General features: G+C 70.9%; 54 protein-coding genes and 1 pseudogene (2 of these 55 running past the window's edge). 30 read left to right on the forward strand and 25 right to left on the reverse strand.

The window, feature by feature from the left end; all coding sequences use genetic code 11:
* The 3 genes and pseudogenes from AB0J87_RS23040 to AB0J87_RS23050 form a co-directional block, all read left to right on the forward strand.
* Positions 1-3,182: the 3' portion of a DNRLRE domain-containing protein gene (locus tag AB0J87_RS23040; protein ID WP_363968087.1), read on the forward strand. The gene continues 253 nt to the left of window position 1, outside the view; only the last 3,182 of its 3,435 coding nucleotides appear in the window; the start codon falls outside the window, past its left edge; its stop codon occupies positions 3,180-3,182.
* A gap of 57 nt (positions 3,183-3,239) precedes the next feature.
* Positions 3,240-3,968 (forward strand): annotated as a pseudogene (locus AB0J87_RS23045) (family 1 glycosylhydrolase); the annotation flags it as partial.
* Positions 3,969-4,097: 129 nt separating this feature from the next.
* The gene (locus AB0J87_RS23050) at positions 4,098-4,445 is read left to right on the forward strand and encodes a DUF2809 domain-containing protein (RefSeq protein ID WP_363968089.1); all 348 of its coding nucleotides are present in this window, start codon (positions 4,098-4,100) and stop codon (positions 4,443-4,445) included.
* 6 nt (positions 4,446-4,451) lie between these two features.
* On the opposite strand, the gene AB0J87_RS23055 is transcribed toward AB0J87_RS23050, so the two are convergent.
* Positions 4,452-5,234 carry an alpha/beta hydrolase gene (locus AB0J87_RS23055; protein WP_363968090.1) on the reverse strand — a complete coding sequence of 261 codons (783 nt, stop codon included), beginning with the start codon at positions 5,232-5,234 and terminating at the stop codon, positions 4,452-4,454.
* Positions 5,235-5,246: 12 nt separating this feature from the next.
* A complete protein-coding gene (locus tag AB0J87_RS23060) occupies positions 5,247-5,810 on the reverse strand; it encodes a permease (protein WP_363968092.1) in 564 nt (187 codons plus the stop codon).
* 194 nt (positions 5,811-6,004) lie between these two features.
* Here AB0J87_RS23060 and AB0J87_RS23065 point away from each other — a divergent pair, with 194 nt between their 5' ends.
* From AB0J87_RS23065 to AB0J87_RS23095, 7 genes are all read left to right on the forward strand, one after another.
* Positions 6,005-8,710, forward strand: a complete 2,706-nt coding sequence (locus AB0J87_RS23065; RefSeq protein WP_363968094.1) for a LuxR C-terminal-related transcriptional regulator — start codon at positions 6,005-6,007, stop codon at positions 8,708-8,710.
* A gap of 68 nt (positions 8,711-8,778) precedes the next feature.
* Positions 8,779-9,363: an RNA polymerase sigma factor gene (locus AB0J87_RS23070; protein WP_363968096.1), complete on the forward strand. Its 585-nt coding sequence runs from the start codon at positions 8,779-8,781 to the stop codon at positions 9,361-9,363.
* Complete coding sequence (locus tag AB0J87_RS23075) at positions 9,363-10,418, forward strand: CU044_5270 family protein (RefSeq protein ID WP_363968098.1); 1,056 nt, start codon at positions 9,363-9,365, stop codon at positions 10,416-10,418. The genes AB0J87_RS23070 and AB0J87_RS23075 overlap by 1 nt, the downstream gene beginning before the upstream one ends.
* Positions 10,419-10,495: 77 nt before the next feature.
* A complete protein-coding gene (locus AB0J87_RS23080; protein ID WP_363968101.1) occupies positions 10,496-11,374 on the forward strand; it encodes a hypothetical protein in 879 nt (292 codons plus the stop codon).
* A 138-nt stretch (positions 11,375-11,512) separates the two neighbouring features.
* Positions 11,513-11,875 (forward strand): S8 family serine peptidase, encoded by a 363-nt coding sequence (locus AB0J87_RS23085; RefSeq protein WP_363968103.1) that lies wholly within the window; start codon positions 11,513-11,515, stop codon positions 11,873-11,875.
* Positions 11,876-12,191: 316 nt separating this feature from the next.
* Complete coding sequence (locus AB0J87_RS23090; RefSeq protein ID WP_363968105.1) at positions 12,192-13,382, forward strand: cytochrome P450; 1,191 nt, start codon at positions 12,192-12,194, stop codon at positions 13,380-13,382.
* A 180-nt stretch (positions 13,383-13,562) separates the two neighbouring features.
* Positions 13,563-14,351: a methyltransferase domain-containing protein gene (locus AB0J87_RS23095; protein ID WP_363968108.1), complete on the forward strand. Its 789-nt coding sequence runs from the start codon at positions 13,563-13,565 to the stop codon at positions 14,349-14,351.
* Between the two features lie 179 nt (positions 14,352-14,530).
* Here the strand turns inward: AB0J87_RS23095 and AB0J87_RS23100 are convergent, their stop codons facing one another.
* The 3 genes from AB0J87_RS23100 to AB0J87_RS23110 form a co-directional block, all read right to left on the reverse strand.
* The gene (locus tag AB0J87_RS23100) at positions 14,531-14,923 is read right to left on the reverse strand and encodes a nuclear transport factor 2 family protein (RefSeq protein WP_363968110.1); all 393 of its coding nucleotides are present in this window, start codon (positions 14,921-14,923) and stop codon (positions 14,531-14,533) included.
* Positions 14,924-15,077: 154 nt separating this feature from the next.
* Positions 15,078-15,515 (reverse strand): DNA-binding protein, encoded by a 438-nt coding sequence (locus AB0J87_RS23105; RefSeq protein WP_350741135.1) that lies wholly within the window; start codon positions 15,513-15,515, stop codon positions 15,078-15,080.
* Between the two features lie 210 nt (positions 15,516-15,725).
* Complete coding sequence (locus tag AB0J87_RS23110; RefSeq protein WP_363968113.1) at positions 15,726-16,634, reverse strand: aminoglycoside phosphotransferase family protein; 909 nt, start codon at positions 16,632-16,634, stop codon at positions 15,726-15,728.
* 505 nt (positions 16,635-17,139) lie between these two features.
* On the opposite strand from AB0J87_RS23110, the gene AB0J87_RS23115 reads away from it, so the two are divergent.
* The 4 genes from AB0J87_RS23115 to AB0J87_RS23130 all read left to right on the forward strand — a co-directional run bounded on the left by AB0J87_RS23115 (position 17,140) and on the right by AB0J87_RS23130 (position 20,948).
* Entirely contained in the window at positions 17,140-17,712 is a 573-nt protein-coding gene (locus AB0J87_RS23115; RefSeq protein WP_355212365.1) for a dienelactone hydrolase family protein, read from the forward strand.
* A 493-nt stretch (positions 17,713-18,205) separates the two neighbouring features.
* Complete coding sequence (locus tag AB0J87_RS23120) at positions 18,206-18,742, forward strand: ABC transporter transmembrane domain-containing protein (RefSeq protein WP_363968116.1); 537 nt, start codon at positions 18,206-18,208, stop codon at positions 18,740-18,742.
* Positions 18,743-18,857: 115 nt separating this feature from the next.
* Positions 18,858-19,175, forward strand: a complete 318-nt coding sequence (locus AB0J87_RS23125; RefSeq protein WP_363968119.1) for a hypothetical protein — start codon at positions 18,858-18,860, stop codon at positions 19,173-19,175.
* 162 nt (positions 19,176-19,337) lie between these two features.
* Positions 19,338-20,948, forward strand: coding sequence for a phospholipase A2 (locus AB0J87_RS23130; RefSeq protein ID WP_363968121.1), 1,611 nt, complete (start codon positions 19,338-19,340; stop codon positions 20,946-20,948).
* Between the two features lie 84 nt (positions 20,949-21,032).
* On the opposite strand, the gene AB0J87_RS23135 is transcribed toward AB0J87_RS23130, so the two are convergent.
* Both AB0J87_RS23135 and AB0J87_RS23140 read right to left on the reverse strand, forming a co-directional pair.
* Positions 21,033-21,551, reverse strand: a complete 519-nt coding sequence (locus tag AB0J87_RS23135) for a pyridoxamine 5'-phosphate oxidase family protein (protein WP_363968123.1) — start codon at positions 21,549-21,551, stop codon at positions 21,033-21,035.
* Between the two features lie 78 nt (positions 21,552-21,629).
* Positions 21,630-22,379, reverse strand: coding sequence for an SDR family oxidoreductase (locus AB0J87_RS23140; RefSeq protein WP_363968125.1), 750 nt, complete (start codon positions 22,377-22,379; stop codon positions 21,630-21,632).
* 95 nt (positions 22,380-22,474) lie between these two features.
* Here AB0J87_RS23140 and AB0J87_RS23145 point away from each other — a divergent pair, with 95 nt between their 5' ends.
* Complete coding sequence (locus AB0J87_RS23145; protein ID WP_363968127.1) at positions 22,475-23,227, forward strand: TetR/AcrR family transcriptional regulator; 753 nt, start codon at positions 22,475-22,477, stop codon at positions 23,225-23,227.
* On the opposite strand, the gene acnA is transcribed toward AB0J87_RS23145, so the two are convergent.
* From acnA to AB0J87_RS23195, 10 genes are read right to left on the reverse strand one after another with little or no spacing between them, the layout of a single operon-like run.
* Positions 23,175-25,736: an aconitate hydratase AcnA gene (gene acnA, locus AB0J87_RS23150; RefSeq protein WP_363969030.1), complete on the reverse strand. Its 2,562-nt coding sequence runs from the start codon at positions 25,734-25,736 to the stop codon at positions 23,175-23,177. The genes AB0J87_RS23145 and acnA overlap by 53 nt on opposite strands.
* A 14-nt stretch (positions 25,737-25,750) precedes the next feature.
* Positions 25,751-26,056, reverse strand: coding sequence for a putative quinol monooxygenase (locus AB0J87_RS23155; protein WP_363968129.1), 306 nt, complete (start codon positions 26,054-26,056; stop codon positions 25,751-25,753).
* Positions 26,044-27,099: an Ldh family oxidoreductase gene (locus AB0J87_RS23160; protein ID WP_363968132.1), complete on the reverse strand. Its 1,056-nt coding sequence runs from the start codon at positions 27,097-27,099 to the stop codon at positions 26,044-26,046. Before AB0J87_RS23160 ends, AB0J87_RS23155 begins: the two co-directional genes overlap by 13 nt.
* Positions 27,096-27,707, reverse strand: coding sequence for a 3-oxo-tetronate 4-phosphate decarboxylase (otnC, locus tag AB0J87_RS23165; RefSeq protein ID WP_363968135.1), 612 nt, complete (start codon positions 27,705-27,707; stop codon positions 27,096-27,098). The genes AB0J87_RS23160 and otnC overlap by 4 nt, the downstream gene beginning before the upstream one ends.
* Entirely contained in the window at positions 27,704-28,909 is a 1,206-nt protein-coding gene (gene otnK / locus AB0J87_RS23170; RefSeq protein WP_363968137.1) for a 3-oxo-tetronate kinase, read from the reverse strand. Before otnK ends, otnC begins: the two co-directional genes overlap by 4 nt.
* Entirely contained in the window at positions 28,906-29,553 is a 648-nt protein-coding gene (locus tag AB0J87_RS23175; protein ID WP_363968140.1) for an aspartate/glutamate racemase family protein, read from the reverse strand. The genes otnK and AB0J87_RS23175 overlap by 4 nt, the downstream gene beginning before the upstream one ends.
* Positions 29,550-30,620, reverse strand: coding sequence for an isocitrate/isopropylmalate dehydrogenase family protein (locus AB0J87_RS23180; protein WP_363968142.1), 1,071 nt, complete (start codon positions 30,618-30,620; stop codon positions 29,550-29,552). Before AB0J87_RS23180 ends, AB0J87_RS23175 begins: the two co-directional genes overlap by 4 nt.
* Before the next feature lie 5 nt (positions 30,621-30,625).
* Positions 30,626-31,723, reverse strand: coding sequence for an ABC transporter ATP-binding protein (locus AB0J87_RS23185; RefSeq protein WP_363968144.1), 1,098 nt, complete (start codon positions 31,721-31,723; stop codon positions 30,626-30,628).
* A complete protein-coding gene (locus AB0J87_RS23190) occupies positions 31,716-33,464 on the reverse strand; it encodes an iron ABC transporter permease (RefSeq protein WP_363968146.1) in 1,749 nt (582 codons plus the stop codon). The genes AB0J87_RS23185 and AB0J87_RS23190 overlap by 8 nt, the downstream gene beginning before the upstream one ends.
* 10 nt (positions 33,465-33,474) lie before the next feature.
* Complete coding sequence (locus AB0J87_RS23195) at positions 33,475-34,632, reverse strand: extracellular solute-binding protein (protein WP_363968148.1); 1,158 nt, start codon at positions 34,630-34,632, stop codon at positions 33,475-33,477.
* Between the two features lie 239 nt (positions 34,633-34,871).
* Between AB0J87_RS23195 and AB0J87_RS23200 the strand changes: the two genes are divergently transcribed.
* A complete protein-coding gene (locus AB0J87_RS23200) occupies positions 34,872-35,558 on the forward strand; it encodes a GntR family transcriptional regulator (protein WP_363968150.1) in 687 nt (228 codons plus the stop codon).
* 52 nt (positions 35,559-35,610) lie between these two features.
* Here AB0J87_RS23200 and AB0J87_RS23205 read toward each other — a convergent pair whose 3' ends face one another.
* A complete protein-coding gene (locus AB0J87_RS23205; RefSeq protein ID WP_363968152.1) occupies positions 35,611-36,480 on the reverse strand; it encodes a helix-turn-helix transcriptional regulator in 870 nt (289 codons plus the stop codon).
* 198 nt (positions 36,481-36,678) lie between these two features.
* Between AB0J87_RS23205 and AB0J87_RS23210 the strand changes: the two genes are divergently transcribed.
* A complete protein-coding gene (locus AB0J87_RS23210) occupies positions 36,679-37,455 on the forward strand; it encodes an SDR family oxidoreductase (protein WP_363968154.1) in 777 nt (258 codons plus the stop codon).
* Between the two features lie 11 nt (positions 37,456-37,466).
* On the opposite strand, the gene AB0J87_RS23215 is transcribed toward AB0J87_RS23210, so the two are convergent.
* Positions 37,467-37,955 carry a MarR family winged helix-turn-helix transcriptional regulator gene (locus tag AB0J87_RS23215; RefSeq protein WP_363968156.1) on the reverse strand — a complete coding sequence of 163 codons (489 nt, stop codon included), beginning with the start codon at positions 37,953-37,955 and terminating at the stop codon, positions 37,467-37,469.
* 70 nt (positions 37,956-38,025) lie between these two features.
* Here AB0J87_RS23215 and AB0J87_RS23220 point away from each other — a divergent pair, with 70 nt between their 5' ends.
* The 5 genes from AB0J87_RS23220 (at position 38,026) to AB0J87_RS23240 (ending at position 42,158) form a co-directional block, all read left to right on the forward strand.
* On the forward strand, positions 38,026-38,604 hold the full coding sequence (locus AB0J87_RS23220; RefSeq protein ID WP_363968158.1) for a TIGR03086 family metal-binding protein: 579 nt from the start codon (positions 38,026-38,028) through the stop codon (positions 38,602-38,604).
* Positions 38,605-38,626: 22 nt separating this feature from the next.
* On the forward strand, positions 38,627-39,043 hold the full coding sequence (locus AB0J87_RS23225; protein WP_363968160.1) for a RidA family protein: 417 nt from the start codon (positions 38,627-38,629) through the stop codon (positions 39,041-39,043).
* 188 nt (positions 39,044-39,231) lie between these two features.
* Complete coding sequence (locus AB0J87_RS23230; protein WP_363968162.1) at positions 39,232-40,605, forward strand: MFS transporter; 1,374 nt, start codon at positions 39,232-39,234, stop codon at positions 40,603-40,605.
* Positions 40,606-40,656: 51 nt separating this feature from the next.
* Positions 40,657-40,893 carry a hypothetical protein gene (locus AB0J87_RS23235; protein ID WP_363968164.1) on the forward strand — a complete coding sequence of 79 codons (237 nt, stop codon included), beginning with the start codon at positions 40,657-40,659 and terminating at the stop codon, positions 40,891-40,893.
* 89 nt (positions 40,894-40,982) lie between these two features.
* Entirely contained in the window at positions 40,983-42,158 is a 1,176-nt protein-coding gene (locus AB0J87_RS23240) for a hypothetical protein (RefSeq protein ID WP_363968166.1), read from the forward strand.
* Between the two features lie 230 nt (positions 42,159-42,388).
* Here the strand turns inward: AB0J87_RS23240 and AB0J87_RS23245 are convergent, their stop codons facing one another.
* A complete protein-coding gene (locus AB0J87_RS23245) occupies positions 42,389-43,555 on the reverse strand; it encodes a glycosyltransferase (RefSeq protein WP_363968168.1) in 1,167 nt (388 codons plus the stop codon).
* 213 nt (positions 43,556-43,768) lie between these two features.
* On the opposite strand from AB0J87_RS23245, the gene AB0J87_RS23250 reads away from it, so the two are divergent.
* The gene (locus tag AB0J87_RS23250; protein ID WP_350742433.1) at positions 43,769-43,891 is read left to right on the forward strand and encodes a hypothetical protein; all 123 of its coding nucleotides are present in this window, start codon (positions 43,769-43,771) and stop codon (positions 43,889-43,891) included.
* A gap of 22 nt (positions 43,892-43,913) precedes the next feature.
* Here AB0J87_RS23250 and AB0J87_RS23255 read toward each other — a convergent pair whose 3' ends face one another.
* Entirely contained in the window at positions 43,914-44,531 is a 618-nt protein-coding gene (locus AB0J87_RS23255; RefSeq protein WP_363969032.1) for a hypothetical protein, read from the reverse strand.
* Between the two features lie 706 nt (positions 44,532-45,237).
* Between AB0J87_RS23255 and AB0J87_RS23260 the strand changes: the two genes are divergently transcribed.
* A complete protein-coding gene (locus AB0J87_RS23260) occupies positions 45,238-46,677 on the forward strand; it encodes an ATP-binding protein (protein ID WP_363968170.1) in 1,440 nt (479 codons plus the stop codon).
* Between the two features lie 220 nt (positions 46,678-46,897).
* The gene (locus AB0J87_RS23265) at positions 46,898-47,581 is read left to right on the forward strand and encodes an HAD family hydrolase (RefSeq protein WP_363968172.1); all 684 of its coding nucleotides are present in this window, start codon (positions 46,898-46,900) and stop codon (positions 47,579-47,581) included.
* A 523-nt stretch (positions 47,582-48,104) separates the two neighbouring features.
* Here the strand turns inward: AB0J87_RS23265 and AB0J87_RS23270 are convergent.
* Both AB0J87_RS23270 and AB0J87_RS23275 read right to left on the reverse strand, forming a co-directional pair.
* Positions 48,105-48,485: a hypothetical protein gene (locus tag AB0J87_RS23270; protein WP_363968174.1), complete on the reverse strand. Its 381-nt coding sequence runs from the start codon at positions 48,483-48,485 to the stop codon at positions 48,105-48,107.
* Positions 48,486-48,885: 400 nt separating this feature from the next.
* Positions 48,886-49,476 (reverse strand): HD domain-containing protein, encoded by a 591-nt coding sequence (locus tag AB0J87_RS23275; RefSeq protein ID WP_363968176.1) that lies wholly within the window; start codon positions 49,474-49,476, stop codon positions 48,886-48,888.
* Between the two features lie 644 nt (positions 49,477-50,120).
* Here AB0J87_RS23275 and AB0J87_RS23280 point away from each other — a divergent pair.
* The 3 genes from AB0J87_RS23280 to AB0J87_RS23290 all read left to right on the forward strand — a co-directional run bounded on the left by AB0J87_RS23280 (position 50,121) and on the right by AB0J87_RS23290 (position 52,517).
* Positions 50,121-50,357 carry a hypothetical protein gene (locus AB0J87_RS23280; RefSeq protein WP_350742420.1) on the forward strand — a complete coding sequence of 79 codons (237 nt, stop codon included), beginning with the start codon at positions 50,121-50,123 and terminating at the stop codon, positions 50,355-50,357.
* Between the two features lie 80 nt (positions 50,358-50,437).
* On the forward strand, positions 50,438-51,697 hold the full coding sequence (locus AB0J87_RS23285; RefSeq protein ID WP_363968178.1) for an FxsB family cyclophane-forming radical SAM/SPASM peptide maturase: 1,260 nt from the start codon (positions 50,438-50,440) through the stop codon (positions 51,695-51,697).
* A gap of 97 nt (positions 51,698-51,794) precedes the next feature.
* A complete protein-coding gene (locus tag AB0J87_RS23290) occupies positions 51,795-52,517 on the forward strand; it encodes a transposase family protein (protein WP_363968180.1) in 723 nt (240 codons plus the stop codon).
* A 57-nt stretch (positions 52,518-52,574) separates the two neighbouring features.
* Here AB0J87_RS23290 and AB0J87_RS23295 read toward each other — a convergent pair whose 3' ends face one another.
* The gene (locus AB0J87_RS23295) at positions 52,575-53,039 is read right to left on the reverse strand and encodes a hypothetical protein (protein ID WP_363968182.1); all 465 of its coding nucleotides are present in this window, start codon (positions 53,037-53,039) and stop codon (positions 52,575-52,577) included.
* A 277-nt stretch (positions 53,040-53,316) separates the two neighbouring features.
* On the opposite strand from AB0J87_RS23295, the gene AB0J87_RS23300 reads away from it, so the two are divergent.
* Positions 53,317-53,847 carry an alpha/beta hydrolase gene (locus tag AB0J87_RS23300; protein WP_363968184.1) on the forward strand — a complete coding sequence of 177 codons (531 nt, stop codon included), beginning with the start codon at positions 53,317-53,319 and terminating at the stop codon, positions 53,845-53,847.
* Positions 53,848-54,114: 267 nt separating this feature from the next.
* Here AB0J87_RS23300 and AB0J87_RS23305 read toward each other — a convergent pair whose 3' ends face one another.
* Positions 54,115-55,350, reverse strand: a complete 1,236-nt coding sequence (locus tag AB0J87_RS23305) for a helix-turn-helix domain-containing protein (protein WP_363968186.1) — start codon at positions 55,348-55,350, stop codon at positions 54,115-54,117.
* A 179-nt stretch (positions 55,351-55,529) separates the two neighbouring features.
* Between AB0J87_RS23305 and AB0J87_RS23310 the strand changes: the two genes are divergently transcribed.
* On the forward strand, positions 55,530-56,177 hold the 5' portion of the coding sequence (locus AB0J87_RS23310; protein ID WP_363968187.1) for an FAD-dependent monooxygenase. It continues 567 nt past the right edge of the window; only the first 648 of its 1,215 coding nucleotides appear in the window; it begins with the start codon at positions 55,530-55,532; the stop codon falls past the right edge of the window.

A 56,177-nucleotide genomic window follows, 5' to 3' on the forward strand; every position in this document is an offset into this window, starting at 1 on the left:
CGGACGGCGTCCTCGCCACCTCGCCGCCGACCGCCCTGTCGACCTCCGTCATCGACGAGGCGAAACGCCGCGTCTACGCCCTCGCTCTCGTCTACCGGATCACCGGCGAGACCCGGTACGCCGAACGCGCGGCGCGCGAACTCGTCGCCCTCTCCTCCGCCCCGGCCTGGGACAAGGACCAGTTCCTGGAGGTCGGAGAGCTGTCCAACAGCGTCGCGATCGGCTACGACTGGCTCTACGACTATCTGTCGGCGAGTGACAAGGCCACGATCCGCTCCGCCATCGTCACCAAGGCCCTGCGGCCGGCCCTCGTCCGCTACGGGTACGCCACCAGCTTCTACACCCAGAACCACAACTGGAACCTCGTCTGCAACGCGGTCGCGCTCGGGGCGCTGGCCATCGGCGACGACCCGGGCCTGACCGCCGACGAGCGCGGCGTCGTCGACCAGGTGCTCAAAGCGAGCATCACGTCGATCCAGAACGGGATCAGCGGCTACGGCCCGGACGGCGCCGGCGGCGAGAGCCCGCAGTACTGGCAGTACGCCACCGAGTACCTCGTCCTCTACCTCGCCGCCATGAAGACCGCGACCGGCACCGACTTCGGCCTGTCCGACCTGCCCGGCCTCGCCGGCACCGGCGACTACGGCGTCCACGCGACCGGCGCGACCGGCCTGACCTTCAACTACGGCGACGGCGGAACCGACCTGCTCGGCGCGGTCACCCCGACCTGGCAGGCGCCGTTCATGATGTGGCTCGCCACCCGCTACGGCAAGCCGTACTACATGGCCTGGCAGGCGCGGCTCGCCGACCGCTCGGCCAGCCCGATGGACATCCTCTGGTACGACCCGGCCGACGGCGGCGGCGCCGGCCATCCGGCGGCGACCGACGCCTTCTTCGACGGCGTCGAGATCGCCACCGCCCGCAGCGCCTGGGACGACCCCTACGCCGTCTCCGTCGCCACCAAGGGCATGCGCGCCGGGTACGACCAGATCGCCGCCCACGAGAACCTCGACGCCGGAGACTTCGTCCTCGACGCCGCGGGGGTGCGCTGGTTCGACGACCTCGGCCTCGACAGCTACAGCCTCCCGGGGTACTTCGACTGGACCAAGGACACCGGCGGCCGATGGGACTACTACGTGACCCGTCCCGAGGGCCAGAACACGATGCGGCTCGGCACCGGGCCCACCCCCTCCACCGCGCTGACCGTCGGCGCTCCGATCACCACCGTCAGCTCGACGCCCCAGAAGTGGTACGAGATCACCGACCTCACCGGCCTCTACGGCGGCCGGGTGCAACGCGCCCAGCGCGGCCTGCAACTGTTCGACGACCGGCGGCAGGTGCTGCTCCAGGACGAGGTGAAGACGAGCGAACCGATCGGCTACTGGTCGTTCCTGCACACCCGCGCCGACGTCGTGGTGGCCGCCGACGGACGGTCGGCCACCCTCTACCGAGGCGGACAGCGGCTCTGGGTCCAACTGCTCACCACCGATGGGCGGCTGCTCATCGGGGACTCCCGGCCCTTGCCGGACAGCCCCGACCCCACCGGCCAGAGCCGCCAGCCCGGCTCACGAACCCTCGCGATCCAGCTGACCGCGGCCGGGACCACCACGGTGGCGATGCGGATGGTTCCCCTCGCCGCGGGCCAGAAGCCGCCCACCGACACCCCGGCGGTAACCCCGCTGGCCTCCTGGACGCCGGGCGCGACCGGCCCGACGGCCCTGACCGACATCATGGTCGGCGCCGACCGCCTGGCCGGATTCGATCCGCGGCGCTACCGCTACGACATCACCCTGCCCGCGAACACCGCCACCGCGCCCAAGGTCGTCCCCCTGACGCCGAACGGCACCTACGCGACCGTCACCCGGGCGACCGCGATCCCGGGCACGGCCACCGTGACGACCTTCCGGCTCGACGCCAACCGCCAGAAGGTCTACGGCCCTGCCTACCAGGTGCACTTCCGGCAGGCGGGAAAGACCGCCACCGCACTGCCCGTCGCGTCGGTCACCGCCAGCGCGAACGAGGGCAGCCCCGCGGCCGACGCCGTCGACGGCAACATGGGCAGCCGCTGGGCCGCGGCGGGCGACGGGCAGGCACTCACGCTCGACCTCGGCGCCAAGCGCACCGTGGGCGCCGTCGCCGTCGCGTTCTTCAACGGGCACGCGCGAACGTCCACCTTCGACGTCCTCACCTCCACCGACGGCACCACCTGGAACGCGGCGCTCACGCGAGCCGTCTCCGCCGGCACGTCCGACGACGCCGAAGTCTTCTCCTTCGCGGCGCGGTCGGCCCGCCACGTCCGGCTGGTCGGCCACGGAAACTCCGTCAGCAGCTACAACAGCGTCACGGAGGTCCGGGTCTACGCCGGAAAGTCCGACGCCCAGGCGGACGCGGCGCCCCGGCCGGTCGTTCTCGGGACCGTGACCGCGTCCCCGGCCGGCCCGCCGGCCCTGTCGGTCGGCGACACCCTGCGGCTGAGCCTGACCGGCAAGCAGACCGACGGCAGCCCGGCCGATCTGTCCACGGCGACCATCACCTGGACCAGCAGCCATCCGGCCGTGGCCACGGTGGACGGCTCCGGCCTGGTCACCGCCGCCGGCGGTGGCAGCGCGAAAGTCGGCGCGCTGATCATTCACGCACCGATACTGAAGGTCGTCCGTGTGCCGGTGTCGGTGGTCGACCCGTCGCACATCGAACCCGTGGCCGACGGGTTCGTCCGCGACGGCACCTACGCGGCCACCACCTTCGGCACGGGCTCCGTCCTCGAAGTACGCAACAATCCCAGCCTCGGCAGCGGGTTCGACCGGGTCGCGTACCTGACCTTCCCGCTGACCGCGGCGCACGGCACGGTCGTCTCGGCAACCCTGCACGTCTACGGCTCGACCAGCGACGCCGCGGGCGCGACCGACGCCGTCCACGCGGTCACCGACGCGAGCTGGAGCGAAGCCACGCTGACCTGGAACACCAGGCCGCCGCTGGGCGCCGGTCTCGGCACGTTCACGCTCGACACCACCGCGTCCTGGCACGCCGTGGACGTGACCGCGTTCGTCCAGGCCCAGCTCGCCGCCGGGCAGGAGGCCAGCCTCGCGATCACGTCCACCGCCACGGCGTACGGGCCGTTCACCTCCTTCTCCAGCAAGGAAGCGACCGGCAACCACCCCTACCTGGAACTGACGCTGTCCTGACCCCGCGCGACGGCGCCGGTCACCCGGCCGGCGCCGTCCTCACCCGAGAGGCCCTCCGTGTCCGCACTTCCCTTCCCCCAGGGCTTCCTCTGGGGTGCCGCGACGGCGGCGTACCAGGTCGAAGGCGCCGTCGCCGAGGACGGCCGCACCGCCTCGATCTGGGACACCTTCAGCCACACCCCGGGACGCGTGCTCGACGGGGACACCGGCGACGTCGCTTGCGACCACTACCACCGGTACGCCGGCGACGTCGCCCTCATGGCCCGGCTGGGCCTGAACGCGTACCGGTTCTCCGTCTCCTGGCCCCGGGTGCAGCCCGGCGGCCGGGGCCGGGCCAACCAGCGCGGGCTCGACTTCTACCGGCGGCTCACCGACGAGCTGCTGGACCGGGGGATCGAGCCGTGGGTCACGCTCTACCACTGGGACCTGCCGCAGGAACTCGAGGACGCCGGAGGGTGGCCCGCCCGGGACACCGCCGCTCGCTTCGCCGAATACGCCGCACTCGTCCACGGAGCGCTGGGCGACCGCGTCCGCCACTGGATCACGCTCAACGAACCGTGGTGCGCCGCTTTCCTCGGCTATGCCGACGGCCGGCACGCGCCCGGCCGCAGCGACGGCGCCGCCGCGCTGGCCGCATCTCATCACCTGCTGCTCGGTCACGGTCTGGCCACCCGGGCGATCCGGACCGCCGACTCGGCCGCCGTCATCGGCACCACGCTCAACGTGCAGTCGCTCATCGCGTACTCGGACAGCCCGGCCGACCGTGAGGCGCTGCGCCGCGTCGACTACACCACCCAGCACCGCACGATCAAGAACAGCGGCCACTGGTACGCCGAAGTGATCCGCCGCAACGCGCTGCCGCGAGCGACCGCACCGATGTCGCAGTGAGTCACCATACGTCGATAACGTGATCCGGTGCCCCGCCTAGTCGCTCTCTGCGCAGCCGTCCTGACCGTCGCGGCCGGATTGGGGGTGCGCGCGTTCTTCGACGGCCCGGTGTCGAAGTACGCGGGCGACGCCCTCTACACCGTGTTGATCTACACGCTCGTGGTGCTGGTCCTCCCCCGGGTGCGCCCCTGGGTGCCGGCGGTGATGGCGGCCGGGGCGAGCTGGGCGATCGAGTTCGCCCAGCTCGGGGAGATCCCGGCCGTGCTGCGGCCGCTGCTGGGCAGCACGTTCAACCCGCCTGACCTCTTCTGGTACGCGGTGGGCGCGGCGTCGGCCTGGGCCGCGCACACGCTCTGGCTGCGGAGGGCGGGATGAGCACCGTCAGAACGCGTTCTTCAGGAAGGGCAGCAGCGCCTCGGCCGTACGCTCGGGATACTCCGACATCGGGTAGTGGCCCGCGCCGTCGATCACGACGGCCTGCCCGCGCAGGAGCGACGCCTGGGTCCGCGCCTCGGCCGCCGGGTCGGGGAAGTCGGGGTCCTTGGCGCCCATGAGGACCAGGGCCGGGCAGCGGACCTGGGCGATGGCCCCCTCGGCGTCCGGTTCGCGGTCGAGGAGCATGGCGCGCATCGCCTCGCGCCGTTTCGGGTCGCGCAGCATGGCCACCAGTTCGGCGCGGTGTCCGGCCAGGTCGGCGGGCCTGGCCGTACGGTGCGCCATGGCGTAGTAGAGGCTCCACAGCCGCGGGGAGGCGGCGATCAGCCGGACCAGCGCGCGGACGGCGACGTTGAGGGGGACGGCTCTGATGAAGCCGTCGATCGCGACGATCCCGGCCACCCGCTCGGGCGCCTCCGCGGCGGCGCGGACGACGCCGCCCGCCGCGTAGGAGTTGCCGAGCAGGACGGCGCCGGGCGCGTCCAGCTCCTCCAGCAGGGCCACGATGTCGCCGCCCACCGCGGACTGGGAGTAGTCGTCCCAGCCCGCCGAGGACTCCCCGTGGCCGCGCAGGTCCGCCGTCACCACCCGGTACCCCGCCTCCACCAGCTGCGGGCGCAGGAACCGGTAGGCCTCGCGGGTGTCCCCCAGACCGGGTACGCACACGACGAGCGGCCCTTCGCCGACACTGTCGTAGGCCAGGCGACCGCCCGGAACGTCAACGAACATGTCGCCACCTTCCTAACTGACGATGTCCACGATCAGCCCCAGCGCGAGCAGCAGGGCCATCGCACCGCCGGAGACCATCGCCCGCCAGGTGACCGTGGCGCGCTCCCGTACCGAGCGGAAGTACAGGACCGCGCCGACCACCACGAGAACCCCCTCGGCGACGCCCGTGAGCCAGGGGATCTGCCACAGTCCGAAGCCGAGCAGCGGCAGGTCGCCGGCGTTGCCGGGCAGCAACGGCAGGTCGGCCCGGTGGACGAGCAGGTCGAGCAGCCAGTGGCTGAACGTCACCGCGCCCAGCACCCACCCGGCCGTGCGGCCCCACCGCCAGGCTCCGAAGCCGCCGTACAGCGCCGACAGCAGCAACGCGCCCAGCAGTGAGTGGGTGTACTGCGCGTCGATCAGCGCCTCGCCGTAGGTGCCCGGGGCGACGGCCTGGAAGGACTCGATCCCGCCCGCCAGGAACAGGATCACGAAGATGACGTCGAGGAACTGCGTGGCGAGCATGAGCGACCACAGCGGGACGCGGGGCTGGCCGGCTTTGACGGCGGCGGCCAGACCGAAGTGTCCGACGAACATTCAGCGTCCCTCCTTGGAGACCGGCTCGGGAGTTCGGGTGGCCCAGTGGTCGAGCCACCCGCACAGCGCGACGAACAGCAGCAAGAAAAGTAAGAAATCCATGTCTCTCCTTACGTGGCGTGTACGACGTTAGGGAGGGAGAGCGTCTGCCCGGTATCGGACGATTGTCTGGTGTCGGGGGGCGCTACATTCTGATGGTGCTGTGGGGACGGGAGAGGGAGCAGGCGCAGATCGACGTTCTGATCGCGCAGGCCAGGGGCGGCCGGAGCGGGAGCCTGATCCTGCGGGGCGAGCCCGGGATCGGCAAGTCCGCCCTCCTCGACCACGCCGCCCGGTCGGCGGAGGGCATGCGTCCGCTGCGCGGCACCGGCATCGAGACCGAGGCCGAGCTGCCCTTCGCGGCGCTCCACCTGCTGCTCCACCCGGCGCTCGACCGGATCGGCAGGCTTCCGGCGCCGCAGGCCAGGGCGCTGGAAGGCGCGTTCGGCCTCGCCACCGCGCCGGAGGACCGCTTCCTCATCGGCCTGGCCGCCCTGTCGCTGCTCACCGAACTGGCCGAGGACGGCCCGCTGCTCTGCCTGGTCGACGACGCGCAGTGGATGGACCGGTCGTCGGCCGAGGCGCTGCTGTTCGCGGCCCGGCGGCTGCACTCGGAGGGGATCGCCCTGCTGTTCGCGGCCAGGGACGCCTTCCACGCGCCCGGAGTGCCCGAGTTGCGGCTCGAAGGCCTCGACCGGCAGGCCGCCGGCGATCTGCTGCGCGAGCACACGCCCGGTCTGGGCCCCCACGTACGGGAGAGGATCCTCGCCGAGAGCGGCGGCAACCCGCTCGCCCTGATCGAGTTGCCCCGGATGCCCGATTCGCCGCACCACGCGCCGGAGTCGCTGCCGCTGCCGCGCCGGATCCAGGAGGCGTACGAGGCGCGGATCGCCGTCCTGCCGCCGGACAGCCAGACGATGCTGATGGTCGCCGCCCTTGACGACGCCGGGGATCTCGACGTGGTCGTGCGCGCGGCCGGGAGGCTGGGGGTCGACGCCGCCGCCCTGGGGCCGGCCGAGCGCGCCGGTTTCCTGTCCATCTCCGGCGAGCGGCTGTCCTTCGGCCACCCGCTGATGCGTACGGCGGCGGCGCGGCGGGCGGCCTACGACGAGCGCCTGGCCGCGCACCGCGCCCTCGCCGGCGTGCTCGACAACGAGCAGGACGCCGACCGCCGCGCCTGGCACCTGGCCGCCGCCGTGACCGGCCGCGACGAGCCGATCGCCGCCGCGCTCGAACAGGCGGCCGGCCGCGCCCGCGAACGCGCGGGCCACGCCGCGGCCGCCGCGGCCCTGGAGCGGGCCGCGCGGCTCACCCCCGGCCTGGCCGAACGTGCCCGGCGGCTGGCCCTGTCGGCCGAGGCCGCCGCGGACGCCGGCGCCCTGGAGCACGCGCAGGTCCTGGCCGATCAGGCCCGGCGGCTGGGCGACGACCCGCTGACCCTGGCCCGGCTGGCGGGGCTGCGCGGCCGGATCGCGTTCGACCGGGGCGCGGTGCAGGAAGCCCACCGGATCCTCGTCGACGGCGCCGCCGCCATCGCCGGCCTCGACCGCAGGGGCGCGGCGCTCCTCCTGCTCGACGCGGTGCGCAACGCGTGGTACCTGAGCGATCCGGCGGCCGTCGCCGAGTCCTCGGCGGGGCTGGCCGGCCTGCCGCTGACGCCGGAGGACGGGCTCGACGGGTTCGTCCGGGCGGCCCACGCGATGGCCGATTTCCTGGCCGGCGACCTGGACCGGGCGCTGCCGCCGTTCCGCGAGCTCATCGACCTGGCCGCGGCGATCCCCTCCGGCATGACGGCCCTGCGGATCAGCATCTGCTCGCTGGCCGGGATCTCGGGCGACTTCGGCAACGGGCTCGCCATCGCCCACGCGGCGATCGAGGAGTGCCGGGCCGACGGCATGATCGGGCTGCTGCCGCTCGCCCAGGCGGTGCTGGCGATCCACCAGATGTACCTCGGGCGCTTCCGCGACGCCGTCACGACCGCGACCGAGGGACGCCGGCTCGCCACCGACATCGGCCAGACGCACCGCATCGCGCACTTCGAGAGCGTCATGGCCATGGTGGCCGCCGTCCAGGGCCGGGAGCAGGACTGCCGCGAGCTCGCCGAGCGCACGATCGCGCACGTCAGCGCCCATCCGGTGGCGACGATCGTGGGCTGGGCCGAGTGGGCGCTCGGCCTGCTGGACCTCGGTCAGGGCCGCTTCGAGGCCGCGCTGGAGCGCTTCGACGCCGCCGCCCGGGGGCCGCTCCGGCACCAGATCATGCCCATCTACTTCGCTCCCGACCAGATCGAGGCCGCCGTACGGCTGGGCCTGCCCGCCCGCGCCGCGCAACCGCTGGCGCGCTTCGAGTCCTGGGCCGCCGCCGCCCGCCATCCGTGGGCGGAGGCCGTGCTGCACCGCTGCCGGGCCCTGCTCGCCACCGACGACGCGGAGGCGGAGCGGCATTGGGAGCAGGCCGTACGATCGCACGCCGACGCGAACCGGCCGTACGAACGGGCCCGCACCGACCTGCTCTACGGCGAGTGGCTGCGCCGCGCCCGCCGCAAGACCGAGTCCAGGACCCGCCTGCGCTCGGCGCTGGAGACCTTCGAACGCGTCGGCGCCGCGCCGTGGGCCGAACGGGCGCGCGCCGAGCTGCGCGCGGCGGGCGAGACCGTCGCCCAGGGCGCCCCCGACCTGGCCGCCTCGCTCTCACCCCAGGAACTCCAGGTGGTACGCCTGGCCGCCACGGGGGTCACCAACCGGGAGATCGCCGCCCAGCTGTTCCTCAGCCCCAAGACCGTCAGCCACCACCTCTACCGCGCCTTCCCCAAGCTCGGCGTCACCACCCGCACCGAACTCGCCCGCCTCGACCTGGGCTGAAACACGGCCGTGAAGAAAAACGGCTGAGCGGCGAACTCCGGGGTGACAGTTCCCTCCGAAAGGACGCCATGGCTGCACCACCTGACGCCAGTGACGTGATGGAAGACGTCACCGTGGTCGAGCGGTCGATGGACAACCCTGACCTTTTCGCCCTCCTGTACGACCGCTATTTCCACGAGCTCTACCGATATCTGGCCGCCCGGCTCGGCAGCGAGCACGTCGAGGACATGGTCGCGGACGCCTTCCTGATCGCGTTCAACGGCAGAGGCGGTTTCGACTCCGACCGAGGCACCGTGCGGTCGTGGTTATACGGCATCGCGACGAATGTCGTGGCCCGGCACCGCCGCAGAGAAGGCCGCCGCCTGAACGCCCTCAGCAAGGTTCCGGCCGAGGACTCCGCCGACGGGCACGAGGACCGGGTGACCTCACAGCTCGCGGCGGAGGCCAGCAGGCCGGAGCTCGTGCGCGGGCTGAAAGGGCTCGCGAAGGGCGATCGCGACGCGGTGTTCCTGCTCGTGTTCGGCGGGCTCGGCTACGAGGAGATCGCCACTGCGCTGGACATACCGGTCGGGACCGTCGGGTCCCGGATCAACAGGGCGAGGAAGAAGCTGCGTACCGCCCTGGGCGACGTCAACCCGATGAAGGAGTGGTGATGGACGAGCTCAAGCTGATCGAGGCCGTGTTCACGGAGCCGGACCCCACGCCGCGGGCCGCCGCGGCGGGGCGGGACCGCTTCCTCCGGCAGGCCCACGAGGCGCAGGCGTCCCAGCTCGGCCGTTTGCGCCGCAGGTGGGCCACCGCGCTGCCGGCCCGGCGCGTGATCCTGGTCGGCGCGATGGCGGTGACGCTCACCGCCGGCATCCTCGTCACCGAGGTAGGCCTGGGCGGCTCCGCCCCGCACACCCCCGGAAACCTGCTCGCCGCGCCTCCGGCCGACGCCAAGGCGCTGCTCACCCTGGCCGCGCGGGCCGCCGCCGGCCAGGGTGACACGGTGCCGTCCCGCGGCCAGTACGTCCACACCAAGACGCTCGCCCAGCAAAGCCTGTACACCAAGGACAAGGCGGGCACGACGCAGTACACCAAGGTGATGGTCAACGAGGAACGCTGGGAGGCCGCCGACGTGGGCAAGCCCTGGCTGAGCCGCAAGCAGGCCCTGTCGGCCACGGGACCGGCGCCCCGGAAGTTCTGGGACCGCGGCGTCGAGGACATCCTCTCCGAGTCGTCGGGCTGCCTCGGCCAACCGGCCTACGCCCGGCTGGGCGCCTGGCCGACGGACCCCGCCCAGGTGCGCGCGAAGATCGTGGCCGACACGGGCGAGGAGCCGCTGCGCATCTGGACCTCTCTCCAGGGCCTGATCCGCGAGTCCGTGGTACGGCCCAGCCTGGGCGCCGCGCTCTACCAGGTGGCCGCCGGGCTGGACGGCATCGTGCTCATCCGCGACGCCGTGGACGTCTCCGGCCGCCCCGGGCTGGCCGTCGCCATGGACGAGGGCGACGGCCGCCGGTCCGAGCTGATCTTCGACCGGCAGACCTATCGCTACCTGGGCGAGCGCACGGTGATCACCGAGGCCAAGAAGGTGAAGCTGCCCGAGGGCGAGTACTTCGAGAAGAAGGGCTCGGTGAACGGCGTCGCCGTGCTCGCCGCCGACCTCGTCCCGGGGCTGCCCGAGGTGTCGCCGAAGGCGTCCCGCATGAAGATCCCCTGCTGAGACTTTCCCCCTGATCCGGCCTTTTCGGCCGGGAGTTCAGTTTCGCATGCCCACATTTCGATGAAGGAGAACTACCCATGTTCATCGCCAAGGCCGTCGCGGCCACCCTGCTCGCCGGTTCGTTCGGCGCTCTCGCCGCACCGCCCGGGGACGACGCCGCGTACGACAAGCAGCGGCAGATGGAGGACAAGCGCGTCGCCTGCATGACCGAGCAGGGCCTCGCCTACGTGGCCGCGCTCGCGCCCGAGCGCCGGTGGCAGCCCGGGGAGCGGGAACGGCTCTCGGGCGACCTCAAGGCGCTGCGGACGTACCGGGCCAGGTACGGCTTCGGCGTCTGGTCCCCGAACGTCTATCCGAAGGATGAGGTGGTCAACCCCACCTCGCCGGACAACCCGAACAACAAGACCCTGATGTCCCTCTCGGCCGCCGACCTGAAGAAGTGGCGCGCCGCCGACGACGCCTGCTTCTCCCAGGCGGTCAAGGACGTGCTGGGCAAGACCGTCACCTCCCAGGAGGACTACTACGACCAGCTCGAAGCGGCGGTGCAGAAGTCGCTGGGCGTCCTCGACCAGGACAAGGAGCTCGTGCGGCTGGGCAAGCAGTTCGCCACGTGCCTGGGGGCCGGCGAGACCAGGCCGACCGCGCTGGACGGCCTGAGCCACACGAAGATCGTGCGGCAGGCCTCGGAGGTCGCCAGGAAGGCCTGGAAGGGCGAACTGCCCAAGGCCCCGAAGGGCAGGACCGTCATCTTCCTGCCGAACCTGAAGCCGGCGGAGGCCAAGCCGTACCTGGACAAGGAGATCAAGGCGGCGCTGAAGGACCTGGAGTGCGGGAAGGCCTTCTACCCCGCCTACTCGCCCAAGGCCGTGGAGATCACGTCGCGGGTCTACCAGGAGTTCGGCCGGGAGAGCGCGGCTCAGGCGATCGCGTCCCGGATCTACCGCAAGATCATCTGACCGTACGGTGACGGCGGGCCGCTCGTAGCACCCCGAGCGGCCCGCCCCCACGCTGCAGAAAGGCGTGCGTATGACCAAGGTTCTGCTCTCGCTGGCGCTCTCCCGGTCCCCGGAGCTCCTCCCCCGGCCGCGGGAACGGTGACGCTGCTGACCGGGGACAGGGTCGTGGTGAGCGCCTCAGGCCATCGCGTCGAGCCCGCACAGGGCAGGCGCGTGCGCTTCACGATCCTCGAACGTGACGGCCACATGGCGCACAGCGGGACCTCGATGGCGGCGCCGCACGTCGCGGGGGCCGCCGCCATCATCGCCCAGCAGCATCCCGACTGGAACGGCGAACGGATCAAGGCGGCGCTGGTCGAATCGGCCAAAGCCGGCACCGGATGGACCGCGCTGGTGACCAACCCGCGCGCGGGCCACGTCTCGCTCCGCGCGACGGCCGGCGACCACGCGGGGGCGGGCGTCGTCCAGACGATCACCCGCGCGTGGGCGGTCGGCTCGTAGCGGGGCGCCCGGAGGCCCGAGCCCGCGACGCCGCGATCCCGGCGCGGCGTCGCGGGCTCCGGGCGGCGGCGCGCCTTTGAAATGCCATTTATGTAGCGCGACTTCCTTTTGATATCGAAGCAGCCCAGTTCATGCACGGCGCATACGGTCAGCAATGCCATTACGACACAACGCATTCATTGCCGAGATTCCACCAATTCTGTAAATTCAGTGGCGATACTCCTCGGCGTTAACTTATTAACCGGCACTATTCCTGATTTGGTGTCGACCACGTACCGGCGGGCGTGCGCGTACACCCGAAATGGGGCAGGTGGGAATGACGACGGTCGGAGGACCGGATCGGGCCGCTCCCGGCGGGACGCGGCCGTGGCCGGGCGGGGCGGCGCGGTGGTACCGGCGGGACCCGCTGGGGTTCGTCGAGCACGCGGCCCGCGAGCGGGGCCCGGTGTTCCGGCTGCCCGACGACGGTTCGCTGTGCGTGGCCGACCCGGCGGAGGCCCTGCGGGTGCTGCAGGACGAGGAGGGCCACTACGACGACGTGTCCGACTTCTTCCACGTCCGCGGCGGCCGGCTGGAGCCGCGGGAGACGCAGGTCGCGATCGGGCGGGCGGCCCGCGCGACGTTACGCGCCCATCTGGCCGCGCATCGCGAGCGGCTGCCCGCCGTGGTGGCCGAACTCGGGGAGGTCAGCGAGTGGCCCTCGGCCGGGCGCGCCGCCGCGTACCGGTTCCTGGCCGAGGCGCTGCTGCGGCCGGACAGCCCGCCGCCCTTGCGGGAGCTGATGGCGCAGGTGGTGCGGAACAATGTCCTGATCCGCCCCAGCGGCCGGCTGGCGAGCGCGATGCGGCGGGCGCTGTGGGTGCGCGTGGTGCGGGCACTCGCCGTCGAGGTGCTCGCGCGGCGGGCCGGTCCGCGGCGCGACCTGCCCGGCGACCTGCTGGACGCCATACTCGAGGCCGCCCCGCCCGATACGCCTGCCGCCCAGCTCGCCCAGGTGTATCTGCTGCTGTTCCGAACCTCGGTGGCGCCCGTGAGCCACGTGGTCGCCTGGGCGTTGCTGGCGGCCGCGACCGACGGCGTCGACCTGGCGACCGTGCCCGCGGACTCGGCCGTACGGGAGTCGCTGCGGCTGTGGCCGGTGGCCTGGCTGATGGGCCGCCCCGTACTCCGCGCCCACCAGGTCGGCGGCGTACAACTGGAACCGGGAGAAAGCGTGTCGGTCTGCGCCTACCTCCTGCACCGCGACGAACGGCACTGGCCGCAGGCCACCCGCTTCCGGCCCGGCAGATGGGACGGCCCCGGTCCCCGTGGGCCCTACCTGCCCTTCGGCGGGGGCCCGTTCACCTGTGCAGGCGCCGTCGTCGCCCGCAACCTGGCCTCCGACCTGCTCGCCGCCGTGACCGACGGCGCCCGCCTCGAGGTACGCGGCGGTCACGGGCAGCCCCACGTCGCGGGCATCATCACCCCTCCCCCGTTCCAGTTGCGCCGGATCCCGCATCAGACCTGACCACCCTCGGTCGTCAGGAAGGAGGTGAGCTCCGTGAGGAAGTTGCTGCGCCGGGTCACCGGCCGCCGGGTCAACCGGCAGGCATGGTTCATCTGGTAGTCCATCTCCATCGGCTGTGCCGGGCCCAACGGCCCGGCACGGCTCGCGCCGCGGCGGGACACCCGCACCCAGGAGGCACGCATGTCGCACGTGGACGAGACGCTGGCCGCCTACGAGAGCATCGCGGCCCGCTACGACGAGCTGAACGCGCAGCTGGACACCTCCAGCCTGGTGGCCCGCTTCGTGGAGGCGGCCGATCGGTACGGGTCGGGCGGACGGCGGCTCCTGGACGCCGGCTGTGGAACCGGCCGCAGCAGCGTGGCCTTCCGCGAGCGCGGGTTCGAGGTGACCGGCTACGACCTGTCCCCCGCGATGGTCGCGACGGCCCGCCGCCGGCCCGGGGCCGAGGAGATCCGGTTCCTGGTGGGACGGCTGCAGGAGCCCCCGCCCGGACTGACCGGCTTCGACGTGGTCGCCTGCGTGGACGTGCCGATGACGTACCTGACCGGCACAGAGCAGCTGCGACAGGCGCTGACGGCCGCGCGCGACCAGCTCACCGAGGACGGGGTGCTGATCTTCGACCTGAACACCATCGGCTACTACCGCCGCATGTTCAACGTCCCCACGGTCGCCGACCGGGGCGACCGGTACGTGGCCTGGTTCGCGGAGTCCCCGCGGATCGAGGCCGACGCGGTCGTGATCACGCAGTTCGACCTGTTCGAACGGAACGGGGCGGGCTGGGAGCGGCTGTCGATGCGCCACGTGCAACGGCACCATTCCGAGCGGACGGTGCGCGAGGCGGCCGAGCGGGCCGGACTGCACGTCGTGGCCACCCACGGGCTGGTGGGGACGTCGGCACGGGACCCGGCCGACGAGGACGAACACGACCGGATCCTGTACGTCGCCCGCCGGTCCGACCTGGCCGGCTGACGGGCTCGCAAGGACGATGACCCCGCGGCGACCGCGACCCAGCGAGACGCGGCGACCCGCCTGAGCGCCGTCGTCACCGCGGACCTGGCGGCGATCTTCTTGTCGTCCTCATTCAGGTAGGCGCGGACCCCGCTCGGCGTCGCCTGCCTAACCCGCCACCCAGACGCCCGCGCCGGGGATCAAGCCTTGATCGCCGTACCCTGAGCGGAGACGAGGTGCCAGGCGCCGTGGTCGTCGGAGGCGTAAACGTGGGTGTAGCGGCTTCCGGCGCTGAACGTGGTGCCGTCGGGGTTGGTGAAGTTCATGCCGGTACGCCCGACGACGATGCCGACTGTGCCGATGACCCGGACGATCGCCTCGTCCGGGAACGAGTGGATCCGCGGGAACCGCAGGGAGCCGGAGCCCACCAGGTCGAGCAGGATCCTTTTGTCGGCGACGGCCCCGTCCTCGACCCCGACCAGGACGAAGTCGTCGGCCAGCAGCTCCTCCAGGACGGCGAGATCGCTCGCCACCAGAGCGTCGAAGAAGCTCTGGTCGTGCTTGAGGAGGGTGACCCGATCGAAGCCGCTCATGTCGCGACGATAAACGCTGACGCTGGCGACAAGGTCAAGCCGGCCACAGGGGCACGTTCATCCAGACGCGGAGAGACCGCCCCGAACTTCGCCACCAGCACTACACCCACACCAACGACGGACATCCTCCGAAGCAGGGGTGTGGAGGTCCGTGCTACTCCTGGTCTTCGACACGGTCCGCGAGGCGTTCGTGGCGTTGCCTGGCGGCCTGGGCGGTGCCGAGCCCGAGCCCGAACGCGATCTCCTGCCAGGTCATGCCTCGCCCCCGCGCCATCTCCAGCAGGCTGACCTCCAGCGCGTCCAACTCCCCGCGCACCAGCGGGAGGAGGCTCAACGCCGCCGTGATGTCGGCGTGGTCGACCTCCGGCTCGCCGTCATCGAGCCGCGCGGCTCCGCTGAGCAGGAACGTCACGAGCCTGACGGCTTCGTGCGGGCCGATGGCCGACGCATGGACCTGCCGGCCGCGCTGCTCATCGGTGACCGCGTGCCGCTCGGCGATCCGGAACAGGGACGCGTACACGCGTTGCGCGCGCGCCTGCTCCGGATGCGGAGGAGTGAAGGGGTCAAGGTGGTGATCGGCATCTGTGGGCATGTGCTCACGATGCCGCAACACTCAAACCGATGTCAACTTACCGTTTTAAACGGAACGTTTAAGAGCGCAATCCGCCAAGCCAGAGGGCAGACGGGTCCCTTCGCCGAGCGGGTGCCTGACGAAACTCCAGACGAGCGGCGCGCGTCGGCCTGGATCGGGTCGCCGGCAGTGCCCGAGCCGAGCCCGGGGGCCGCCAGAGCCGGGAGAGGCTCAGAGCGCCGCCAGAATGTGGTCGATCCTCTCCGGTGTCAGCGTCCGGTCGAGCATCGCGTGCAACCGAGCCCGGGCCCTGCCGCGATTCTCCTCCGGCTCCTCAGGTGACAGGGCACGCCTGGCGTAGAACTCCAGCAAATGCCCCTGCACCACGATCGCCATCGAGAAGTCGGCCGGCTCGGCCACCACCGCAGGCCCGCCCGCGCCCCGATAGGCCCGGTAGGCCGCGACCGCGTCCTCCAGGGGCAGATCGACGAGGATCCCCGCCAGCTCGAACGCCGGGCGCGCCGGCCCGCAGTTCTCCCAGTCCAGCACGATCACGCCGCCGTCGGCTGCCCGGCACACGTTCTCCACGTTGACGTCGCGATGGCAGGTGGTGGTGGAAGACCCGGGCGAGGCGACCAGGGAGTCCAGCGCGACGAGATCGGCAAGCGCCCGCTCCAGCATCGGCGCCCACTCACCCCCGGCCGCCGCCAGCTCCTCCCACGCGGCCCGGCCGACCGGCTCAGCGAACCACGGGACCACCGGCCCCGACGCCGGATGCCCCACCCCATGCAGCCCGGCCGTCACCACGCCGAGCTCGGCCGCCGTGACCACCTCGCCCGGCACCAGATCCACCCATTCGTAGACCCGCCACCTCCCGTCGAGCAGCACGTCGCCCTCAACCGTCGTGACGTGCCGCGGCAGGCGCACCCCTGCCTTCCCGGCGGCCAGCTGGAACGCGGCGTCCTGCCGGGCGGCACTCTCCTCGGCGGGCACGAGCAACTCCTTCACGGCCCACGAACCGCGCCCGGTGTCCAACCGCCAGATCCGGCCCAGCTCGCCGCGCGCCGCGTACACGGCCGGCCCGACCGGCTCCCCCAGCCCGTACGCCCGTGCCACCACCCGCATCGCCTCGTCGTCCACGATCCCTCCCCCGGCACCCGGGCCATGCTGTCCTCACTCGCAGCCATCGGCAACCCGGGAGGCGGCGCACGGCGAGACGGTCCCGGACCGGTCGTCGTGCGGGCCGCTGTCCGGCAGTCCAAGCCAAGCGCCCAGCCCTCCGGCCCCCCATGCGCCCGACCCGCCCTCCACGGCGCTGCGCCCAGGCGGCGCGGCAGCGGTTGAATCCTGAGATCAGCTTGATCATCACCTGGAACCTGACGCCAATGCCGGGAATGCCGACCTTCTCGCCCTCGACCGCGAGGGTAGCCACGCGTAATACCACCGCAGCACCGGCCCGTCATCGAGCCTGCCCAGGTGGAGGTAGGCGCCGAGCCGCCTTGTAGACCATGACGTTGCGGCAGTCGGCGTGGTGGACGGGCATCCACGCCGACGACGGGGATCGGCTCGCCCACACCTCGCCCACACCAACGACTTCGAGCCCGCCGCGTCAGCACCACCCCGAGCGCTGGCTAAGCTGCGGCGCATGGCACGAATTCTCCTCCTGCACTCGATGTACGGCCTGCGGCCCGCCGTCCACCAGGCCGCTGACCGGTTGCGGACGGCCGGCCACGAGGTGCACGTCCCCGATCTGTACGACGGCCGGGTCGTCGACACGCCCGAGGAGGGGACCGCGATCAAGGAGGAGATCGGCCGCGATGAGCTGCTGAAGCGGGCCGTGACCGCAGCGGCCCCGCTGTCCCCGGACGGCCTGGTGTACGCGGGCTTCTCACTCGGCGCGGCGATCGCCCAGAACCTCGCCCTGGGTGACGAGCAGTCTCGAGGGCTGCTGCTGATGCACGGCACCTCCGACATGGCCGACGACCTCTCGGCCGATGACCTGCCGGTCCAGCTTCACGTGGCCGATCCCGACACCTACGAACCCGCCGACTGGTTGAACGCCTGGTACATCCGGATGCGCCGGGCGCGGACCGACGTGGAGGTCTTCCGCTATCCGGGCGTCGGCCACCTGTTCACCGACCCCGACCTGCCCGACTACAACGCGCAAGCTGCCGAGCGCGCCTGGGCCGTCGCGCTGGACTTCCTCGCCGACCTGTAACCGGCGGCCCCATCGGTCTTGGTGAGCCGCCGATCAGCCGCTGCGGAAGTTCCTCTCCGAGGCGTCCCGGATGTGCGGCCCGCAGCTCGACCAGCTCCCGGACCTGCGGCTGAACCGATGAAAGCCGACCATCGACGTCGCTCGGCCGAGCGACGTCGAACCGCGCCTGGCACCCCGCGACGGCCGGATCGTGGAACTCGGCCTGAGCACCTGACTGAACAGGCGAGTCCCCATCCTGGGGCGATCAACGGCCATGCGCCTTTACGTTGTAGATTTCATGTTGGCGTCAGCGGCCATGACCTCAGTGAGCCGGAGTATTGGATCACCGTTCCATCGGTGCCGTCTTCGGGTGGGAGGGCGGGCTCGGGACGGACGTGCTGAGGCTCGTCATCGCCGGCGCCGACGGAAGGACCCGACTACTCCCGGCGTCGTAGTCCGGCCGGTCGGTGATCCCGGTGCGGTAGTGGCAGATGACTCCGTGGCGGGACCGAGCATGGCAAGGCTGCTGCGCCCCCACGGATGGAGTTTCGCCGCCGTTGTGATCCTGCAGGTCATCGGCGCCGTCGCGGGGCTGGCGCCGCTGCTGGCGGTCGTCGAACTGGGTCGTACGCTGTTGTCGCCCGGCCCGGCCGATCACGGTCACGTCTGGACCGTCGTCATCGCGGGCGCGGCCGGCCTGTTCGTACGGCTGCTGTTCACGGCCGCCTCGTCCGGGATCGGGCACGTCCTCGACGGCCAGGTGCAGCTGTCGTTCCGCCGGCAACTGGCCGCGCGGCTGGGACGCGTACCGATCGGCTGGTTCTCCCGGCGCCGGACCGGCGAGCTGGCGAAGGTGGTCGGGGAGGACGTGAGCGCCGTGCACCCGTTCATCGCCCACACCCCCGGCGAGCTGGCCGCCGCGTTCGTGGTGCCGCTGATCTACCTGTTCACCGTCGACTGGCGGCTCACGCTGATCACGTTGATACCGGGTGGTGTTCAGCGGAAGCCGACGTGCGGGCGGCGGCGGCCGCGGCGCGGCGGGACGAGGTGATCGAGCGGCTGCCCGGCGGCTGGGCGACGAATGTCGGCGAGGGCGGCGCGCTGCTGTCCGGCGGCGAACGCCGGCGTGTCTCGATCGCGCGGCGCTGCTGAAGAACGCGCCCATCGTGCTGCTGGACGAGGTCACCTCCGCGCTGGACCCGGTGAACGAGGCGGCCGTCCACGAAGGCATCGAGCGCCTGATGGCGGGCCGGACGGTCGTGATGGTGGCGCATCGGCTGCGGACCGTCCGGCGCGCCGACCGCATCGTCTTTCTGGACGGCGGCCGGATCGTGGAAGAAGGCGGCCACGACGAACTGCTGCGCCGCGGCGGCCGCCACGCCGATTCCTGGAACTCCGAATATGCCTTCACGTCATTTTGCCGAGTCATTATTCGGGAAGACTCTACAACGCCGCTACAAATGCTCTACAAATTCACGGCCTAGCCTCTCACCTGCATTAATGCATCAATAAATTATCTCCAAGGCATGGCTCCGTAGGCGATTTCAGCACCGTTCAAGAAAATTGTCCAGCTCTTGTCGAGCGGATTGTCTGCCCTTACTCTCCAGGTGATCAAATCACTTTCTCCTTTCACCTGGAGGCACCCCTTGCGCCGATTAGCGCTCCCCGTCGCCGTCTCGGCGATGCTCCTCCCCTTCCTCGCCCCGGAGGTCTCCGCCACCGCGCTCGCCGACCCGCCACCGGCGAACGTCCAGGAGGTCGGGCCCGGCCAGTACTCCTCCGACACCAAGACCTTCAAGCTCACCGAACTGGACGTGTCCGCGGGCGCGATCAGCCGCAAGCACGGCGTGGCCCTGACCGCCGGTGATCTGGCCCGGCCGCAGTCCGCCCCGGCCACCAGGCCCGAGCTGGGCGTCTTCGGGCCGGGCTGGCAGGCCGAGTTCGCCGGCGGAGAGATCAACCGGAAACTCGAGAACCAGAACGGCACCATCGTCGTCACGGAACTCGACGAAGGGACGTCGACCAGCTTCACCCTGAAGAGCAGCGTCTCCTTCCCCGACGGCGGCGGCATCCAGACGTACGAGGCCGCCGACGGATCCAAGATCACCGAAACCACCAAGTGGGACGCGGTCATCGGGGCGATGCGCACCACGACGACCGAGACGTTCGTGACGGATCTGGGTCCCCTGGACCCGGGCAAGGAGCCCTTGACCAACGCCGACGGCACCCCCATCAGCAACGCCGACCTCCAGCTCACCTACACCTGGGCCCGGCCGGCCGGGGCGCCGGGCGCCGACCCCTGGCGGGTGACCAGCGTGGGCACCGCCGCCTTCGGCAAGTCCGCCATCACCTACGACGCCCAGGGCCGCGTCAGCAGCGTCAAGGAACCGACCCGTGGCGAGAGCCCCGCAAGCGTCACCACGTTCACCTACGCCACGGCCACCACGGCCACCGGCACCTCCAACGGCGACTACGCGGGCCGGCTCAAGGAGATCAAGGTCGCGTACGGAACCGACGCGCCGCAGACCGAGGCGAGCTACGCCTACGACCTGAACGGCCTGCTGCGCACCGCGAGCGATCCCAGCCTCGGCTCCGTCCAGGGGACCTACGCCTACGACTCCGTGGGACGCCTGTCATCGATCGAGTCCGTCAGCAACGGCGACTGGCAGCTCACCTTCCCTGAGGGCGCCGCGGCTCCCCAGGTGGTCGCCACCGGCACCGACATGCCGGCCAACGGCGGGCCGACCGAGGGCGCGGCCGGGCTCGACGACCCGAACGCCACCGAGCCGCCGGCCGGCGACTTCCTGCCGGACGGCGTGGACCCCCCGCAGTCCTACCCGAAGAAGTGCGACTCGGCCAAGACCTGGATGTGGTACACGAAGTCGGGCTGCTCGGCCTGGGCCTACCACGGCGGCAGCTGGAAGAAGCCCGACTGGAAGCGGACCGCCAGCGGCTTCAAGGTCAGGGGCATCGTTCACGACCACTGCACGAAGCCGGGAGCGGACCGCCCCGCCGGGTTCGACTTCCGGCCGGCCTGTGACTCCCACGACTACGGGTACGGTCTGATGACCAACCAGAGGATGAAGTACAAGTACTACCTCGACCGCACCGTCTTCCGGAAGCTCGACGTGGACACCCGGTTCTACATCACCCTGAAGGACAAGGTGTGCGGCGGCTACTTCTTCCTGGTGCGGGGCGCCTGCAGGAAGATCGCGGCCGTCTACTACGCGGCGGTCCTGGGCTTCGGCAGGCCCTGAGAACGGCGCCCGCTGAACCCCTTCTCGGGCCGGACCGCGGCATCGCCCGCCGTCCGGCCCGACCTCGGTCGCCGCGTCAGGCGCTCAGGCGAACCGCCAGCGGGTGGCTCCGTGCGGTTCGGCGGTGGCGACGCCGAACGCGACGCGCATCGAGAAGCGATAGAGGTGCCACGGCGCCGGGCCCGCGCTCGGCGCGCTGAACGGCGCGGTGATCGCGTCGCCCTCGGCGGTCGCGGGCCAGCCGAGCTCGGCGTACAGGGCAGCCACGCGCTCGACCATGGTGGCGTCGGTGACCCGGTGCGCGGTGCCCTCGAGGTTCAGGTCGATGCCGTCGAGCCTGACGGAGATCGTGCAGTTCGGATCGGCCTCCAGGTTGCGGGTCTTGCGGGCGCCCGGGCCGGTGGTGAAATGGAGGGCGCCGTCGTACCAGACGGCGCCGACCCCCGCGGCGTGCGGCCGGCCGTCGGGCCGTACGGTGCCGAGAAACCACGTGATGTCCGCCCCCGACGAACTGCTGAGCACGGCGTGGGCGCGGTCCCACGCCAGCACGTCGTGGTCGTAGCGGTCGAGATTGGTGACCTCGACGGGCAGCTGGTCGGTCATCGGAACCTCCGGACGGCGTGTGCGGCATGGCGGTCACACAGGTAGACCGGCCGGCGGCACTGAACTCATCGCCGCGGGTCACATGGTCGTTCCGCCCGAGACGTCCAGGCGGTGCCCGGTCATGTAACGGCTGTCGTCACCGGCCAGGAAGGCCACCGCGTCGGCGACGTCCTGCGGGGTTCCCAGCCGGCCCAGCGGCGACTGCGACGACAGCCAGGCCAGGGCCTCGCCGACCAGGCGTCCCTGGTGCATGTCGGTGTCGATGACGCCGGGCGCCACGGTGTTGACCGTGATGCCTCGCGGCCCGAGCTGCTTGGCCAGCGCGGTGGTCAGCACGTCGAGCGCGGCCTTGGACATGGCGTAGCCGATCGCCCGCGGCATGGCCGCGCCCCGCGTCAGCATCGTGCCGATGGTGATGATCCGGCCGCCGTCCCGCAGCCGCGGCAGGGCGAGCCGGGTGATGAAGAACGGCGCGGTCGTGTTGACCGCGAACAGCCGCTCGAAGCCGTCCCTGGTCACGCCGTCGATCTCATCCTGGTCGCCGAGGATGCCCGCGTTGTTGACCAGGATGTCCAGGCCGTCGGCGTGGGCGTCGAAGCCGTCCCACAGCGCTTCGGCGTCCCCCGGCACGCCCAGCTCGGCCCGTACGGCGAACGCCTGCCCGCCGGCCGCCTCGATGGCCACGACCGTCTCCTTGGCGGCCGCCTCGTTGCTGCCGTAGTGGACGGCGACCCGGGCGCCCTCCCGGGCCAGCCGGGTGGCGACGGCCCGGCCGATCCCCCTGCTGGCACCGGTCACGAGCGCCGTCTTGCCGGTCAAGGTCGTCATTGCTGATCACGCCTTCCCTTATTTCGCGTACTTCGTACTCGAAATGGGACCCTAGCCATTCGAGTACTGTGTACGCAAGTTAGGGAGAGGCCAGGATGTCCGACGAGGAACTGATCAGCATCTGGATGCGGCCCGAGCGCCTGGAGCGTTCGGGGCCCGGGCGGCGGCCCGGCTACAGCCGCGAGCAGATCACCCGGGCGGCCGTCCGGATCGCCGACGCCGAGGGGGTGGAGGCCGCGACCATGCGCCGGATCGGGGGCGAGCTGGGCACCGGCGCCATGTCGCTCTATCGCTACGTACCGAAACGCGATGACCTGTTCGACCTCATGATCGACCTGGCGATGGGCGAGCTCGAACTCCCCGCCGAGCCGTCCGGCGACTGGCGAGGCGACCTCTCCCTGGTCGCCTGCGAGACCCGGGCCGCCGGCCTGCGCCATCCCTGGCTGACCCCGCTGCTCAGCGGCCGCCCGACCCTGGGCCCGCAGCTGCTGCGGGTGCACGAGTTCGCCCTGGGCGCGCTCGACGGGCTCGGTCTCGACATCGACGAGATGACCGGCTTCGTCAGCATGGTGAACGACTACGTCCACAGCGCGATCCGCCGCGAGATCGGCTGGCTGGAGGAGGCCCGCCGTACCGGCCTGGACCCGGAGCGCTGGAAACGCGACTACATCGGGCCGTACGTACGGCAGATCGTCGGGTCGGGCGCCTACCCCCTGTTCGGCCGATCCGTGCAGGAATCCAGGACCGCGCACCTCTCCCCCGCCGAGCGCTTCCGGCACGGGCTGGATCGTGTGCTCAACGGGATCGGCGCGCAGCTGCCAGCAGGCCGCGCAGGACATAGGGCATGATTCCGCCGTGCCGGTAGTAGTCGGCCTCGCGAGGCGTGTCGAGCCGGAGGCGAGCCTGGAAGGTGACGCCGCCGGCGGTGACGGTCAGGGTGGGCGGGAGCCGCGGTCCGCCGAGCGCGGCCAGGCCGGTGACGCCGATGACCTCGCGGCCGGTGAGGCCGAGCTCGTCCGGGCCCTGGCCGGGCAGGAACTGCAGCGGCAGGACGCCCATGCCGACCAGGTTGGAGCGGTGGATGCGTTCGAACGACTTGGCGATGACGGCGCGCACGCCGAGCAGCGCGGGGCCTTTGGCGGCCCAGTCGCGGGAGGAGCCCGCGCCGTAACCCTCCCCGGCCAGCACCACGACCGGTACGGCGGCCTCCTGGTAGGCGCGGGCGGCCTCGTACACGGTGGTGATCGTGCCGCCGTCCAGGAAGTCGGCGGTGAGGCCGCCTTCGGTGCCGGGGGCGAGCTGGTTGCGCAGGCGGACGTTGGCGAAGGCGCCGCGCATCATGACCTCGTGGTTGCCACGGCGGGAGGCGTAGGTGTTGAGCTCGTGACGTGGCACGCCGAGGCCGGTGAGGTAGCGGCCGGCGGGGCTGGACGGGAGGATGGCCCCAGCGGGTGAGATGTGGTCGGTCGTGATGAAGTCGCCCAGCTTGACCAGGACGCGGGCGCCGGTGATGTCGGTGACGGGCGGCGGCTCGGGCGACATGCCGTCGAGGTAGGGGGCGCGGCGCACGTACGTGGAGGCGGGGTCCCAGGGGTAGGTGGCGGAGCCGGCGACGTCCAGGCGCTGCCAGCGTTCGTCGCCGTCGAGGACGTCGGCATAGGCGCGGGCGAACATCTCCGGCCTGATCACCCGCTCGATGACCGCGCGCACCTCCTCCGGGGCGGGCCACAGGTCACGCAGGTAGACGGGACGCCCGCCGGGGTCGGTGCCGAGAGGCTCGGTGGTGAGGTCGAGGTCCATCGTGCCGGCGAGGGCGTACGCGACGACGAGCGGCGGCGAGGCGAGGTAGTTGGAGCGCACCTCGGGCTGGATACGGCCCTCGAAGTTGCGGTTGCCCGACAGGACCGCGGCCACGTCGAGGTCGTGCTCGGCCACGGCCTTCGACACCTCCTCGACGAGCGGGCCGGAGGCGCCGATGCACGTCATGCAGCCGAACCCGGCCAGGGTGAAGCCGAGCCGTTCCAGGTAGGGAGTCAGGCCCGCTTCGCCGTAGTAGTCCATGACGACGCGCGAGCCGGGCGACAGGGTGGTCTTCACCCATGGCTTGGCGCTCAGCCCGCGCTCGGCTGCCTTCTTGGCGAGCAGCCCGGCGGCGACCATGACCGAGGGGTTGGAGGTGTTGGTGCAGGAGGTGATGGCGGCGATGGCGACGGTCCCGTGCGTGATCTCCCGCTCCGCCGCGACGGGGGGCCGCTCCTGCGCGCGGAAGGCGGCCTTCACCCCCTCCAGAGGAATGCGGTCCTGGGGGCGGCGCGGGCCGGCGACGGACGGGACGACGGTGGCCAGGTCGAGGTCCAGGTCGGCGGTGTACGCGGGCGGCGCGTCCGGCTCGTGCCACAGCCCCTGCGCCCTGGCGTACGCCTCGACCAGGTCGGCGTGGTCGCCGTCGCGGCCGGTGAAGCGCAGGTAGCGGATCGTCTCGGCGTCGACGGGGAACAGTGCGGCCGTGGAGCCGAACTCCGGGCTCATGTTGGAGATCGTCACCCGGTCGGTCACCGGCAGCGCCGTGACCCCCGGCCCATGGAACTCGACGATCTTGCCGACCACCCCGTGGTCGCGCAACAGCTCGGTGAGGGTCAGCACGAGGTCGGTCGCGGTGGCGGCGACCGGCAGCTCGCCGTGCAGGCGCACGCCCACCACGTCGGGCACGAGGATGGACACCGACTGGCCCAGCATGGCCGCCTCGGCCTCGATGCCGCCGATGCCCCAGCCGAGCGTGCCGAGCCCGTTGACCATGGTGGTGTGCGAGTCGGTGCCCAGGCACAGGTCCGGGTACGCCTCATCGCCGCGGGACATGACCACCCTGGCCAGGTATTCGACGTTGATCTGGTGCATGATGCCCTTGCCCGGCGGCACCACCGTGAAGCCCCGCAGCGACGCCTGGCCCCAGCGCAGGAAGCGGTAGCGCTCGGCGTTGCGCTCGTACTCCCGGTCGGCGTTGCGGGCCAGCGCGTCGGGACGGCCGAAGACGTCGGCGATGATGGAGTGGTCGATGACCAGCTCCGCGGGGATGGCCGGGTTGACCGAGGCGGGGTCGCCGCCGAGCGCCGCCATGGCGTCGCGCATGGAGGCCAGGTCGGCCAGCACGGGCACGCCGTTGGTGTCGTGCAGGAACACCCGGGCGGGATGCAGGTCCACGGCGGCGGTCCGGCCGGCGTCCGGCCGCCATCCGGTCAGGGCCCGCACCTGCTCGGCGGGCGCGGCGTGCCGGAGCAGGTTCTCCAGCATGATGCGCAGGCTGTACGGCAGGCGCGCGGGTGCGTCGACGGTGTGGATGCGGTAACGGCGAGATCCCACCGTGAGGAAGTCGGTCACGTGGCCTGCCCTTGGAGCGAGACGGGATGGCAGAAGGTGTTGCGGTGCTCGGTCACGCACGCCTCGGCCACCTGGCGCCAGGCGGCGTAGTGCGGCGCGGCGCGGTGTTCGGTGAAGAAGGCGGCCTCGTCCCGGTAGATCTCGTACAGGACGAACCGGTGCGGGTCGTCGTCGCTGTGCACCACGTCGAAGCGGAGGCAGCCGGGCTCGTCGCGGGTGGCGCGGGCGTTGGCCCGGATGCCGTCGAGGAAGGTCTCCAGGCGGTCGGGCCGCACCTGGAGCTGGACGATCACGACGAACATGCGCTCATCCAGGCGGGTTGCGGGACGGCGCACGCCTTGGCGAGCCGGCGCAGGCCCTGCAGGGTCTTTCCGGGCAGGCGCACTCCGGCCACGGCGGATTCGGCGGCGTTGCGGGCCTCGATCTCGCCGGGATAGAAGATCTCGTCGAAGCCGGGCGCGAGCGGCACGGCCTTGGTGCGGTCGATGAGGTCGTCGAGGCGGCGGGCGTAGTCGGCGGGGTCGGCCACGGCGTCCAGGCGCAGCGCGAGCAGCAGGTGGCCGCAGCCGCTGCGGCGGTCGGGGACGTAGGGGCCGGCCACGTCGGTGGCGTAGGAGCTGCCGGTCAGCACGCCCGACAGCACGTCCATCATGAACGAGATGCCGTACCCCTTGTGCCCGGCCATGGGCAGGATGAGCCCGTCGACGGCCAGGGCCGGGTCGGTGGTGGGGACGCCGTCCGCCGTCTGGGCCCAGCCCTCGGGGATGGCGTGCCCGCGTTCGAGAGCGGCGTAGATCTTGCCCCGGGCGACGACGGTGTTGGCGATGTCGAGCACGACCGGGCCGCGCCGGCCGCCGGGCACCGCGATGGACCACGGGTTGGCGCCCACGCTCTTCTCCCGGCCGCCCCACGGGGCCATGGCGGGGCTGCCGTTGGTGGTCAGCAGGGCGACGCAGCCCTCGGCGGCGATCATGCGGGTGAAGTACGCGGCGGTGCCGAAGTGGTTGCTGTCGCGCACCGCGACGACGCCCACGCCGTGCTCGCCGGCGCGGCGTACGGCGTCGCGGGCCGCGTACGCGGTGACGACCTGGCCGATGCCGTCGCGGCCGTCGAGGACGGCGACGGCGCCGCCGTCGAGCACGGTGGCCACGTCGGTCACCGCGCGCATGGCCCCGGCGCGCAGGCGGTCGGCGTACCACTCCAGGCGCAGCATGCCGTGCGAGGGGTGGCCCCACGCGTCGGCCGTGACCAGGCTGTCGGCCACCAGCCGCGCGTCGGGTTCGGGGACGCCGAGCGAGGTCAGGACCTCGATCCCGAAGGAGATCAGCTCGGAGGCAGGGATCACGACAGGCTCCTGACCTGGTCGGGGGTGAGCGGCCGGACGGGGCGGTCGCGCAGCAGCAGCCACAGCCGCGCCGTCTCCTCCAGCTCCTCGACGACGTCCGCGGCGGCGGCGAGGTCGGCGCCGGCGGCGATGGGCCCGTGGTTGGCCAGCAGCAGCGCGTGCGCGGTGCGGGCGGCCCGTTCGGCGATCGGCCCCAGCTCCGGGTCGCCGGGCGCGTGGTACGGCAGCAGCGGCAGCCGCCCGACGCGCATCACGTAGTAGGCGGTCAGCGGCGGCAGCACGTCGTCCGGGTCGAGGCCGTCGTGGCAGGACACGGCGACGGAGTAGGTGCTGTGCAGGTGGACGACCGCGCCGGCGTCCGGGCGGGCGCGGTAGAAGGCGGCGTGCAGGAAGGCCTCCTTCGACGGGCGCGGCCCGTCCAGGTGCTCGCCCGCCAGGCTGACCAGCGACAGCTGATCGGGCGCGACGTCGCCGAGGGAGCCACCGGTAGGGGTGATGAGGAAGGCGTCGCCGGTGCGGGCGCTGAGGTTGCCGGTACGGCCGTGCGTCAGCCGCCGGCGGAACAGGGACGCGCCCAGCTCAGCGATTTGTGAGGAAATATCGGTCATGGTGCTTCCAGGGCTGTGACGAGCAGGTCGGGACGGCCGAAGTTGCCGGACTTGAGCAGCAGGGCCAGGCTCGGGTGGCCGGTGGTGAACAGCCAGGGGACTCCCCGGTCGGCTTCGGCGCCCACGACCGCGCCGGTCACGCCGAGCGCGTTGACCACGGCGCCGGAGGTCTCGCCGCCGGCGACGACGATGCGCCGGACGCCGAGCCGGGCGGCACGGGCGGCGACGGCCGCCAGCGCCCGCTCCAGCAGCCCGGCGGCGCCGGGCGAGCGCTCCTCGGGGGGAGCCGAGGAGTAGACCATGGCGCGGCCCTCCGCCGCGAGGTTGGCCTCCAGCCAGCCGATGGCCTCCTCGACCAGCCCGTCCTCCTCGGCGCGCAGCCGGTAGGAGGGCATGTGCCGGCGGGCCAGGGCCACCTGCTCCAGCGTGGCGGCCGAGCAGCTGCCCGCGAGCACCACCCCTGGTCCCGTGGGAAGGGCAGGTGTGGCCGGTTCGTGCCGGGCGGTCTCCAGAGCTCCGGCCAGCCCCGCCGCGCCCGTGATGACGGGCAGGTGCGCGCTGGCGCGGGCGATGACGTCGAGGTCGCGGTCGTCGAGGGCGTCCGTGACCGCGTACCGGACGTCCTGGGCCCGCAGCGCGTCGAGCGCCGCGCGCACCGCGTCCGCTCCGCGCCGGACGGTCTCGTGCGCGACCAGCGCGACGCGGTGCGGGGTCTGCCGTCCCAGGACGCGGACCAGGTCGGGGTCGGTCATCGGCGTCAGCGGGTGGTGGCGCATCGACGACTCCGACAGCAGCCGGTCGCCGACGAACAGGTGCCCCTGGTAGACGGTGCGGCCGTGCTCGGGAGCGGCCGGGCACACCACGGTCAGGCGGGCCCCGCCCGCCTCGGTCAGCGCGTCGGCGACCGGGCCGATGTTGCCCTGGTCGGTGGAGTCGAAGGTGGAGCAGTACTTGACGTACAGGCGCCGGACTCCGCGCTCGTGAAGCCACCGCTGAACGGCGAGCGACGCGGCGACCGCCTCCCCGGCCGGGATCGAGCGGGTCTTGAGCGCGACGACGACGGCATCGCAGTCCGGGAGCACCGTCGCGGGCCCGGGGATGCCGAAGATCAGCACCGTGCGCAGGCCCGACCGGCGCAACGCGGCGGCGACGTCGGTGCCTCCGGTGTAGTCGTCTGCCACGCAGCCCAGCAGCACGCTCATGCCAGCGCCTCGCGCAACGCCCGGGCCGCCGCCAGCGGCGGGCTCAGCACCGGCAGGCCGAGCCGGTCGGCCAGCTCGGCGTGCACCGGGCTGATCGAGTACTGCCCGAGCAGGACCAGCTCGACGCCGTCAAGGTGAGGCGCGGCGGCCCGCGCGAGCGCGTCGGTCAGGTCCGGCCAGTCGCGGGCGGCGGCCGCGGGCGCGGCTCCCGGCGCCGCGATCGCGCGCACCTCGACGCCGTCCGCCACCTCCTTGAGCCGCCGCGCCGAGTCCGCCGCCGCGGAGTCGAGCGAGCCGAGCACGAGCACGGTGCCGGGCCGCCGCCGGGCGACGTCGGCGAACACGGCCTCGTCCGAGCCCGTCACCGGCACCTCGTGCAGCCGCCGGGCGAGCCCGGCGGCCGGGCCGTACATCGAGCAGGACAGCAGCACCGCGTCGGCGCCGCCGCGGACCGCGTAGTCGATGAGCGCGAGCATGCGACGCGTCAGCGCGGGTGTCATGCCGCCGGCCGCGTCGGCCTCGGTAACGAGCCGGTCGTCCAGGAGGTGCCAGGCCCTGGCCTCGGGAAACCCTTCGCCGAGCCCGTCGGCGGCGGGCCGGATGGAGGCCGGGGTGGCGTTGACGACCGCGATCGTCGGGTTCATCGCTTCACACCGGCGGCGACGGCCTCGGCGAACGCTCGGGTGCCCGCCGTGCCGCCCATGTCACGGGTACGGGTGCCGCCCCGGACGGTGTCGGCGACCGCGGCCTCGATCAGGGCGGCGGCCCGGACCAAAGCGGGGTCCTGGTGGCGGGCGCCGAGCCAGTCGAGCAGCATGGCGCTGGAAAGGATCATCGCGATGGGGTTGGCGACGTCCTGCCCGGCGATGTCGGGGGCGGAGCCGTGCGCGGCCTGGGCCATGGCGCGCTCGTGGGAGGCGTTGATGGACGGGGCGATGCCGAGCGATCCGGCGATCTCGCCGGCCAGGTCGGACAGGATGTCGCCGAACATGTTCTCGGTGACGATCACGTCGAAGTCGTTCGCCCGCCGCACCAGGTGCACCGTCATCGCGTCGATGTGGAAGTCGTCCACGGCCACGTCCGGATAGCGCGCGGCGACCTCGCGGCAGACGTCGCGGAACATGCCGGTGGTCAGCCTCAGCACGTTGGCCTTGTGCACGATCGTGAGCTTGCCGCGCCTGCGGGAGGCGAGCTCGAACGCCTCGACGGCGATCCGCTCGACGGCGGGCCGGGTGATGATGCCCATGGCGATGGCCACGTCGGGGCTGGGCATGAACTCGCCGCTGCCCTTGTAGGTGCTGCGGTCGGCGTAGAAGCCCTGGGTGTTCTCCCGGACGATGACCAGGTCGGTGCCGGGGACGACGGCGTCGGCACCGTCGAAGGACTTGGCCGGGCGGATGTTGGCGAACAGGTCGAAGTGCTTGCGGATGGTGCCGCTGGGGTTGAGCTTGGAGCGGTGCGGCTCGGGGTAGGCGGCGCTGTCGTGCGGGCCGAGCAGCCAGGCGTCCACCTCGGCGAGGGCGGCGAGCGTCTCCTCCGGTACGGCGTCGCCGTGGCTGTCGATGGCGCAGGCGCCGAGCGGCAGCTCGGCCCACTCGACGGGGGCGGCTCCGGCGGCGGCGAGCGCGGCGTCCACGACCAGGACGGACGCGGGGACGATCTCGGGGCCGATGCCGTCGCCTTCGAGTACGCCAAGACGGTAGGAAGTCACGAAATTTACGTCCTTACGAGTGCTTCGACGTCCTCGGGCAGGGCGTCGGTGGTCGGGTAGAGCAGGCAGGCGGCGGGCTCGACGACGAGCGTGACCTCGCCGCTCAGCCCCGGGCGGGCGGTCTCCGCCTGGATGACGTGGTCGCCCAGGCGCAGGTCGTACTCGTAGCGGGAGCCGATGTAGGAGCTGGTGAGCACCTCGGCGGTGAGCACGTTCACGTCGGCGGGGGCGCTGCGGCCGGGCGGGAGGATCTCCAGCCGTTCGGGGCGGACGGCCACGGTGACGCGCGGGCCCGGCGTGCCCTCCGGGACGGCGATGGTCTGCCCCGTGCAGTCCAGCCGCACCTCCGCGGGGCCGGTCATCGTGCCGGTGAGGAAGTTGCAGCGACCGACGAACGCGGCCACCTCGGCGGTCGCGGGGGTCTCGTAGATCTCTTTCGGGGTGCCGATCTGCACCATGTCGCCCTTGGACATCACCGCGATGCGGTCGCTCAGGGCCAGGGCCTCCTCCTGGTCGTGCGTGACGTACACGGTGGTGATGCCGAGCTCCTCCTGCAGCCGCTTGAGCCAGGCGCGGGCCTGCTCGCGCAGCTGCGCGTCCAGGTTGGACAGCGGCTCGTCCAGCAGCAGCACGCTGGGCGAGTAGACCAGGGCACGGGCGAGGGCGACGCGCTGCTGCTGGCCGCCGGACAGCTGGTGCGGGTAGCGGTCCTTCAGTTCGGCCAGGCCCACCTTGCCGAGGGCCTCGGTGATGAGCTCGTCCTGCGTGCGCCTGTCGACCTTGCGGATCTTGAGCGGCATGGCCAGGTTCTGCGCGACCGTCATGTGCGGCCACAGCGCGTACGACTGGAACACCATCCCGAGGTTGCGCCCCTCGGGCGGCACGAACGTGCCGGCGTCGACGAACGTGGCCGGGCCGACCGCGATGCTGCCGGTGCTCGGCCGCTCCAGGCCGGCGATGCACGCCAGGGTGGTGGACTTGCCGCAGCCGCTGGGGCCGAGCAGCGTGAAGAACTCGCCGTCGGCGATGGTGAAGGAGATGTCGCGCAGGACGGCGTTGTCACCGAATTGCTTGGACAGGTTGGCGACCTTGACCTCAGGCATCTGTACGCCCCTTGAGAAGTAGTCCGGCGAGCCCGACGAAGGTCGCCGTGATGGCGATCTGCAGGCTGGCCAGCGCGGCCACGGAGCCGGTGTTGCCCTGCACCCACAGCTCGAGCATGGTCGTGCCGATGATGTTGGAGTCCGCCGAGCCCAGGAACACCGCGGGCGAGTACTCCTTGAGCAGCGTCACGAACGTCAGGATCAGCGCCCCGGCGAAGACCGGCCGCAGCAGGGCCGCCAGGATGCGGGTGAACGTACGCACCCAGTCGGCGCCGGAGACCCGGGCGGCGTTGTCGAGCTCCCGGCCGATCTGCATGATCGACGGTGAGATGGAGCCGAACCCGCTGGGCAGCGCGCGCAGCCCGAAACCGATGATCAGCGCCCACAGCGTGCCCTGGATCAGGGTGCCCAGCCCGAACGGCGCGAAGGCCAGCGCCCAGAACAGGCCGATGCCGACGATGATGCCGGGCATCGCCTGCGGGGCGAGCGCCAGATACTCCACCGCGCGGGCGAAGCGGAAGGTGGAGCGCCTGGCCACCATGACCGCCAGCAGCGACAGCGCGCTGACCAGGACCGCGCCGATCGCCGCGACCAGCAGGCTGTTGACGATGGACTGCACGTACACCGGATAGGTGAAGATCCGTTCGTAGTTGTCCCCGGTGAGGGTCTTGAACGGTGACTGCAGCGGCGTGAACACCTGCGTGAAGGAGCGGAAGACCAGCCCGCCGATGGGCACCAGGGCGCCCATCACCACGTAGAAGGCGATGGCGGCCATGCTGATCCACTTCAGCCGGCCCAGGTCCAGCGGTCGCGGGCGGGTCGCCTTGCCGCGGACGGAGACGAACCGCTGGGCGTTCTTCAGCAGCTTGGCCTGCAGCGCGACCAGGCTGACGGTGACGAGCAGAATGATCGCCGACGCCGCGCCCAGCACCCCGTAGTCCGGATTGATGGACTGCAGGCCGTTGCGGTACAGGAAGGTGGAGAAGACGTCGATGCGTACCGGCTGGCCGAACAGCAGCGGCACGCTCAGCGTCTCCACCGACATGCTGACCACCAGGATGGAGCTGTAGACGACGGGCGGGCGCAGCAGCGGCAGGATCACCGAGCGCAGGATGCGCAGCGGCCCGGCCCCGCACACCTGGGCGGCGGCCTCCAGCGAGGCGTCGCTCTGGCGCAGCGCGTTGGCGCAGAAGGTGTAGACGATCGGGGCCAGCGCCACGGCCTCGGTCAGCGCCATGCCGGGGATGGAGTACAGGTTCCACGGCAGGAAGCCGAGCAGGCGGCGTACCTCGACGCTGACGAACCCGGCCGGGCCGTACATGGTGATCCAGCCGAAGCCGAGGATGAGCGAGGAGATGAAGAATGGCCACTGCATGGCGGCGGCGAAGACGCGGCCGCCGGGCAGCTTGGTGCGTACCACGACCACGGCCATCGGCACCGCGATGAGCAGGCTGAGCACGGTGGTCAGCCCCGCGAACAGCGCCGTGTTGAGCACGACGCGGCCGAATCCCGCCTCGGTGAACAGCCGCACGTAGTTGCCGGCGCCGAGCACGCCGCCCGCCTCGTACAGAGGGCGGTCGAGGAAGGACTGGTAGAGCGTCGGGACGACCGGCGCCAGCACCAGGACCGCCAGCAGGAGCAGCACGGCGTACTGCAGCCAGCTCTCCCGGGCCAGCCCCAGCGGCCTGCGGTAGCGCGGCGGGGGATGTGCCGGCGGACGCGGCGGGGAAAGGGTGGTCATCGTGTTCCTCTCAGCGGCCGAGCAGGCCGTTCCACTTGCCGGTGAACGACTTGACCTCGGCGTCGGGGACCTTCGCGTACTTGGCGAGGATGATGTTGGCCTGGCCCACCGCCTTGACCAGCTCCTGGTAGGTGTGCAGGCCGTCGCCGGTCGCGACGCCGTCGCGGTAGGAGGTCAGCCCGCCCTCGGCCACCGCCCGCTGGCCCTCCTGCGACAGCACGAAGTCCACGAACAGCTTCGAGGTCGCCGGATGCGGCGCCTTGGCGGCGATGCCCACGCCGCGCGGCAGCACGACCGTGCCGTCGTCGAGGAAGGAGATCGCCAGCAGGCCGCCGCTCTTCTCCACCACGGGGTACGCCGGGGCGGCGCTGACGAAGAAACCGGCCACGTACTCGCCGGACGTGATCTTCTCCAGCTGGGTGCCGGACGACGTCTCCGGCCTGGCCAGCGGCAGCACCGACTGCAGCGAGGTCCAGGAGTCGGGGCGGGCCTCGGCGAAGGCGTGCGAGACGGTGAAGCCGAACGCGCCGCTCACGTCCCGCGTGGTGATCTTGCTCTTGTACTGGGCGGGGTCCTTGGCCAGGATCGTCGCCAGGCTCTTCAGCCCGGTCGGCTTCTCGGGCAGCAGCGAGGTGTTGTACGCGATCGACATGGGGTCGGCCGACATGGCGTACACGTTGGGCAGCAGCTCGCCGAAGTCCGGCAGCTTGCCCTTCTCCGGCGAGGCGTACTCCATCAGGGTTCCCGGCCGGGCGGCGAAGTCGGCCCACGCCTGGGCGGCGTTCGACACGACCAGGTCGGCCGGCGAGCTGCCGGTGGCCTTCTCGCTGAGCACCCGCTGGAACACCTCGTCGCTGTCCAGGTTGTTGGCCGCGATCTTCGTCACCCAGGGGTACTTCTTCTCGAAGTCCCGGAAGATCGGCGCCCAGTTCTCCTGGTCGGTGTTGGAGTAGATGGTGAGCGTGCCGCCCTCCTTCTTGGACGCCTCGATGAGCTGGGCGTAGTCGCTCGGGTAGTAGGACGGGGCCCGTCCCGTCGCGATCGTGTTCGGCGGCGGCTGTTTCGCCGCCCCGTCTCCATTGCTGCCTCCACCGCCGCAGGCCGTGAGGAGGCCGAGTGCGAGTACGGCGACGCCCAGGGCGCGGAACGTGGGGTGGAAGGTGGTCATGTGCTTCCTCCTAGACCAGGCGCGACCGACCAGCCGCCGCCTGCGATGCCGCACACTCTGCTTCGTTATAACCTATGACGTCAAGCCCTCGTTTCCGGAATGTAACGCGAAGAGCCTATGAGATGCCTTATAGCGGCGACGATCCGGCGCTCTGGTTTTCCGACGAGCGGTCCCGGCTCTTGCCGACAAGACTGGATGGCGGTGTAGGTTATAACGGTGACCGACGAGACAGGACAGCGATGAGCGAATCAGCGGCCGAGCTCTACACGACGAAGGCGGACTTCGCCTACCTGCGCGTCAAAGAGCTGATCCTGTCCGGGAAGCTGCTTCCCGGCTCCGTCATCGCGCAGGCGCAGCTGGCCCGCGACATCGGCATCAGCACCACTCCCCTGCGCGAGGCGCTGCGCCGGCTCAAAAGTGAGGGGCTGGTCGAGCTGGACGCCCACCGCGACGCCCGCGTCGCGCCGCTGGCCGCCGAGGAGGCCCGCGACCTGCTGGAGCTGCGCCGCTCCCTCGATCCGCTGGCGATCGGGCTGGCTGCCGAACGGCGCACCAAGGCCGACATCGCCGCCATGCGCGCCGCGCACGAGGGCCTCAAGCCGCTGCCCGGCAACCCTGGCTACGAGCAGTTCGTGGCCCACCGCAAGTTCCACGCCGCCCTCTACGCGGCCTCCCACAACGACCTGCTCATCCAGACCCTCGACGGCCTGTGGGACAAGGCCGACCGCTATCGCCGCCTCGCTCTGGAGGTCGAGCGCGGCCAGGCCGCCCGCGACCGCAAGGCCGCCGAGCACGAGGCCCTGCTGGAGTACGTCATCGCGGGCGACGCGGAGTCGGCCGCCGGCGTGATGCGCGAGCACATCGACACCAGCCTCGGCGCCCAGGCCGCCTGGCGCCTGCGCAAGCACCCCGCCGAACCTTCTTGATACGGACGGCGGCCGGACTCGGCGCGAACCGCCGGGCGAGCGCCGGGCAGCGTCAGGAGGCTCCGGGCCGGGGGTGCGCCTGCTGCTGTGGCGCCGTCCAGCTGGTGAGGAGCTGGAGGGCCTGGGCGGTCGCCGAGCCCGGTTCGACGTTGTAGACGCACAGGGTCTGGTCGACGTCGCCGGGTGCCTGGAAGGACTCGTAGGAGAAGTGGAGATCGCCGACGACGGGATGGTGGTAGGTCTTGGCGCCGTGGGTGCGGCGCAGCACGCGGTGGTCGTTCCACCAGGCGGAGAACTCCGGCGACTTCAGGGTGAGCTCCCCGACGAGGTCGGCGAGCTGGCGGTCGTTGGGGTAGCGGCCGGCCTCCAGGCGCAGGACGGCGACGGTCTCGGCCGCGATCCGCTCCCAGTCGCCGACCCTTTCGCGGGCCTCGGGGTCCAGCAGGTAGTAGCGGGCCAGGTTGCGCCGGGGCGCGGGCAGGGCGTCGAAGTCGGTCAGCACCTCGCGGGCGAGGCGGTTGGAGGCCAGCACGTCGGTGCGGCGGCCGAGGATGAAGGCGGGCACGTGGTCGAGGGTGTGCAGCATCAGGTGCAGGCCCGGCCTGACCCGCTGCGGGCTGACCGGAGCCCGGCGCGCGTCGGCGGGGCGGACCAGCAGGTTGGTGAGGTGCTCGCGCTCGGAGGGGTTGAGCCGCAGGGCCCGGGCGATGGCCTCGACGACCTCGGGCGACGGGGAGCCGCCGCGGCCCTGCTCGAGCCGGGTGTAGTACTCGGTGCTGACCCCGGCCAGGCGGGCCACCTCGTCGCGGCGCAGCCCGGGCACCCGGCGGGTGCGCCCGTCGAAGGGCAGCCCGGCCTCCTCGGGGGTGATCCCGGCGCGCCGTGAGCGCAGGAAGTCGGCGATCTCGCTGCTTCGGTCCATGTCTCCAGTGTGGCCAAGCCTGGCACGACCGGTCCTCGCCAGGGTGGCCCTGACAGTACCAGTTTCGCGGAGACCTGCCTGGTGAGGGCCCATTTTGACGGCCTGCGAGGGCCTGTCGGGTGGTGTCCTGATGAGGGAGCTTGCGGCGATGCCGGCCGCGGCCACCTGTCACTTCACCCACCTTGAAAGGTACCCACCATGACCACGCAGATCTCTGCCCGTTCCCTCACCGGCCGCGTCGCGGTCGTCACCGGCGCCTCCAGCGGCATCGGCGAGGCGGCGGCCGAGCACCTGGCCGAGCTGGGCGCCCGCGTCGTCGTCCTGGCGCGGCGCGCCGAGCGGCTGGACGACCTGGTCGCCCGGATCGAGAAGAACGGCGGCCGGGCGCTGGCCCTGGCCGTCGACGTCACCGACGCGGCCGCGGCGCAGGCGGCCGCCGACCGGGTGGCGGCCGAGCTGGGCGGCGCCGACCTGCTGTTCAACAACGCGGGCGTCATGCTCCCCGCGCCGATCGAGGAGCTGGCCACCGCCCAGTGGCAGCGCCAGATCGACCTCAACATCACCGGCCTGATGAACGCCATCGCCGCGTTCACCCCCCAGCTGGTGAAGGCCGCCGCCGAGCGCGGAGTGGCCGACCTGATCAACACCTCGTCGATCGCGGCCCAGAACATCTTCCCGAACTTCGCCGTCTACTCCGGGACCAAGGCGTACGTCACCCATCTCTCCCGCCACCTGCGGGTCGAGCTGGGCGCGAAGAGGGTGCGGGTCTCGGCGATCGAGCCGGGCATCGTCGCGACCGAGTTGCAGAGCCACGTCACCGACGAGGGGGCCCGGGCGTGGCTGGAGGGCGCCAAGGAGACGATGGAGTGGCTCACGCCGCAGGACGTCGCCGAGACCGTCGGGTTTCTCGCGAGCCTCCCGCCGCGGGTGAACCTTCAGCAGGTCACCATCATGCCGACCGGCCAGCCCAGCTGATCGGCCGCTCCTCAACGGTCGTGGGTCGCGTTCGATCGCCGGGTGGGCCGCCGGTCGAGCGGCGACCTCTCGGCGATCTGTTCGCGGGGCAGCCGGTGGAGCGCCTGCAGGGCGCGGAGGAAGCCGTGGCGGTCGGCCGCGGGCAGGCGGGCGAGCAGGCGCTCCTCGTTCGCCTGGATCTCGGCCCGCACCGACCCGCGCACCTCGCGGCCCTCGGCGGTGATCGTGAGGATCCGCGCGCGGCGGTCGTGCGGGTCCGGCTCGCGGGTGATCAGCCCGGCCGCCTGGAGCTTGTCGAGGGTGCCGATGATGCGGGTCTTGTCGGCACCGATCGCCTCGGCCAGAGCGGCCTGCGTACGTACGGAGCCGTCGTCCAGGGCGCCGAGCACGGTGTATCCCCACATGGAGACACCATGCGCCGCCAGCACCGGCAGCTCCGCCGCGATGAGCGACTGCAGGAGAGGATGCAGCATCTCGGCGAGATCGCGGCGGGCCGTCACAGGTCCAAGATATCCGGTTGACAGATCATATGCATCCGAAGACCATATGCGAATGCATATAAATGGGCTCATGGTCGCACTCGACGCGCAGGCCGTTCGCGCCAGCGTCGAACTGGCGGATCGAGTGCGGCCCGAGGATCTGTCCCGTCCGACGCCCTGCCTCGGATGGACCGTGTACGGCCTGCTCGCCCACATGGCCACCCAGCACTACGGCTTCGCCGCGGCGTCCAGGGGAGACGGCGATCTCGCCCGGTGGAAGCTGCGTTCCCTCGGCGACGACCCCGTGGCGAGCTACCGGGCCTCCGCCGAACACGTCCTGGCGGCCTTCGCCGCCGACGGCGTGCTGGAGCGCATGTTCCCGCTGCCCGAGTTCGCCAGCGGGAGCGCCTTCCCCGGGGCGCAGGCGATCAGCTTCCACTTCATCGACTACGTGGTGCATTCCTGGGATCTCGCCAAGGCGCTGGGCGTCGCGGTCGACTTCCCGCCGGACCTGCTGGACGCCGCCCTCGCCGTGGCGCGAGCCGTACCCGTTGGCCAGGCGCGCCTCGCGCCCGGGGCGGCCTTCGCACCGGCGCTCCCGTGGTCGGGCGGGTCGCGGCTGGATGAGATCGTGGCAATCCTGGGCCGCTCGCCGAGCTGGCCCACGTGAAATCTTCGGAATGGAGCACGACATGAGCAGCGGCGTCAGATTGATCCGTAACCACCAGCTCACGCAGCAGGTGGACTACGCCTATGCCGCGGTGGCCGACGCGCCGGTGCGTTCTGTCTGGGTGGCCGGCGCGTGTCCCCTTGATCTCGACGGCGCGACCGTCGCGGTCGGCGACTACGCCGGCCAGGCGCACCAGGTGATGCGCAACCTCGTGACCGCGCTGGAAGGGGCGGGCGCGTCACTGACCGATGTCGTCAAGACCACCGTCTACGTGGCCTCCTCCCAGCAGAGCGACCTGGGCACGGCGTGGGCGGTCTACCGGGAGTACATGGGCGAGCACGACGTGCCCAGCACCTTGCTCGGCGTGACCGTACTCGGCTACAAGGACCAGCTCGTCGAGGTCGAAGCCGTCGCCGTGCTCCCGTCGGCGCGCAACTGATCCCACCTTCACGGAGCCGGGCGTCTCCTTGGGGACGACGTGCAGGAGGATCGGCTGCGTGCGCGTGAGCCGGGTTCCCAGCCTTCGGATCGGCGATCCCCTCCGGGTTCAACGTTCGTCTGTGGCCTGGGGAAGCCGTGGGGAGGGCGCCGAATATCCGGTTTTGCGCCGTCTATACCCTTGCCGACGTGGAATTCCAGAGAGGGCTGGCCTTACTGGTCGCCGGCACGTTCTTCATGGAGATACTCGACGGCACGGTGATCACGCCCGCCGCGCCGCGTATCGCCGCGGAGCTCGGGATCGCGCCGATCGACGTGAACGTCGCGATCACCGCGTACGTGCTCACCATCGGGGTGCTGATCCCGATCAGCGGCTGGCTGGCCGACCGGTTCGGCCCGCGCCGGGTGTTCGCGGTGGCGATCGTGCTGTTCGTGCTGGCCTCGCTCGGCTGCGCGCTGGCCCCGACGCTGCCCGCGCTCGTCGCCGCGCGGGTGGTGCAGGGGGCGGGCGGTGCGCTGATGGTGCCGGTCGGCCGGCTGGTGGTGCTGCGGACGACGGAGAAGTCCGACCTGGTCCGGGCGATCGCGTACCTGACCTGGCCGGGCCTGCTCGCGCCGGTGCTGGCGCCGGTCGTCGGCGGGTTGCTGGCCGACTACGCGTCCTGGCGGTGGATCTTCGTGATCAACGTGCCGCTCGGGCTCGCGGCGTTGGTCGTGGCGCTGCGGATCGTGCCCGACCTGCGCGCCGACGCCCGTGACCCGCTGGACCGCGCCGGGTTCGCCCTCATGGCGGTGGGCGTCGCGGGGCTGATCGTGGCGCTGGAGGGGCTCGGCTCGGGGTTCGGGCCGTCGACGGCGGTGGCGCTGGTGGTCGCGGTCGCGGGTCTGGGCCTGGCGGTACGGCACCTGCTGCGCGCCCCGCGCCCGATCGTCGACCTGCGGATCCTGCGGGTGACGACGTACCGGGTCACGGCGGCGAGCGGGTCGGTCTACCGCGGCGTGATCATCGCGGTCCCGTTCGTGCTGCCGCTGCTGTTCCAGGTGGGGTTCGGCTGGTCGGCGGCGCAGGCTGGGCTGGTGGTGATCGCACTGTTCGTGGGGAACGTCGGGATCAAGCCCGCCACCACGTCGCTGATGCGCCGGTTCGGGATCCGCATCGTCCTGCTCTGGTCGATCGTGATCGGCGCCGCATGCCTGGTCGGGATGGCGTTCCTCGAGCCCACGACACCGCTGCCGGTGATCCTCGTGCTGCTGCTGGTGAGCGGGATCGTACGGTCGACGGGGTTCACCGCGTACAACAGCGTGGCCTTCGCCGACGTCGGCCAGGACCGGATGAACCACGCCAACACGCTGCTGTCGACGCTCCAGGAGCTGGGCGCGGGCCTCGGCGTGGCGATCGGCGCGCTGCTCGTACGGCTGGGCGAGACGATACCCGGGGTGGCGGGCGCGGCCGGGCCGTACCGCGTGGCGTTCGTCCTCCTCTCGATCATCCTGGCCCTCCTGGCGATCCCCACCCTGCTTCTCCCCCGAACCGCCGGCGACGAGGTGACCGGCCGCGCGTAGACACGCCCGCCTCCGGCTCCGATCGCGCACCCCTGGTGCTCATCGGGCACGGTGGCGGCGGTCGACTCCAGGATCACGGCCGCGGTCTTCGGCCTCCACTGGCCCGGCCTCCTGGCCGAGACGGCGAAGCGGATCACCATCCCGCGCGAGTCCGGTCTGGCGTTGTTCGACGCCTTCGCCTCGAAGGAGAAGACGCTGCACGCCAACGCGGGCAGACACAAGGAGACGCCCAGGTTCGAGACCGACAGCGCGGTCCGATTCTTCACCCGGTACCTCGACCGCGCCTGACGCATCGGCGACCGGCCGGACGCCCCCGCCGCCTCATGGTTTCGTGTCCCGTGCTGGGCAGGACACCGTTTTCATACGATGATCAACGCATGTCCTCCCGTGCGTCCGCCACGCTGGCGGGCTTAGCCCTGGCCGTTCTGGTCACCGGCTGCGCCGATCCGGCCGCCGACCGGGTGTCGCTCGTCAGCGCGACCCAGCCACCGGCGATCCAGCCACCGGCGTCCCCACCGCAGCCGTCGGCAACGGTGCTCCTGCCGCAGCCCTCGCACATGATGTCCTCGGGTCCCGTACGGCACCCGTACCCGCCGGCGACCTCCCTGACCGATCCCATGGCGACCGGCGCACCCCTGCCGTCGACGGGCCGGCCGCGCTACTTCGTCTCCGCGCGAACTCCGCTCGTCCACTTCCCCGGCAACTCCAAGACCGGCGTCTTCACGTCGGTGCCGCCCGCCGTGCACAACGCCGAGACCGGGGCGTTCATCGCCAACATCCCGCTGCCGCCCGGTATCTCCAGCTCCTGGCATCTCGTGGCCGCCGCCCGGGACAACCGGACGTTCGCCATCGCCGGCTGGACCGAGCCGAAGAATCCGGACATCCTCTTCTTCCTGGTCCGCCTCGGCGAGGACGGGCGGCCAGGGAAGCCGGTCGCCGTCACGCAGACCGACCCCGACGACCTCAGGGCGGTCTACGACCTCGCCCTCAGCGCCGACGGCACCCGCCTGGCCTACGCCACGCCGCTCATCGGAGGCGGCGCCAAGATCTCCATACTCGACGTCGCCACCGGCCGGCGCCGCGACTGGAAGACGATGACGCACCCGATGCTGAGCAGCCTGTCCTGGGCCCCGGACGGTCGCTCGATCGCCTACCTGCTGGGGCGCCGGGCCATCGCCTCGCTCGACCTCACCCGTCTGGCCGCCGACCCGAACGGCACCACGTACCAGATCATCAAGAACGCCACGGGCGCCACGCCCATCGAGTCGCTCGCCCACACCCCCGACGGCAGCGCGCTGATCTACGCGTCCGGGCACACCGTCGAACGCGTCCCCGTGACGGGCGGACCGGCGCAGGTCCTGGCCCGCCCGGAGCTGCCACACGACGCCTCGCTGAGCCTGCGCTTCAGCGTGGACGGGACCGGCGAGCACCTCCTGTACGTGCACGAGTGGCGCGCCTATCAGGTCGGCCTCGCCGACGGCGCGGTCACCTCGGTGCCGATCACCGTCGACGAGCGTCCGGGGGAGGGCGACTCACCGCGCGCAGCCTGGTGACCAGCGGCCACATCGCGTGGAGCCGGTCGGCGGTGGCTTGATACGCCTCCTCGGTCGCGACCGCGAGACCGACGCCCGGCTCGGTGTCCAGGTGCTCGCGCAGCGGGATGAAGCTCATCGGTTCCTGGCGGCGGCGGGCGAGCTCGACGCCAACATCATCGAGACCGGCAGCGGCTCCCCCGCACCCGCGCGCCCGGCAGGCCGGGCGTTCACGCGGGCACGGGCGGCCTTTACCGGCTGGCTGAGTCGAGGAGCAGTTTCGCGGCCACCGTCGCTCCGTCGGTGTGGATCGTGCCCGCCACGGCCCTGGCTCGTGCTCGGGTTTCGGGCGCCAGGGCCAGGGTGAGCGCGGCTGACAGGGACTCGACGGTCGGGGTCCGACCGTCGTGTGCCGCGCCGATGCCCAGCTCGGCGATCCGGGCGGCCCAGTACGGCTGGTCCGCGATCTGGGGGACCACGACCTGGGGCGCGCCGGCCCGGGCTGCCGTCGTCGTGGTGCCCGCGCCGCCGTGGTGAACGACGGCGGCCACCCGGGGAAACAGTGCCTGCTGGTTGACCTCGCCGACGACGAAGCAGTCGTCCCGATCGTCGATCAGGGCCAGGTCGGCCCAGCCGCGGGCGAGCAGGATGCGGCGGCCGTGCGCGCGGATCGCCTCGATGGCCACCCGGGCGATGTCCTTCGGGGCGTACGCGGCCATGCTGCCGAAGCCCACGTACACCGGCGGTTCGCCGGCGTCCAGGAACGCCTGCAGCTCTTCCGGGAGCGGGCGTTCGTCGGGCAGGATCCATGCCCCGGTCTGTACGACGTCAAGGTCCGTCATACCCTGCGACGGGCACAGGGTCGCGTCTGCCGCCAGCCACGGCCGGTCGGTGAGGACGTAGTCGCGGACGTTGTCCACCGGCGGCAGGCCGATCGCCGCCCGGTGGCTGTTGAGCGCCTCGCCGTACAACGCGTTCACCCGCTGGGCGTCCTGCTCCCACAGCACCCGGTTGTCGGTCTCGCCCGGCGGGGACTGTTGGCCCGGCCGCGCCCCCGGAGGGAAGTGCCGCGACGGCAGTCCCAGAATATGGAAGCAGGCGCACACGTACCGGATGCCCAGTTTCTCGGCCACGTCCCGTGCGCCGGCCGGCATCAGGCCGGTCGCCAGCAGCGCGTCGCATCCCTCGGCGGCCGTTGTGAGCGTGTCGAACCGCGCGGCGACCAGCTCGGGAGCGAGCCGGAACGCGGCTTGCGCCGAAGGCGGCTTCGGGCCGGCGACCACCGAGCGCACCGTGGGGCCCAGCGGCACCAGCGGCACGCCGACACGCGCCAGCAGCGCCGCGAACTCCTCGTCCGGCGGCGCGCACACCTGTGCCTCCGCGCCGAGTTCCCGCAGCCGTACCGCGAGTGCCGCCAAGGGCTCTACGTCCCCGCGCGATCCCCATGTCGACAACACCACACGCATTTCGTGTCCCCCGTTTCCGCAGGTGTTCTGGCTTCGGCGGACCATCTTGAGGCACCACCCGGGTCTTGCCGCAAGCCCCCCAGTGCGCTATAACCTGAAAGTGGCAAGGAGCGAGGTCTCCTTGCCATTGCCATTTGTCACCGAGCCCAGTCTTGGTCACCTATCGTGAGAGACACATGGCCGGCCGGCACCGCCCGCCGGACCGCCTGGGCCGTCACCGCGTTCCTGGCTTTCGCCACCGACATCAGCGCCGACGCCTTCCCGAACCCGCACCATCCCGGCTTCTGAGCGCTCAATACGCGTGGTGTTCTCAGCAGAGTTCGAGAGGGCCGTTGATTTCGAAGTTCTCGTCGAGAATGGTGACGAGGCGGTCGGCGGCTCGCGGGGTGGTCTCGCTCGCCCATCGGCCGACGAGGCTGAGGAAGCCCTGCAGTCGCAGGTGCACTGTGGCCAGGAGGGCAGGCAGGTCGTCGAGCTGGATCTCCACCTCATGCGTGGGTGAAGGTAGCGAGCGTGAGCCAGACTCCTGCCTGAGCCGGACGGCTCCGGCGATGTATTCGAGCTCGGTGTCGGGATCGTGCCCCAGCCAGATGCCCTGCTTGTGCAGGACGTCGCGCCACTCCCGCCAGTTTTCCAGGCTGCAACAGCATCCCGGCAGGATCTCGGCATTGGTGGTCGCGTCCCTGATCCGTAGCCCGCCTGGAGCGATAAGCGCTTCGGCATCGGCCAGATGCCGGTCCAGCAGATGGTGGAGATCGCTGATCGGCGCGGTCGGGATGTCGGCGTAGCTGAAGATGACCGCCATCGCGGTGCCGACCTCGGCCGGGCTCATCTGGCCGGAGAGGGCAAGGATGTTGTCGGTGGCCGGTTCAGCGACCGGCCAGGCGGTGAAGCCCGCCGTTCCGTCGGTCTCCAGAACTGCGTCCATGAGGATCACGGTCACGATTATCGTGGCGGATCGGCGCCTGATCACTTCCGGGCGGCGGCTTATGGAGAAGCAGTTGCTGCAAAGCCTCGGCCGGCGACGGTGTCCTGCGCCCGTATCGGACAGTCAGGTCTCAATGGAACAGCTCTCCGGCATCGTCTACGACTGGATGACCGTTTGCTCAGCGCCCGCGACGATCCCGGCGGGCTGGGTCGGTCCCGCGAGCTCGTGGGCCGAACGGGCGAGCCAGATCGTGAACAGGACGCCAGGCACATGGCGGCCCGTCCACCAGCATGACGAGCACGTTCGGTCACGTCGCGGGGGTGGATTCGTCCACTGGTGTGAAGAGGGTCAGGCGCCACAACATGCCGACACCGCCAGAGGTCAGCGCGATCGCCGCGGCGACTGCCGGCGCACCAAGATAAAGGCCCGTGAGGAGCAGAGCCGGAAGGCCCAGACGGTAACGAGAGATCACGTGGCACTTACAGCGGCGGTGGGAATGAGGAGGCGCCTGGAGGGGATTGCCCCTGTGGGTTCTGCCCGGTGCGCAACCGCGCCGGTGTGTACGTTCGCGTGGCCGGTGCGGTGGTGCGCAAGCCAGATGGGCGTACGCGTTCTCGGTCCCGCGCGGGATTTCCGGATGCACCAGGACGTACCCGATGGCAATTAATCAGGCGCATTCGTCCGCCCCGATCGCGATGATAGGGATGTGACCGACATCGAACTCGCCGACGCGCGAGCGCTCGCCGAGAGCCTGCGGCAGGTCTACACCGTGGTGGCCGAGCGGATCGGCGAGGCCAACGCCACCTCTCCGCTGGTCGCCAAGGTGACCGAGCACCTCGGCTGCCCGCTCAGCGACGTGGTCGTCGTGGAGGAGAAGTACCGGCTCTACGAGCACGCCGCGCTGCAGACCGCCGCCGACCTCTACCTGGACGCCCACTCCCCCGGCGCGCAGTGGTTCGGCATAGTGGGCGGCGAGCGGCGCTGGGAGAGCATCATCAACATGCTGCTCGCGGCGATGCGTGAGGGCAGCCGCATGCTCGGCCGCCCCGACTACGGAACGGCCCCGATCGGCCCCGACACCACGATCGAGATCGTGCAGCTCGGCCTGGTCGCCACGGCGGCGCCCGACGGCGCCCCGGTGCTCATCGGGCTGAGTAACAAGGACGACTACGACGGCCACAGCCTGCTCACCGTGCTGGCGGCCCGGCGGGACGTTGCGAGCGCCGTACGCGACGAGGTGAACCGGCTCAAACAGGACAACGACCCGTTCCGCGGTCAGGTGCTCAGCTTCGGCTTCAGCGAGCACAGGGAGAACGAACTGCTCACCTTCCTGCCCCGCCCCGAGCTGGACCCCGACGAGGTGGTCCTGCCGGAAGGACGGCTGGAGGCCATCGAGGAGCACGTCGTGGGGATCGCCGAGCACGCCGACCGCCTCACCGAGGCCGGCCAGCACCTGCGCCGGGGGCTGCTGCTGTACGGGCCGCCGGGCACCGGCAAGACCCACACCACGCGCTACCTCATCGGGCGGCTGCGCGAGCACACGGCGGTGCTGATGACCGGACCCGCCATGCGCAAGATCGACTACGCGGTGGCGGTGGCGCGCAAGCTGCAACCGTCCATCGTGGTCGTCGAGGACGTGGACCTGATCGCCGAGGACCGCAGCCACCACGAGACCAGCCCGCTGCTGTTCTCCCTGCTGGATGCCATGGACGGGATCAGCGGCGACGTCGACGTGACGTTCGTCCTGACCACCAACCGGGTGGAGGCTCTGGAGAAGGCCCTGGTGCAGCGGCCCGGCCGGGTGGACCTCGCGGTGGAGGTGCCGCCGCCTGACGCGGCGGCGCGCGAACGCCTGATCCGCCTGTACGCCCGCAACCGGCCCATTGTCGCCGACACCGCCAAGGTGGTCGCCGCCACCGAGGGGGTCACGGCGTCGTTCATCAAAGAACTGCTGCGCCGGGTCATCCTGGTCGCGTTGCGCTCCGACGAGCGGGTGCTCACCGACGATCATTTCGACACGGCGCTGCAGGCGATGGCGGGCGACGGCCAGGCACTCACCCGCGCGCTCCTCGGCTCCCAGGAGACGGCGGCTCAGCCGAAGCACGAGCGTACGGCCGCCCGGTTGGAGCCGCCCGCCTGCTCGTGACCCGAAGCCGGCCCGCCGCCTGCGCCGCGGGCGGCCTGGATCAGGGCGGTCACGACGTCGGCCACCGAGCGGGGTCAGGGCGGCCAGGGTTTCGTCGGCGAGGGACGGGCGCTTCCGGCGAGCTGTACGGGCGGCTCAGCAGGTGCACGTTGGATAGCTCGCTCGCTCGCCTCCTGCCGCCTGTCTGCTGCGCCGGCGGTGGCGTCGTTAGGGTGGCGGTGTGATTCGCGCCGTGGTGATCGATGTGGATGACACGCTCTGCCTGACCGAGGCGGCGTGTTTCGAGCTGGAGAACGAGGTCCTGACGCGTCTCGGCCGTGCGCCGATGTCCCGGCCGGTACATCTGTCCACGTGGGGGTTGCCGCTGCTGGAGGCGATGCCGAAACGTTCGCCGGGCGTCGATCTCGTGGCGTTCGCGGCGGAATATCGGGAGGTGCTCGGGGAGTACGTGGCGGACGGCCGGCTGGATGCGGTCACGCCGGAGAACCTGTGGGCCCTCGATGAGCTTGCCGCGGCGGGGCACGATGTCCTGCTGCTGACCTCGCGTACAGAGGCGGAGGTGGAGCATCTGCTGGCACCGGATCATGTCCTGGCGGGCCGGTTGGACGGCGTTTACCACGCCGGCAACGTGCGTTTCGGCAAGCCGGACGGCCGCGCTTTCGACGAGTTGCTGGCTGCGACGGGACTGGAGCCCGGTCAGTGCGTGTACGTGGGCGACTCCCCCGGTGACGCTCAGGCCGCCAACGGGGCGGGGCTGGGTTTCATCGCCTGCATGCAGAGCGGCGTCAGGCGGCGTGCGGATTTCGACGGGCATCGCGTGGACGCGTTCATCGATGCGTTTCCCGAGATGGTGGAGGTCGTTGCCCGCTGGGAGGGCGGGGAGCGCCGGATGAGTCAGCTCTAGGGATCCAGGACGAGACAGGCCAGTTCGTCCGCGTCGGTCACCGCCCGGTCGAAGACTGAGCTGAGCAGGTTCATGACGGACGCGACCGGTACACCACTCACCTGCCGGGCACGCTGGCGCGCGTCTGGGCGAACTCAGCAAGACGGTCAAGCACCTGCGGATCAGCCGCAAGACCCTCATCTCCCTCGCCGAGGAGGATCTCGCCCCGGCTGAACCGGTCGCGCCGCCGCCAGCTGTCCCGATCACCCCGCCTACCGGCAGATTCTCACCGTCTTCGGCGAGGTCGGCGGCTCACTGGGCGCCCGTGACCTGGCCCTGACGCGGAACGGCATCCAGCACGTCCGCGCCAAGCTCAAACGCCTGGCCGGCCGCGGAATCCTCGTCGAGACCGAGCCGGGATCGTTCACCCAGCCGCGCCCATAGCCGGACCGGTGAGCCTCCGGCCGGCCGACCTGTCCCAAGCCCGACGACGAAAGGGACATCGACTCGCGGAACGTACTGGCCAGATGACAACCGATCACCGTCATCCCTCTCGTACCGACCCGTCCGCCGCCACCGTGAGGACAACATTGGGGCCGCCTTCCCCGCACTCTGGGCCGTTCGGGAAACGTCCCTTCGGTGTGACCTCGAGCCTGCGTTCCAGCAGCGGCTTCGCGCCGGCGCCGTGCAGCGTCAGCCGGATCGTCACCGGCCGTTTGGGCAGCCCCGCCACGTCACCGAACCCGTTCTTCTCGCCGGTCCGCTCTTCATCCGCCCGACAATTGTCACCGGAACAGGTCTCCCTGGTCGCCCGCGTGGACGGCCTCAACTCGACGCCGACCTGTTTGCAGGCACCGTCCCAGCACACCTCCATCGTGGCGGCGCTGGCCTCGGCGGCAAGCGGAGCTGCAATGTGCAAGCTCACACCGACGGGGGTGCCGATCGCGGTACACGCCGCCTCGGGCGAACAGCCGGCGGCGAGCAGGAGTGTCAGCAGAGTGAGTCGACGCACATTCCCTCAGACGAAAGTCAGGCGGGCCGGGTTCACCACGACGGGGTTCGGGACACGTCCGTGTTGTCGAAATGCGTGGCAAGCCCGTAACCAGCCGGCCTTACCCAACCCCAACGACGGAAGGGCATCGGCTCGCGAACCGCCCTCCGAGAAACGCTGGACTGACGTCATGCAGGCGGTGATCTCCATCAGCGAGGGCAGCTTCCTCGGCGGGCCGGGCCGAGTGCCGGCTGACGGATTCGTAGGGACGTTCGCGGTCGTCGACTCCGTTGCGCCCAAGCAGGGCTGACGGCGGAGTTCGCGGCCTTGGAGGTCAGGTGGGTGAGCGGCCTTCGAGAGGGTTGGCGGCGATCCGCCCCGCGACGTCGTTCCTGACCGATACGGCGGCAGCGCTGTCCGGCTTGCGCCTCGCCTGGTCCTCGAAGCACGCCAGGAACTGCGCGCCGAATCCCAGCCGAGGGTAGCGGACGAGCATCTCCGCCCGGGCGTCCGGCGAGAACTCCTCCGGCCGCCGTCCGACCACCTCCCAGCTTGTGGCGACCTGCAGCAGGTGGGACTCGGGGTCGGTGGCCGGGGACACGTCCTCGCGCATGTGCAGCATGATGATCTCGGTGACCCTGGCGGCCCGGCCGACCGGCCAGCCGGCGGCCACGCCGAAAACCCAGGCCAGCTGTCCTCCCGCCTCCTCGAACGGCAGCCGATGGCTGTCGAAAGCCTCCGTCAGCCCGATGTCGTGGAGCAGCGCCGAGACGTAGTAGAGCTCGTCATCGAAGGCGATCCCGTGTGCTGTGCCGTACATCGCTCCCCACAGGTAGGAGCGGACGCAGTGGTTGAACAGCGCGGGCGAGCAGAAACGGGTGGCCACCGACAGCGCCGCCACGGCGGCGGGAGTCTCCGGAAACATGGGTCCAACTTTTCATCTGGCCGTCAGGCCTCGATGTCCGACCTTGGCCGCATGCCAGCGGTGATACCCGATGCGGGAGTCGCGCTGATCAAACCCGCGCCGTTGCGCCCAGCCGATAGCCCTACCTTGGCGGATCGTCGACCTTGAGCGTGTCTCTCGTGTTGGAGACGAAGACGACCGGCAGCTTCGCCGGTTGCGTCCGGCTGGAGTTCTCCATGAGCACATGGTGAGCGCCCCGGCAGCTCCGCCCCAGTAGACGAACCCGCAGGAGCAATGCGCGGCAGCAGCCTCGACGATCTCCACATCCCGTGACCCCAACTTGCGCATTCTTTCTGCGACTACAGGACGGGAAATCCTTGGCAGTCAAGGTCTTTTGCCCCGCTCCGAGCGTTACCAGAAGGTCGCTTTGGGAGTCGAATAACCGCGGCTGATCAAGAGGCTGTCTCTGGCCCCTGACCTTGGATGACCGTGTAGTGCTGGGCATCGAAGAATCGGCTGTGTAGTGGTTTTGTAGCGACTCTGTGGGCGTGGTGCGGTACCGTCCCGCTGTCGTGATCAACTTTGATTAACAGGACATCGCTTGCCGCGGGTCGGAAATCGCTATGGCGGCAGGTCGATGTCCAGCCGCAGGAAAGGGGTATCCAATGTCGGAACGTGAAGGAAATCTCGTACGGAAGGTGGCCTTGACGGCCGCCGCCTTCGCAGCCGCGTCCGCGGTCGGGGTCGGAGCAGCCGGTGCCGCTTCGGCTGCCGAGTCCTCTCAGGCGAATCTCTCCGAGGTCGCGGCGACCACCGACCAGAACAGCGCGCTCGGTGCGGTGCTGAACCGGGTGACCGCCGACGACGATGTCTTCCGTCCTGCGGGCACTTTCAACAGGTGACGGAGCGGGTTCGTTCCCGTGGCTGATCGGGCCGTGTAGCGGCCGGCTGGGACACGAAGGGCAGAGAGGCGAAGGACATCGTGATCGAGCTACCGATCGTGCGGGTGAAAGAGCGAGCTGCAGAATGGCCGACTCAGGACGTGACCGATCAGGCGCTTGAGGATCCGTACTGGCGCCCTCTGCCCTTCGTGGAATTCGCTCTCAAATTCCACGGCCGGTGCAACCTGGCCTGTGACTACTGCTACATGTACGAGATGGCCGACCAGAGCTGGAAGAGCAAGCCGGTGGCCATGTCACGCAAGACGATCGACCAGGTCGCCTTCCGGCTCGGAGAGCACGTGCGGGCTCACGCCGACGAAATTGCGGGAGCGTCGGTGCGGATGCACGGCGGCGAAGCGCTGCTTGCAGGCGCGGATCAATTCGCGTACGCGGCGCGAGCGTTCCGGAACGCCGCGCCGTCCGAGGTCCCGCTGCGGCTCGTCACCACCACGAACGGCGTGCTCCTTTCAGACGAGAACCTCTTGAACGTCCTGCGCGAACACCGCATCGGTGTCACGGTCAGCCTCGACGGCGACAGGGAAGGGCAGAACCGTCACCGCAAGTACGCCAACGGCCGCGGCAGCTATGACCTGGTGATGCGCGGCATCGAGGTTCTGAACCGCCCTGATTACCGTGACCTCTTCGACCTTGTGCTGTGCACCATCGACCTGGAGAACGACCCCCTGACCACCTACGAGGCGCTGCTCGCCACCGGGGCGCCGGCCATGGACTTCCTGCTGCCGCTCGGCAATTGGTCGTCTCCTCCACCGGGATGGACCGCCGGGGACGGAGGCACCGCGTATGCGGACTGGCTGATACCGATCTTCGAGCGCTGGTATTCCACCGTGCCGCTTCCGGCCGGTGTCAGGCTCTTCGAGAACATCATGACGTTGTCCCTCGGCGGTCATGCCTACACCGAAGGGCTGGGGCTCAACCCGTTCCAACTCATCGTCATCGAAAGCGACGGAACCATCGAACTCGGTGACGCTTTGAAGTCCGCCTACGAGGGCGCCCCCTACACCGGCTTGGACGTTTTTCGTAACACGTTCGACGACGCGCGACTCCTTCCGGGCGTCGTCGCCCGGCAACGAAAGGTGGCCGGCCTGTCGCCGATCTGCGTTTCCTGCTCGATCCGGGATATCTGCGGGGCCGGCGAGTACAGCACTCGATACCGCGCCGGCTCGGGATTTCTCAATCCTTCCGTCTACTGCGCCGATCTGGCCAAATTGATCTGCCACATCCGCGACCGGGTGCTCACTGACGTGGAACGGTTGAGGGCCGAGCGGGCGGCGGCCGGCTGAGGATTGGAGCCGGCGGCCGAGGACGTTGACGTGCCGTACAACCCCCTTGAGGAACGCGCGACGACTGGCCGCCGTACGGCCCCACCACGACACCGTGATGCGTGAGGTCGCAATCGAACGCATCACCGACGCGGCTACCGAACCCACCATCCGGCGGCTCATGCGCACCCCACTGACGTTTTCGCAGCGACGTGACCAACGGGCTGGTGGAAGGCGCGTCTCCCAGGCAACCGGCTACCGCTACCTCCACGAAGGCATCGACGTCCTCGCCAGCCAGGCGCCGGACCTGCACGAGGTTCTCGGCCGCTGCCGAGGCGAGGGCATGACCCACGTGATCCTCGACGGCACGCTGATCGCCTCCGACCGCGTCGCCGGTCTCCGTGAGAACGGCAACGACCTCTGGTTCGGCCAGAAGCACAAGGCGTTCGGCGGCAAGGTACAGTTCCTGGCCGCTCCTGACGGTACCCCGCTGTGGGTCTCCGACACCGAACCCGGCTCCACCCCCGACCGCCTCCACGCATTCCCCGTCCTCTACAAGGCGGCGGCCGACGGCCTGCCCACCCTCGCCGACAAGGGCTACATCGGCGCCGGCATCGGCATCCTCGTCCCAATCCGCCGTCCGAAAGGCCAGTCGGAACAGGCCCTGCACGCCGACACACGAACTATGAACAACCTGATCAGAGGCATCCGAGCGCTCGGAGAACGCGCAGTCGCCGAACTCAAGCAGCGCTGTCGAGCCCTGCAGCGCGTCACCACCAGCCCCAGCCGGACAGGGAACATCGCTCGCGCCACCCTCACACTCAACGCGATCTGGAGATGATCACCACTGGGAAAACGTCACTGCCTGACTCCTGTGCTGCCCGTCGGCTTCGCCGCGTCAGTCTGCACCGGGGTAAGCGGTGGTGCGCCACCAGTCGCCGGCTTTCAGATGCTCGATCAGCCGTGAGTCGGTGACCACCACGTCGTAATCGGCCCCTACGTGTATCTCCTCGCATCGGAGGAAGGCCGCGGCGGATTCAGGGGACATCTCGTTGAACGGCCCTTCATCCTCCCAGGGAAATCCTCTGCCACTTTCAGACAGCCGTTCTTCGGCCGCCGCCGTGAAGGGGTAGTTGCGCGTCGCAGTCCGCTCCACACTCTCGACGAAGTCGCGATTCATCCCATCGTCCTCGTCAACAAGAAGGTCCAGTATGGTCTCATCCTCTTCCAGATCACGGAGGAAGAAGCTCTTGTCGGGCAGCGGCCAGTGCCAGACGTCCGGGTTGAAGGCAGTTACCCGCAGTTGTATGCGGCGACGCGCTGGATCGACGGCCAGCACCCTTACCGCGTAGAGATCAGTCACGTCGCCATTCTCTGCTCGGGCACCCCCGCATCGTCAAAGGCCTCATACGCAGCCTCCGCGCCCTGCGCGAGCACACCGCCGCGGAACTCAAGCAATCCTGGCGAGCTCTGCAGCGCGTCACCATCAGCCCCAGCCGCAACGGCGAGAGCACACCGCCCCGCTCTGGACTTCAACGCAATCTGGAAGTGATCACCATTAAGAAAACCTCACTGGAAGTGACCGTCATGTCGCTTCTGGTGGACGGCATGTGAAAACCCCTCCCCAAGAATCTCGCTCAGTGCCCGGTCGTACGTTTCGTACGTCAGCGTTTCCGCCGTCACGCTGCCTCAGGCATCCATCGAGCGGCGGCGATCGCCCCAGCCCGTACGGGAGGCCGGCCACCTCCGGCGATCGCCACGGCCTCATCCGTTCCTCGGTCAGGCGTCGACCGAAACGCTTCCGGCGCTATCGCAGCGTCCTGGCCGGCGGCGAGCTGAGCGGCATGATGGTCAACAAGGACCGCATCACCGACCGCCTGCTGGACGAGTGGTGGGCGCCGATGACCTTCCGCGACAACATCCGCGCCACCTACCTGCTGGAACGCCGCCTGGACTGGGCGCAGACCGAACGTGCCCTGCCCTCCACCAACACCCCCACCCTGGTGCTGTGGGGCAGACAGGACACCATCCAGCCCGTCGAGCGCGCCCACCGCTTCGCCGAACTGCTGCCCCATGACCAGCTCCACATCCTGGACGGCTGCGGCCACACGCCCCAGCTGGACTGCCCCGATCCCGTGAACCGCCACCTGCAGACCTTCTTCACCAACTGACTGACCCGCGCTCCCCCGCGCCTGGGGCACTCCTTGCCAGAACCAGCCATCGCACCAGGTACGGGATCTTCTCGCTGCCAGGGCTGCAGCACGAGCGCCCCCGGCCTGGCCGCACCTGACTTCGCCTGGAGGCTCAATGGCCATGACGGCTGGTGGGGCTGGCCCTACGCGTCGCCGAGCGCGGTGGCCGGGTCGAGGTGGGCGAGCGCGTGGATGGTGCGCGGGACCGCCTCGACCCCCCGTGCGCTGGAGCGCGAATCCCTGCGCTCAGACTCCGGGGAACTGGTTCTCGCCGCCGGCTCGAGCCAGTGACTCGGCGGCGTGGCGCCAGATCTCCGCGGCCAGGTCGAAGTTGGCGCGCTCCTGTGCCTGCTCGGCCAGCGTCCGAAGGCCCCGCATGCCTTCATCCTGCTTGCCGTCCAGCAGCAGGAGCTGGTTGCGCAGCACGTCCAGGCGGATCTGCTCCTGATAGTCCAGGTGGTCGTGCGCGTCGGCGAGTCGGTCGAGCAGGGTGCGGGCTTCGTCGGTGTGCCCGGTGTGGAAGGCCAGGCGTGCGCGTAGCGCGAGCAGTTCCTGCTCGACCGTGGGCGTGCCGGCGAACGGCAGACACGCCTCGACCTCCTCGATACGGCGCCGGGCGGGCTCGGTCTCGGGCGGGGTCACGTTGAGGTGGAGGCGGGCGGCGACGATTCGCAGCCGCACCCACATGGCCGGGTCGAGGCGGCCTTGGAGTTGCTCCAGAGCGTCGTTGACCAGCTTCAGCGCGACCTGGGGCTCGCCCTGGCGGAGCCGGACGCCGGCCACGGTCCACGCCGCCTCCGCCAGGAGCCTGCCGGCGGGCAAGCCCGCGACCACGGTGAGCAGTTCGTCGGCGTGCTGGCGGGCCTCGGCCATCCGGCCCGCCTCGGCCAGCGAGGACACCAGAGCCAGGAGGGTGTCGGCCACGATGCGTGTCGTCAGGCCCTCGTCGACGGCCAGGCGGTAGGCACTGATCGCGGTCTCGACCGCGGCCGGAACCTGGCCCGCCCCGCGTTGCGCGCGCGCCAGTCGCGCCCGTGCTCGGGCGCGCAACTCGGGCAGGTCGAGCTGTTCGGCGAGCGCCACCAACTCGTCCAGGCAGCTGCGCTCCTCGATGTGCTCCATGTTGTGGCGTCGCCATTCGGCGACTTGCCACAGCGCTTGCCAGCGCAGCAGGGGGTCCTCGCTGCCTGCCGTACGCAGGGCTCGGGCCAGCAGTTCGCCGGCCTCGTCCACGTCGAGTCCGACGGTGGCGGCCAGGCTGCGCGCCAGCGACCAGTCCGGCGGTTCGGCCAGGTCTTCGGGGGCGACGCCGAGCTGACGGGCCAGGTGAGCCACGGCCTCGTCAGTGGGGGGCCGGGCCCCGGACTCCAGTCGGGAGAGGTATCCGGTGGACATCCCCTCGCCCGCGAGCTCGGCCTGGGTCAGGCCGCGTTCGGTCCTCAGCTGCTTGAGCCGTCGGCCGAAGGCGGGCTGCGTCAGCATCTGTCGTCTCCTTGCCAGGTGAGAGCGCGGGCCGACCGGCCCTCTGCCGCAGCTCATGCTAGCCACCCTACACACGCTTGGCAAATCTTTGCCAGGACAATTAACCGCGCCTAGTCGCGTGGCAAACAGAGGAGGAAAGTAGTTGCCAAAACTCTGGCAATGCCGTTACGGTTCTTGGCATGACGAACTCACGGCGACTCGCCAACCGCACCGTTCTGATCTCCGGCGCCAGCGTGGCCGGCCCCGCTCTGGCCTACTGGCTGCGCCGCTACGGATTCACCCCCACCGTGGTCGAGCTGGCCCCCGAGCTTCGCGACGGTGGCTACAAGGTCGATCTGCGCGGCGTGGCCATGCAGGTCGTCGAGCGGATGGGCATGCTGGAGACCGTACGGCGGGCAAGTACCGCCATCCGCGGCGGCTCGTGGGTCGCCGAGAGCGGCAAGCCACTGGCCAACCTCGGCCCCGACCTCATCGGCATGCGCGCTCCCGGCGACGACGAGGTGATGCGTGGCGACCTCGCCCGGCTCCTCTACGACGCGACACGTGAGAGCTGCGAATACCTGTTCGGCGACACGATCACCGGCCTCCACGAAGGCCCCGACGGCGTCGACGTCACCTTCCGCCACGCCCCGCCACGCCGCTTCGACCTCGTCATCGGCGCCGACGGCCTGCACTCGACCGTACGCCGCCTGGCCTTCGGCCCGCAGGAGCGCTACGTCCACCCCCTCGGGATGCACGCGGCCGTCTTCACCGTCCCCAACCACCTCGGACTCGACCACTGGGAGCTGCTCTATCCGACGCCCGGCAAGGTCGTGAACGTCTACGCC

The sequence above is a fragment of the Nonomuraea sp. NPDC049625 genome, assembly GCF_040675285.1.
GTDB lineage: Bacteria > Actinomycetota > Actinomycetes > Streptosporangiales > Streptosporangiaceae > Nonomuraea > Nonomuraea angiospora_A.

Bases quoted from the DNA above. Each gene is read 5' to 3' on its own strand.
- AB0J87_RS23155 (WP_363968129.1), bottom strand. From the start codon at position 26,056: ATGTTCGTCGTGATCGTCCAGCTCCAGGTGCGGCCCGACCGCCTGGAG.
- AB0J87_RS23175 (WP_363968140.1), bottom strand. From the start codon at position 29,553: ATGAACCCGACGATCGCGGTCGTCAACGCCACCCCGGCCTCCATCCGG.
- AB0J87_RS23280 (WP_350742420.1), top strand. From the start codon at position 50,121: ATGTCGGAACGTGAAGGAAATCTCGTACGGAAGGTGGCCTTGACGGCC.
- AB0J87_RS23055 (WP_363968090.1), bottom strand. From the start codon at position 5,234: ATGTTCGTTGACGTTCCGGGCGGTCGCCTGGCCTACGACAGTGTCGGC.
- AB0J87_RS23100 (WP_363968110.1), bottom strand. From the start codon at position 14,923: ATGAGCGGCTTCGATCGGGTCACCCTCCTCAAGCACGACCAGAGCTTC.
- AB0J87_RS23190 (WP_363968146.1), bottom strand. From the start codon at position 33,464: ATGACCACCCTTTCCCCGCCGCGTCCGCCGGCACATCCCCCGCCGCGC.
- otnC (WP_363968135.1), bottom strand. From the start codon at position 27,707: ATGACCGATATTTCCTCACAAATCGCTGAGCTGGGCGCGTCCCTGTTC.
- AB0J87_RS23240 (WP_363968166.1), top strand. From the start codon at position 40,983: ATGTCCTCCCGTGCGTCCGCCACGCTGGCGGGCTTAGCCCTGGCCGTT.
- AB0J87_RS23275 (WP_363968176.1), bottom strand. From the start codon at position 49,476: ATGTTTCCGGAGACTCCCGCCGCCGTGGCGGCGCTGTCGGTGGCCACC.
- AB0J87_RS23080 (WP_363968101.1), top strand. From the start codon at position 10,496: ATGTTCATCGCCAAGGCCGTCGCGGCCACCCTGCTCGCCGGTTCGTTC.
- AB0J87_RS23255 (WP_363969032.1), bottom strand. From the start codon at position 44,531: ATGGACGCAGTTCTGGAGACCGACGGAACGGCGGGCTTCACCGCCTGG.
- AB0J87_RS23205 (WP_363968152.1), bottom strand. From the start codon at position 36,480: ATGGACCGAAGCAGCGAGATCGCCGACTTCCTGCGCTCACGGCGCGCC.
- otnK (WP_363968137.1), bottom strand. From the start codon at position 28,909: ATGAGCGTGCTGCTGGGCTGCGTGGCAGACGACTACACCGGAGGCACC.
- AB0J87_RS23065 (WP_363968094.1), top strand. From the start codon at position 6,005: ATGGTGCTGTGGGGACGGGAGAGGGAGCAGGCGCAGATCGACGTTCTG.
- AB0J87_RS23290 (WP_363968180.1), top strand. From the start codon at position 51,795: ATGCGTGAGGTCGCAATCGAACGCATCACCGACGCGGCTACCGAACCC.
- AB0J87_RS23210 (WP_363968154.1), top strand. From the start codon at position 36,679: ATGACCACGCAGATCTCTGCCCGTTCCCTCACCGGCCGCGTCGCGGTC.
- AB0J87_RS23185 (WP_363968144.1), bottom strand. From the start codon at position 31,723: ATGCCTGAGGTCAAGGTCGCCAACCTGTCCAAGCAATTCGGTGACAAC.
- AB0J87_RS23120 (WP_363968116.1), top strand. From the start codon at position 18,206: ATGGCAAGGCTGCTGCGCCCCCACGGATGGAGTTTCGCCGCCGTTGTG.
- AB0J87_RS23140 (WP_363968125.1), bottom strand. From the start codon at position 22,379: ATGACGACCTTGACCGGCAAGACGGCGCTCGTGACCGGTGCCAGCAGG.
- AB0J87_RS23105 (WP_350741135.1), bottom strand. From the start codon at position 15,515: ATGCCCACAGATGCCGATCACCACCTTGACCCCTTCACTCCTCCGCAT.
- AB0J87_RS23225 (WP_363968160.1), top strand. From the start codon at position 38,627: ATGAGCAGCGGCGTCAGATTGATCCGTAACCACCAGCTCACGCAGCAG.
- AB0J87_RS23075 (WP_363968098.1), top strand. From the start codon at position 9,363: ATGGACGAGCTCAAGCTGATCGAGGCCGTGTTCACGGAGCCGGACCCC.
- AB0J87_RS23135 (WP_363968123.1), bottom strand. From the start codon at position 21,551: ATGACCGACCAGCTGCCCGTCGAGGTCACCAATCTCGACCGCTACGAC.
- AB0J87_RS23220 (WP_363968158.1), top strand. From the start codon at position 38,026: ATGGTCGCACTCGACGCGCAGGCCGTTCGCGCCAGCGTCGAACTGGCG.
- AB0J87_RS23095 (WP_363968108.1), top strand. From the start codon at position 13,563: ATGTCGCACGTGGACGAGACGCTGGCCGCCTACGAGAGCATCGCGGCC.
- AB0J87_RS23145 (WP_363968127.1), top strand. From the start codon at position 22,475: ATGTCCGACGAGGAACTGATCAGCATCTGGATGCGGCCCGAGCGCCTG.
- AB0J87_RS23115 (WP_355212365.1), top strand. From the start codon at position 17,140: ATGGCACGAATTCTCCTCCTGCACTCGATGTACGGCCTGCGGCCCGCC.
- AB0J87_RS23090 (WP_363968105.1), top strand. From the start codon at position 12,192: ATGACGACGGTCGGAGGACCGGATCGGGCCGCTCCCGGCGGGACGCGG.
- AB0J87_RS23200 (WP_363968150.1), top strand. From the start codon at position 34,872: ATGAGCGAATCAGCGGCCGAGCTCTACACGACGAAGGCGGACTTCGCC.
- AB0J87_RS23060 (WP_363968092.1), bottom strand. From the start codon at position 5,810: ATGTTCGTCGGACACTTCGGTCTGGCCGCCGCCGTCAAAGCCGGCCAG.
- AB0J87_RS23070 (WP_363968096.1), top strand. From the start codon at position 8,779: ATGGCTGCACCACCTGACGCCAGTGACGTGATGGAAGACGTCACCGTG.
- AB0J87_RS23195 (WP_363968148.1), bottom strand. From the start codon at position 34,632: ATGACCACCTTCCACCCCACGTTCCGCGCCCTGGGCGTCGCCGTACTC.
- AB0J87_RS23305 (WP_363968186.1), bottom strand. From the start codon at position 55,350: ATGCTGACGCAGCCCGCCTTCGGCCGACGGCTCAAGCAGCTGAGGACC.